At 64.0% G+C, this 57,645-nt stretch carries 48 protein-coding genes, 1 tRNA gene, 1 other RNA gene and 1 riboswitch; of the genes, 31 read left to right on the top strand and 19 right to left on the bottom strand.

Going from position 1 to position 57,645, the window contains the following annotated elements:
* Window positions 1–150 precede the first annotated feature (150 nt).
* From QP413_RS07405 to pgi, 4 genes are all read right to left on the bottom strand, one after another.
* Window positions 151–1,638 (bottom strand): NAD(P)(+) transhydrogenase (Re/Si-specific) subunit beta, encoded by a 1,488-nt coding sequence (locus QP413_RS07405; protein WP_012360759.1) that lies wholly within the window; start codon window positions 1,636–1,638, stop codon window positions 151–153.
* A 3-nt stretch (window positions 1,639–1,641) separates the two neighbouring features.
* On the bottom strand, window positions 1,642–3,195 hold the full coding sequence (locus QP413_RS07400; protein WP_284781315.1) for a Re/Si-specific NAD(P)(+) transhydrogenase subunit alpha: 1,554 nt from the start codon (window positions 3,193–3,195) through the stop codon (window positions 1,642–1,644).
* Window positions 3,196–3,452: 257 nt separating this feature from the next.
* On the bottom strand, window positions 3,453–4,226 hold the full coding sequence (nagB, locus tag QP413_RS07395) for a glucosamine-6-phosphate deaminase (RefSeq protein WP_070760628.1): 774 nt from the start codon (window positions 4,224–4,226) through the stop codon (window positions 3,453–3,455).
* Window positions 4,227–4,289: 63 nt separating this feature from the next.
* Window positions 4,290–5,984 (bottom strand): glucose-6-phosphate isomerase, encoded by a 1,695-nt coding sequence (gene pgi, locus QP413_RS07390; protein WP_284781314.1) that lies wholly within the window; start codon window positions 5,982–5,984, stop codon window positions 4,290–4,292.
* A gap of 258 nt (window positions 5,985–6,242) precedes the next feature.
* On the opposite strand from pgi, the gene QP413_RS07385 reads away from it, so the two are divergent.
* Window positions 6,243–7,808, top strand: coding sequence for an NAD-dependent succinate-semialdehyde dehydrogenase (locus QP413_RS07385; RefSeq protein ID WP_284781313.1), 1,566 nt, complete (start codon window positions 6,243–6,245; stop codon window positions 7,806–7,808).
* Between the two features lie 101 nt (window positions 7,809–7,909).
* Here QP413_RS07385 and hisN read toward each other — a convergent pair whose 3' ends face one another.
* Together hisN and QP413_RS07375 are read right to left on the bottom strand one after the other, a co-directional pair.
* Window positions 7,910–8,731 carry a histidinol-phosphatase gene (gene hisN / locus QP413_RS07380; RefSeq protein WP_015381873.1) on the bottom strand — a complete coding sequence of 274 codons (822 nt, stop codon included), beginning with the start codon at window positions 8,729–8,731 and terminating at the stop codon, window positions 7,910–7,912.
* A 23-nt stretch (window positions 8,732–8,754) separates the two neighbouring features.
* Complete coding sequence (locus tag QP413_RS07375) at window positions 8,755–9,573, bottom strand: inositol monophosphatase family protein (protein ID WP_070760664.1); 819 nt, start codon at window positions 9,571–9,573, stop codon at window positions 8,755–8,757.
* 96 nt (window positions 9,574–9,669) lie between these two features.
* Between QP413_RS07375 and prfB the strand changes: the two genes are divergently transcribed.
* Window positions 9,670–10,803 carry a peptide chain release factor 2 gene (gene prfB / locus QP413_RS07370; protein WP_284781312.1) on the top strand — a complete coding sequence of 378 codons (1,134 nt, stop codon included), beginning with the start codon at window positions 9,670–9,672 and terminating at the stop codon, window positions 10,801–10,803.
* Here the strand turns inward: prfB and QP413_RS07365 are convergent.
* Window positions 10,800–14,381, bottom strand: a complete 3,582-nt coding sequence (locus QP413_RS07365) for a bifunctional proline dehydrogenase/L-glutamate gamma-semialdehyde dehydrogenase (RefSeq protein WP_284781311.1) — start codon at window positions 14,379–14,381, stop codon at window positions 10,800–10,802. The two genes, prfB and QP413_RS07365, sit on opposite strands and share 4 nt — an antisense overlap.
* Before the next feature lie 355 nt (window positions 14,382–14,736).
* A complete protein-coding gene (locus QP413_RS07360; protein ID WP_012360748.1) occupies window positions 14,737–16,311 on the bottom strand; it encodes an AbgT family transporter in 1,575 nt (524 codons plus the stop codon).
* 158 nt (window positions 16,312–16,469) lie between these two features.
* Between QP413_RS07360 and ftsE the strand changes: the two genes are divergently transcribed.
* The 5 genes from ftsE to ssrA all read left to right on the top strand — a co-directional run bounded on the left by ftsE (window position 16,470) and on the right by ssrA (window position 20,290).
* The gene (ftsE, locus tag QP413_RS07355) at window positions 16,470–17,159 is read left to right on the top strand and encodes a cell division ATP-binding protein FtsE (RefSeq protein WP_015381868.1); all 690 of its coding nucleotides are present in this window, start codon (window positions 16,470–16,472) and stop codon (window positions 17,157–17,159) included.
* A gap of 29 nt (window positions 17,160–17,188) precedes the next feature.
* Window positions 17,189–18,091 (top strand): permease-like cell division protein FtsX, encoded by a 903-nt coding sequence (gene ftsX / locus QP413_RS07350; protein ID WP_284781310.1) that lies wholly within the window; start codon window positions 17,189–17,191, stop codon window positions 18,089–18,091.
* 124 nt (window positions 18,092–18,215) lie between these two features.
* A complete protein-coding gene (gene smpB / locus QP413_RS07345) occupies window positions 18,216–18,752 on the top strand; it encodes an SsrA-binding protein SmpB (protein ID WP_284781309.1) in 537 nt (178 codons plus the stop codon).
* Between the two features lie 164 nt (window positions 18,753–18,916).
* On the top strand, window positions 18,917–19,870 hold the full coding sequence (locus tag QP413_RS07340) for a hypothetical protein (protein WP_284781308.1): 954 nt from the start codon (window positions 18,917–18,919) through the stop codon (window positions 19,868–19,870).
* A gap of 45 nt (window positions 19,871–19,915) precedes the next feature.
* Window positions 19,916–20,290: a transfer-messenger RNA gene (gene ssrA / locus QP413_RS07335) on the top strand.
* 115 nt (window positions 20,291–20,405) lie between these two features.
* Here ssrA and QP413_RS07330 read toward each other — a convergent pair.
* Entirely contained in the window at window positions 20,406–20,783 is a 378-nt protein-coding gene (locus tag QP413_RS07330; RefSeq protein ID WP_148812729.1) for a hypothetical protein, read from the bottom strand.
* Window positions 20,784–20,827: 44 nt separating this feature from the next.
* A riboswitch (SAM riboswitch) is annotated at window positions 20,828–20,914 on the bottom strand.
* A 607-nt stretch (window positions 20,915–21,521) separates the two neighbouring features.
* Between QP413_RS07330 and QP413_RS07325 the strand changes: the two genes are divergently transcribed.
* Both QP413_RS07325 and QP413_RS07320 read left to right on the top strand, forming a co-directional pair.
* Window positions 21,522–22,826, top strand: a complete 1,305-nt coding sequence (locus QP413_RS07325) for an anaerobic C4-dicarboxylate transporter (protein WP_070760644.1) — start codon at window positions 21,522–21,524, stop codon at window positions 22,824–22,826.
* A gap of 95 nt (window positions 22,827–22,921) precedes the next feature.
* On the top strand, window positions 22,922–23,500 hold the full coding sequence (locus QP413_RS07320) for a lipoprotein LpqH (protein WP_284781307.1): 579 nt from the start codon (window positions 22,922–22,924) through the stop codon (window positions 23,498–23,500).
* A 168-nt stretch (window positions 23,501–23,668) separates the two neighbouring features.
* Here the strand turns inward: QP413_RS07320 and QP413_RS07315 are convergent, their stop codons facing one another.
* Entirely contained in the window at window positions 23,669–25,156 is a 1,488-nt protein-coding gene (locus QP413_RS07315) for a sodium:alanine symporter family protein (protein ID WP_148812723.1), read from the bottom strand.
* Window positions 25,157–25,450: 294 nt separating this feature from the next.
* On the opposite strand from QP413_RS07315, the gene QP413_RS07310 reads away from it, so the two are divergent.
* Window positions 25,451–26,188, top strand: coding sequence for a thioredoxin domain-containing protein (locus QP413_RS07310; RefSeq protein WP_284781306.1), 738 nt, complete (start codon window positions 25,451–25,453; stop codon window positions 26,186–26,188).
* Window positions 26,189–26,279: 91 nt separating this feature from the next.
* A tRNA-Ala gene (locus QP413_RS07305) sits at window positions 26,280–26,352 on the top strand.
* A 113-nt stretch (window positions 26,353–26,465) separates the two neighbouring features.
* Here the strand turns inward: QP413_RS07305 and QP413_RS07300 are convergent.
* Both QP413_RS07300 and QP413_RS07295 read right to left on the bottom strand, forming a co-directional pair.
* Window positions 26,466–27,053 carry a TetR/AcrR family transcriptional regulator gene (locus tag QP413_RS07300; RefSeq protein ID WP_284781305.1) on the bottom strand — a complete coding sequence of 196 codons (588 nt, stop codon included), beginning with the start codon at window positions 27,051–27,053 and terminating at the stop codon, window positions 26,466–26,468.
* Window positions 27,054–27,056: 3 nt separating this feature from the next.
* Entirely contained in the window at window positions 27,057–29,414 is a 2,358-nt protein-coding gene (locus tag QP413_RS07295; protein WP_284781304.1) for an MMPL family transporter, read from the bottom strand.
* Between the two features lie 240 nt (window positions 29,415–29,654).
* Between QP413_RS07295 and QP413_RS07290 the strand changes: the two genes are divergently transcribed.
* Together QP413_RS07290 and QP413_RS07285 are read left to right on the top strand one after the other, a co-directional pair.
* Window positions 29,655–30,299 carry a vitamin K epoxide reductase family protein gene (locus QP413_RS07290; protein ID WP_284781303.1) on the top strand — a complete coding sequence of 215 codons (645 nt, stop codon included), beginning with the start codon at window positions 29,655–29,657 and terminating at the stop codon, window positions 30,297–30,299.
* Window positions 30,300–30,325: 26 nt separating this feature from the next.
* Window positions 30,326–30,715 carry a DCC1-like thiol-disulfide oxidoreductase family protein gene (locus tag QP413_RS07285; protein WP_070760656.1) on the top strand — a complete coding sequence of 130 codons (390 nt, stop codon included), beginning with the start codon at window positions 30,326–30,328 and terminating at the stop codon, window positions 30,713–30,715.
* On the opposite strand, the gene nadE is transcribed toward QP413_RS07285, so the two are convergent.
* Window positions 30,712–31,545, bottom strand: coding sequence for an ammonia-dependent NAD(+) synthetase (gene nadE, locus QP413_RS07280; protein ID WP_284781302.1), 834 nt, complete (start codon window positions 31,543–31,545; stop codon window positions 30,712–30,714). The genes QP413_RS07285 and nadE overlap by 4 nt on opposite strands.
* A gap of 181 nt (window positions 31,546–31,726) precedes the next feature.
* Here nadE and ykgO point away from each other — a divergent pair, with 181 nt between their 5' ends.
* The 5 genes from ykgO (at window position 31,727) to nrdE (ending at window position 36,802) form a co-directional block, all read left to right on the top strand.
* Window positions 31,727–31,849 (top strand): type B 50S ribosomal protein L36, encoded by a 123-nt coding sequence (ykgO, locus tag QP413_RS07275; RefSeq protein ID WP_005288826.1) that lies wholly within the window; start codon window positions 31,727–31,729, stop codon window positions 31,847–31,849.
* Window positions 31,850–32,217: 368 nt separating this feature from the next.
* Window positions 32,218–32,448 (top strand): glutaredoxin-like protein NrdH, encoded by a 231-nt coding sequence (gene nrdH / locus QP413_RS07270; protein WP_070759159.1) that lies wholly within the window; start codon window positions 32,218–32,220, stop codon window positions 32,446–32,448.
* A gap of 327 nt (window positions 32,449–32,775) precedes the next feature.
* Window positions 32,776–34,110 (top strand): MFS transporter, encoded by a 1,335-nt coding sequence (locus QP413_RS07265; protein WP_148792548.1) that lies wholly within the window; start codon window positions 32,776–32,778, stop codon window positions 34,108–34,110.
* A 7-nt stretch (window positions 34,111–34,117) separates the two neighbouring features.
* Complete coding sequence (nrdI, locus tag QP413_RS07260) at window positions 34,118–34,552, top strand: class Ib ribonucleoside-diphosphate reductase assembly flavoprotein NrdI (RefSeq protein ID WP_284781301.1); 435 nt, start codon at window positions 34,118–34,120, stop codon at window positions 34,550–34,552.
* A gap of 90 nt (window positions 34,553–34,642) precedes the next feature.
* Window positions 34,643–36,802 (top strand): class 1b ribonucleoside-diphosphate reductase subunit alpha, encoded by a 2,160-nt coding sequence (gene nrdE / locus QP413_RS07255; protein ID WP_148792547.1) that lies wholly within the window; start codon window positions 34,643–34,645, stop codon window positions 36,800–36,802.
* A gap of 129 nt (window positions 36,803–36,931) precedes the next feature.
* Here the strand turns inward: nrdE and QP413_RS07250 are convergent, their stop codons facing one another.
* Window positions 36,932–37,423 (bottom strand): ferritin, encoded by a 492-nt coding sequence (locus QP413_RS07250; RefSeq protein WP_041628508.1) that lies wholly within the window; start codon window positions 37,421–37,423, stop codon window positions 36,932–36,934.
* Between the two features lie 248 nt (window positions 37,424–37,671).
* Between QP413_RS07250 and nrdF the strand changes: the two genes are divergently transcribed.
* From nrdF to QP413_RS07230, 4 genes are all read left to right on the top strand, one after another.
* Window positions 37,672–38,667 carry a class 1b ribonucleoside-diphosphate reductase subunit beta gene (gene nrdF, locus QP413_RS07245; protein WP_070759163.1) on the top strand — a complete coding sequence of 332 codons (996 nt, stop codon included), beginning with the start codon at window positions 37,672–37,674 and terminating at the stop codon, window positions 38,665–38,667.
* Between the two features lie 307 nt (window positions 38,668–38,974).
* Window positions 38,975–40,672 carry a cytochrome c oxidase subunit I gene (gene ctaD / locus QP413_RS07240; RefSeq protein WP_070759164.1) on the top strand — a complete coding sequence of 566 codons (1,698 nt, stop codon included), beginning with the start codon at window positions 38,975–38,977 and terminating at the stop codon, window positions 40,670–40,672.
* 98 nt (window positions 40,673–40,770) lie between these two features.
* Window positions 40,771–42,159 (top strand): phosphoserine phosphatase SerB, encoded by a 1,389-nt coding sequence (gene serB, locus QP413_RS07235; RefSeq protein WP_148792546.1) that lies wholly within the window; start codon window positions 40,771–40,773, stop codon window positions 42,157–42,159.
* Window positions 42,159–43,025, top strand: a complete 867-nt coding sequence (locus QP413_RS07230; RefSeq protein WP_246821197.1) for an aminoacyl-tRNA hydrolase — start codon at window positions 42,159–42,161, stop codon at window positions 43,023–43,025. Before serB ends, QP413_RS07230 begins: the two co-directional genes overlap by 1 nt.
* A gap of 93 nt (window positions 43,026–43,118) precedes the next feature.
* Here QP413_RS07230 and QP413_RS07225 read toward each other — a convergent pair whose 3' ends face one another.
* The 3 genes from QP413_RS07225 to QP413_RS07215 form a co-directional block, all read right to left on the bottom strand.
* Window positions 43,119–44,690, bottom strand: coding sequence for an AMP-binding protein (locus QP413_RS07225; protein ID WP_284781300.1), 1,572 nt, complete (start codon window positions 44,688–44,690; stop codon window positions 43,119–43,121).
* A 148-nt stretch (window positions 44,691–44,838) separates the two neighbouring features.
* The gene (locus QP413_RS07220) at window positions 44,839–46,842 is read right to left on the bottom strand and encodes an ATP-dependent DNA helicase (protein ID WP_284781299.1); all 2,004 of its coding nucleotides are present in this window, start codon (window positions 46,840–46,842) and stop codon (window positions 44,839–44,841) included.
* Between the two features lie 73 nt (window positions 46,843–46,915).
* Window positions 46,916–48,253 carry a nicotinate phosphoribosyltransferase gene (locus tag QP413_RS07215; protein WP_284781317.1) on the bottom strand — a complete coding sequence of 446 codons (1,338 nt, stop codon included), beginning with the start codon at window positions 48,251–48,253 and terminating at the stop codon, window positions 46,916–46,918.
* Between the two features lie 202 nt (window positions 48,254–48,455).
* Here QP413_RS07215 and clpS point away from each other — a divergent pair, with 202 nt between their 5' ends.
* The 9 genes from clpS (at window position 48,456) to QP413_RS07170 (ending at window position 56,187) form a co-directional block, all read left to right on the top strand.
* Window positions 48,456–48,761, top strand: a complete 306-nt coding sequence (gene clpS, locus QP413_RS07210) for an ATP-dependent Clp protease adapter ClpS (protein WP_148812702.1) — start codon at window positions 48,456–48,458, stop codon at window positions 48,759–48,761.
* Window positions 48,762–48,796: 35 nt separating this feature from the next.
* Complete coding sequence (locus QP413_RS07205) at window positions 48,797–49,471, top strand: DUF2017 domain-containing protein (RefSeq protein ID WP_284781298.1); 675 nt, start codon at window positions 48,797–48,799, stop codon at window positions 49,469–49,471.
* 1 nt (window position 49,472) lies between these two features.
* Window positions 49,473–50,636, top strand: coding sequence for a P1 family peptidase (locus QP413_RS07200; protein WP_284781297.1), 1,164 nt, complete (start codon window positions 49,473–49,475; stop codon window positions 50,634–50,636).
* 69 nt (window positions 50,637–50,705) lie between these two features.
* On the top strand, window positions 50,706–51,290 hold the full coding sequence (locus QP413_RS07195) for a rhomboid family intramembrane serine protease (RefSeq protein WP_148812696.1): 585 nt from the start codon (window positions 50,706–50,708) through the stop codon (window positions 51,288–51,290).
* A 186-nt stretch (window positions 51,291–51,476) separates the two neighbouring features.
* Entirely contained in the window at window positions 51,477–52,343 is an 867-nt protein-coding gene (gene murI / locus QP413_RS07190; RefSeq protein WP_284781296.1) for a glutamate racemase, read from the top strand.
* A gap of 143 nt (window positions 52,344–52,486) precedes the next feature.
* On the top strand, window positions 52,487–53,281 hold the full coding sequence (locus QP413_RS07185) for an MBL fold metallo-hydrolase (protein ID WP_284781316.1): 795 nt from the start codon (window positions 52,487–52,489) through the stop codon (window positions 53,279–53,281).
* A 21-nt stretch (window positions 53,282–53,302) separates the two neighbouring features.
* On the top strand, window positions 53,303–54,076 hold the full coding sequence (rph, locus tag QP413_RS07180) for a ribonuclease PH (protein WP_284781295.1): 774 nt from the start codon (window positions 53,303–53,305) through the stop codon (window positions 54,074–54,076).
* A gap of 34 nt (window positions 54,077–54,110) precedes the next feature.
* Complete coding sequence (locus QP413_RS07175; RefSeq protein ID WP_284781294.1) at window positions 54,111–54,749, top strand: non-canonical purine NTP pyrophosphatase; 639 nt, start codon at window positions 54,111–54,113, stop codon at window positions 54,747–54,749.
* Between the two features lie 82 nt (window positions 54,750–54,831).
* Window positions 54,832–56,187 carry an amidohydrolase gene (locus tag QP413_RS07170; protein ID WP_284781293.1) on the top strand — a complete coding sequence of 452 codons (1,356 nt, stop codon included), beginning with the start codon at window positions 54,832–54,834 and terminating at the stop codon, window positions 56,185–56,187.
* Between the two features lie 75 nt (window positions 56,188–56,262).
* On the opposite strand, the gene QP413_RS07165 is transcribed toward QP413_RS07170, so the two are convergent.
* Both QP413_RS07165 and QP413_RS07160 read right to left on the bottom strand, forming a co-directional pair.
* Window positions 56,263–56,643, bottom strand: a complete 381-nt coding sequence (locus QP413_RS07165) for a DUF3817 domain-containing protein (RefSeq protein ID WP_070759174.1) — start codon at window positions 56,641–56,643, stop codon at window positions 56,263–56,265.
* Between the two features lie 55 nt (window positions 56,644–56,698).
* On the bottom strand, window positions 56,699–57,142 hold the full coding sequence (locus QP413_RS07160) for a hypothetical protein (protein WP_012360708.1): 444 nt from the start codon (window positions 57,140–57,142) through the stop codon (window positions 56,699–56,701).
* Window positions 57,143–57,645 lie beyond the last annotated feature (503 nt).

Raw genomic sequence — 57,645 nt, 5'->3', positions numbered from 1 at the left:
ACTTCGTGCTCTCAATGGAAACTGCTCCCCACTAGTCGGTAACTGATTTCTCAGTCCAACTAATGGGGAGCAGTTCACTTGTCGCATCGACGGGGATTTTCTCGGTGCACCACCCGGGTGGGTGGCGCGGTCACCGCGGGGTTCCCAGGCTTAGTTGCTGATCCCTGCGGCCAGCTTCTCGATGGATGCCTTCGCATCACCGAGCAGCATGTCGGTGTTCTCGTTGAAGAACAGCGGGTTCTGCGCACCGGAGTAACCGGCACCCATGGAACGCTTCAGCACGATCACGCGCTCAGCCTCCCACACCTTCAGAACCGGCATGCCGGCGATCGGGGAGCCCGGCATCTCAGCGCTCGGGTTGACCGTATCGTTCGCGCCGATGACCAGGACCACGTCGACCTCGTCGAAGTCGTCGTTGATCTCCTCCATATCCATGACGATGTCATAAGGGACCTTCGCCTCAGCCAGCAGGACGTTCATGTGGCCAGGCAGGCGGCCGGCGACCGGGTGGATACCGAACTGGACAGTCTTACCCTGGTCGCGCAGCTTGCGGGTCAGCTCAGCGACCGTGTACTGCGCTTGGGAGACAGCCATGCCGTAGCCCGGGGTGATCATGATGTTCTTCGCGTCCTTGAGCATCGCGACAGCCTCGTCGGTGTCGATCTCGGTGTGGGTGCCGTCGACACCCTCCGCGACCGCGCCACCGTCGGTGCCGAAGCCGCCCAGCAGGACGTTCAGGAAGGAGCGGTTCATCGCCTGGCACATCACGTAGGAGAGGAATGCACCGGAGGAACCGACCAGCGCACCGGTGATGATCAGCAGCGGGTTCTGCAGCATCAGACCGGTGAAGGCAGCTGCCCAGCCGGAGTAGGAGTTCATGATGGACACGACGACCGGCATGTCGCCACCGCCAATGGCAGCGACCAGGTGCCAGCCCATGAACAGCGCCAGGGCGGTCATGATGCCAACCGCGATCCAGGCGGTGGTGCCTTCACCCGCGAGGATGAACACGACCATGAGCACGAGGCTGATCACCAGGATGGCGACGTTCAGCAGGTTACGGGCCGGCAGCAGCAGCGGGGCGCCCTTGACCTTGCCGGAGAGCTTCAGGCCAGCCAGGATCGAGCCGGTGAAGGTCACGGCACCGATGAAGATGCCGAGGAAGACCTCACCCAGGTGGAAGTTGTAGGCGGCAGCACCCATCGAGTCGGCGGACTCGGAAACGAAGGAGTTGTAGCCGATGAAGACCGCGCCCAGACCGACCATGCCGTTGAACAGCGCGATCAGCTGCGGCAGACCAGTCATCTCGACGGAGTGCGCGCGCTTGATGCCGTAGGCCGCACCGAGGCTCATAGCCAGGGCAATGAGGACGACGGTGATGACCGGGTCCAGGGCATCGGAATCGGTGGTGGAGTGAACCACGGCCTGGAAGATGGCCACGGCGATGGCAACAGCCATACCGCTCATGCCCAGCGTGTTACCGCGCTTTGCGGTCTCCGGCTTAGAGAGGCCGGCCAGTGCCATGAGGAAGAGCACGGCAGCCACGATGTAGGCCAGGTTCGAGATCCGGGCCAGCCAATCCAGCAGCGTGGCGTTCTCGCCGGTCGCTGCCTGCGAAAGAATCAGAGTGGCAGTCATGGTTTATGCATCCTCCTTAACGAACATGCCGAGCATGCGGTCTGTGATGGCGAAGCCACCGAACACGTTGACGGAGGACACGACGATTGCCAGGAACGCGAGGACCGTAACGATGATATTGGGGCTGTTGACCTGCAAGATCGCGCCGACCAGGACGATTCCTGAAATCGCGTTCGTCTCGGACATCAACGGGGTGTGCAGGGTCGGGGTGACCGCGGAGATCACGTAGAAGCCCAGCACGATGGCCAGGGTCAGGACGACGAAGTTGCCGCTCATTCCCAGCGGGCTGACCAGGACGATTGCAGCGCCCAGTAGGATGGCGATGGCCAGACCGATCTTGGCGAAGGGGCCACCCATGAAGGCTTGCTTCTCCGGCTCCTCGGCGGCCTGCGTGTCCTGCGCGGGCTGCTGCTGCGGGGCGACGGACACGCTCACCGGTGGTGGCGGCCAGAGGACGGAGGTCTCCTGGCCGTCGTTGAGGGTGACGGTGATGGTGCGGATGATCTCGTCATCCAGGTCCAGCACGCGCTGGCCGTCCTTCTCCGGCGTGATCAGCTTGAACAGGTTGACGATGTTCTGGCCGAACAGCTGGGAGGCCTGGCCCGGCAGGCGGCCCGCCAGGTCGGTGTAGCCAATGATGGTCACGCCGTTATCGGTGACGAAGACCTCGCCCGGCTTCGTCAGCGCGCAGTTACCACCGTTGGCTGCCGCCAGGTCGACGACGACGCTGCCCGGACGCATGTTGGCGACATCTTCCTCGGTGAGCAGCACCGGCGAGGTGCGGCCCGGAATGTTTGCGGTGGTGATGACGATGTCGGCTTCGGCGGACTGCTGGGAATAGATCTTCGCAGCGAGTTCCGCCTGATCTTGGGTCATCTCCTTGGCGTAGCCGTCCTCGGACTTCTCGGCCTCTTCCTGGATGGCGACGAATTCCGCCCCCATGGACTCGACCTGCTCGCCTGCCTCGACGCGCAGGTCGGTGGCCTTGACGATCGCGCCCATGGAGTTGGCGGTACCGATCGCGGCCAGGCCAGCGACACCAGCGCCGATGACGTAGACCTTTGCCGGCGGCACCTTACCTGCCGCGGTGACCTGGCCGGTGAACAGTCGACCGAAGGCGTTGGCGGCCTCGATGACTGCGCGGTAGCCGGCGATGTTTGCCATGGAGGAGAGCACGTCCATGGACTGTGCGCGGGAAATACGCGGCACAGCGTCCATCGCGAGCCCGGTGATGCCACGGTTGGCGAGCTCGTTGATGAGCTCTTCGTTGCGGCCTGGAGCCATGCGGCAGATCAGGGTGGCCCCGGAGCGCATGAGGTCGCGCTTGGCCTTGGGTGGGGTGTCGAGGGTGGTGACGATGTCCGCCTCCCAGACCTCCTCGCTTACGATGCTCGCGCCGGCCTCGCGGTAGAGGGCGTCAGGGTAGGCGGCGTCTTCGCCGGCACCAGCCTGTACTTCAACGTCATAGCCGAGCTTGATGAGCTTGCCGACCGTGTCTGGTGTGGCTGCCACCAGCGGCTGGTTCTCACCCGGCTCAACCGGAATACCGATACGCACTTTGTCTCCTGTGCAGTCTTCTGGGGGATAAAAGTTCCAGGTACTGATCGCAACGTAGGGGTGGCGTTGTGACCGTCAAGTGCGAGTAAGTGGTGATTCGCACGAGCGACCCGAAAAACATTGGATCTATATTTATCCCTTTTCCGGAGTGCTTGTCGCGCGCTTTGAAGAATTAAAGGAGAAAAAATGCCAACGGGGGCACCCGATGCCCCGGGTGCCCCCGTTGTTGAAATTGCCGTTTCACCCCCAAAGTGGGGTCAGTATGCCTGCCACTCCGGGCGGTTGGCGTCCACGAAACGGTAAAACTCGGTTTCCTGCAGCTGGGATGCCGCCGCCTCGTCCACGATGACTGTCGCGTGTCGGTGCAGCTGGAGCACGGAGGCCGGCATCATCGCGGACACTGGCCCCTCCACCAGGCGGGCCACCGCATCGGCCTTGTTTTCCCCCGTGGCCAGCAACAACAGGTGCCCGGCGCGGCGGATCGTGCCCAGTCCCTGCGTGACCACGTGGATCGGCACCTCCTCGAGCGAACCGAAGAATCGGGCGTTATCCCGCCGTGTCTGCGGGTGCAGCGTCTTCAGGCGGGTCAGGGAGTCGAAGGAGCTACCGGGCTCGTTGAAGCCCACATGCCCGTTGGTTCCCACGCCGAGGAGCTGGATGTCGATGCCCCCGGCAGCCTCGATGGCCGCCTCGTATTCGCGCCCTGCCTCATCGGTACGCGGGTTCATCCCATCGGGGGTGTGCACCGCGCCGTCGGCGAAGTCCACGTACTGCGTGAACTCGTTGTAGATCGTGTAGTGATAGGACTGCTCGTGATCCTCCGGCAGGCCCACGTACTCGTCCAGCAGGAAGGCCGTGGTGTTCGCGAAGCTCAGGCCCTCGCGGTGCTTGGCGATGAGCTCCCGGTAGGTCAGCAGCGGGGTGGAGCCGGTGGCCAGCCCGATGTTCTTCCCCTCGGAGACGTACCGGGCCATGATGGTGGCCGCGAGTTGCGCGACTTCTTTCGGGGTCTGCCGAATCACAACGTCCATGAGCAGGCGGTTCTTTCCAGTATCGGTCGGCGCAGGTCATTGCGCCGATGGTGTTTATTGAGTCTAACCCTCGTTGCGGTGCTGCCGGTAAAAGCTGATCAGCGCGTCGGTGGAGCCATCCCCGGCGGCCACCGCAGCCGTGCCCCGTACCGCTGGGAGTAGGTCGCTGGCCTGGAGTTTTCCGAACTCTACGCCCCACTGGTCGAAGGCGTTGATGCCCCAGATCACCGATTGCACGAAGGTGATGTGCTCGTAGAGTGCGATCAGCCCGCCCAGGGAACGCGGGGTCAGCGTGTCCGCCAGGATGGTGGTGCTGGGCTGGTTGCCCGGCATCTCCTTGTGGGGGATCAGCTCCTCGGGGGTGCCCGCGGCGCGCAGCTCTTCAGCGGTGCGACCAAAGGCCAGCACCCTGGTCTGGGCGAAGAAGTTTGCCATCAGCATGTCGTGCATCTTCGTGCCCTCGGGTTGGGTGGTGACCTCGCCGTGGGGGTTGCAGAATCCGATGAAGTCCGAGGGGATGAGCTGCGTGCCTTGGTGGAGCAGCTGGAAGAACGCGTGCTGGCCATTCGTCCCGGGTGCGCCCCAGTACACCGGGCCCGTGGGGACCCCGACCTTGGACCCGTCCAGGCGCACGGACTTGCCCAGCGACTCCATGGTCAGCTGTTGCAGGTAGTCCGGGAATTCGCGGAGGTCCTCGCTATAGGGCATCACCGCGTGGGACTGGGAGTCCAAAAAGTCGCGGTACCACACGCTGAGCAGACCCATCAGGGCTGGCGCGTTGGCATGCAGCGGGGCGGTGCGGAAGTGCTCGTCCACGTCGTGCAGGCCGGCGAGGAATTGGTCGAAGTCCTGCGGGCCGATCGCGGCCATGAGGGTGAGCCCGATGGCGGAATCCACCGAGTAGCGGCCGCCCACCCAGTCCCAGAAGCCGAACATGTTCGCCGGGTCGATCCCGAACTCCGTGACGGCTTCGCGGTTGGTGGACACCGCGACGAAGTGCTTTTCGATGATGGCTTGCCGCTGCGCGCTCGTGTCCGCTGCTACGCCGCGACGCTCCAGTTCGGTGAGGAGCCACTGCTTCGCCGCGCGCGCGTTGACCAGGGTCTCCTGGGTGCTGAAAGTCTTCGAGCTGATGACGAAGAGGCAGGACTCCGGATCCAGGTCATCCAGCGCGGCGCTGAGGTCAGCCGGATCCAGGTTGGAGACGAAGTAGGGCTCGATGCCCGCGGTTCGGTAGGGGCGCAGCGCGGCCGCCGCCATGGAGGGGCCCAGGTCGGAGCCCCCGATGCCGATGTTGACGACCTGCTTGATGGTCCTCCCAGTCACACCCAGCCACCGGCCGCTGCGTAGGTCGCGGCAGAAGTCCCGCATCCGACCGAGGACCTCGTGGACGTCGGCGGCGACGTCCACCCCGTCGACCTGGAAATCCTGGTCCACCGGGACACGCAGCGCGGTGTGCAGGGCGGCACGGTTCTCGGTGGTGTTGACCGTAGCCCCGGCCATCATCGCGTCGCGGTACTCCGGCAGCCCCATCGCTTCGCCCAGCTGGACCAGTAGCTCCATGACGCGGGCGTCGGCGAGGTTCTTCGACAGGTCGATGTGCAGGGGGCCTGCCTGGATGGTCATGTCCTCGACGCGGGTGGCCTCCTGGTTGAAGATCTCCCGGAGGGTGGTGCCGACGAAGCTTTCCTTATAGTCCTGGAGTTCCTGCCACGGTGCGGTGCTGGTCACCCGCTGTGGGTTGGGTGGGATGCTCACTGCTTGAGTTCTCCTCGGGAGGTGCGTCGCCGGTGAATCTTGGACGTATCGTCACCCAGCCTAGTCGTCTCGGTGGCGGTCGCACGGTAGTGCCACAGCGTGCCCCGCGACATAGCTACCGGTGGGGCTGTGTACCCGCGCGGTGGTCGGTGTCTGATCCCAGCGACCAGCGCTGAAGCACGGTGGCCGACGGTCACGCCCAGCGGCCGGCGCTGAAGCACGGTGGCCGGCGGTCACGCCCAGTGGCACAGTGGAGGTATGGCTACTTCGGCAGAAAACAACACAGCACAGAACACCTCGAATCCAGAATTCTTCACCACCGTCACCGCCGGACCGCGGGAGATCACCGTCCCGACGGGGCTGTTTATCAACGGCCAGTGGCGCCACGGCGCGGACGGGGAGACCCTCGGGGTTACCGACGCCGCGACCGGCCAGGAGTTCGTGCGGGTGGCGTCCGCAACGGAGGGCGACGCCCGCGAGGCGATGGATCACGCTGCGAAGGCGCAGCCCGATTGGGAGAACACCAGCCCGCAGGAGCGCGCCGACCTGTTGCGCTCCCTGTATCAGCTGGTGCAGGACAATGCCGATGACCTGGCCTACCTGCAGTCCCTGGAGCTCGGCCGCGCGTTGAAGGACAGCAAGGGCGAGGTCGGCTACGGCGGGGGATTCTTCCGCTGGTACGCCTCCCGCGCTGAGGCCATCGCGGGGGAGTACCGCGTGTCCCCGGACGGCGGCAGCCGCATCATCACCCACCCGAAGCCGGTCGGTCCGGTTCTGGCGGTGACCCCGTGGAATTTCCCGCTGGCGATGATCACCCGCAAGCTCGCTCCGGCGTTGGCCGCGGGCTGCACCATGATCGTCAAGCCCGCGCAGATGACCCCGCTGACCGCGCTCTACCTGGCCGAACTCTCCCGCCAGGCCGGCCTGCCAGAAGGGGTGTTCCAGGTGCTGCCGACCAGCACCGCGTCGAATGTCTCCGCCATTTTGGACGACGACCGCCTGCGCAAGTTCACCTTCACCGGCTCCACCGGGGTGGGGCAGGCGCTCGCAGCGAAGGCCGCCGAGGGCACCATCCGCACCTCCCTGGAGCTGGGTGGCAACGCCCCGCTCGTCGTCCTCGAGCACGCGGACATGGACAAGGCCGTGAACGCCGCCATCGACGCGAAGATGCGAGGCGCAGGGCAGGTCTGCATCGCCGCCAACCGCATCCTGGTGCACGAGTCGCTCGCCGAGGAGTTCACCGCAGCGGTCACCAAGCGGATCGGCGAATTCGTGCTCGGCGCGGGAACCGATAGTGGCGCCACCGCAGGCCCAATGGTCAGCGCGGACCAGCGCGATAAGGTCGCCGACATGGTCGAAAAGGCCGTCGAGCAGGGCGCGAAGGTGGAGATCGGCGGCTTCACGCTGACCGAGGACTCCCTGGCGAAGCACCCGGAGCTCAAGACCACTGGTGAGCTGGACACCAACGGCTTCTGGTACGCCCCGACCGTCCTCTCCGGGGTCACCCAGGACTTCGAGATCGCCAACCAGGAGATCTTCGGACCCGTCATGACCATCCAGACCTTCGCCGATGAGGACGAGGCCCTGGCCAACGCCAATGCCACGAACTTCGGCCTGGCCGGCTACGTCGTCGGCGAGAAGCTACAGGAGACGATGGCCTTCGCCGAGAAGATGGAGGTCGGCATGGTGGCCGTCAACAAGGGCCTGCTCTCCGACCCAGCCGCGCCATTCGGTGGGGTGAAGCAGTCCGGCATCGGCCGCGAGGGCGGCTTCGAGGGCATCGAGGAGTACCTCGAAACCCAGTTCATCACCGTCTCCTACTAGGGGCCGGTCCGGGGGAGTTCCCCCCCCAACAGTTAAGGACGCCACCGCAACGTGCGGTAGCGTCCTTTTTCTTTCTGTCTGCCCTGGTTAGGGCAAGCGGCTTAGTTATTCAGCGCGGTGATGACGTCCTCGTGCAGCAGCCCGTTGGTGGCCACCGCGGAACCACCGTGCGGTCCCGGCTCGCCCTCCACGTTCGTGAAAGTGCCGCCGGCCTCCGCCACGATCGGGACGAGTGCTGCGAGATCCCAGAGGCTGACCTCCGGCTCCGCCGCGATATCCACGGAGCCCTCGGCGACCATCATGTAGGACCAGAAGTCCCCGAATCCACGCAGGCGCCAGGTCTGGTCGCTCAGTCCCACCAGCTGCTCCCGCAGGCCGCGATCCTGCCAGCCGGACAGGGAACTGATGGAGAGGCTGGCGTCGGCGATCTTGCCCACGCCCGACACGCTCAGGCGGCGCGGTTGGGCAGAAGGGGTGGAGTCCTCGTCGAAAGTATTCGGTACAGAGAAGGAGCGCCACGCCCCAGCGCCCGGCGCGGCCCACCAGCGGCGGCACAGTGCGGGTGCGGAGACCAGACCCACCTTCGGCACGCCGTCCTCCAACAGGCTGATCAGCGTGGCCCACACGGGCACGCCGCGGACGAAGTTCTTCGTGCCATCGATCGGGTCGATGACCCACTGGCGGCCCTCGAAGTGCGCTTCGCCGCCGAACTCCTCACCCAGCACGAAGTCATCCGGGCGGGAATCCGCCAGGATCTCGCGCAGGCGACGCTCGACGGCGGTGTCGGCGTCGGAAACGGGGGTGAGGTCGGGCTTGGATTCGATGCGGAGGTCCTCGGCCTCGAACCGAGCCATGGTGATCTCGTCCGCGGCGTTGGCCAGCTCGAAGGCAAGCGACAGGTCATCGGAGTATGTGGTGCTCATGCCCTGGATCTTAGCCTCAAAAACTAACTGCCGATGAGCGCAGTCTTAACGCTCGCAACAGCCGACTCGGTGCCGGCCACCGACCAGGTCTTGCCCGCAGCCTCGATCTGCTCGGTCACGCCACCGGCGCCCTCCACGAGCGCCCGGCCCGGCAGCCAGTCCCAGGCCGCCACGGAGTCCTGAATCCAGCAGCCGAGTTCCCCGGAGGCCACGCCGGCCATGTCCACGGAAGCTGAGCCGAGCATACGGACGGTCGCGAAGTTGCCGGTCACCGCGATCCAGGCGTCCCTAACCTCTGGCACGGAAAACAGCGGCGGGTGCAGGTAGGTGCCGACTACGGTGCGCTCCGCAGGGGTGTTCTTGAACTCCGGGACCGGCTGGGCGTCGCGGGTGGTGGGGATCTCCGGGCCACCGAACCAGGTGTAGCCCATCGCGGGGCGGTGCACCGCGCCGAAGATGACCTCCTCCGGGTCATTCGGGTCGCCCTTAACCAGGGCCAGCGCGGAGCACCAGTAGTCCGAGCCGGTGGTGAAGTTATAGGTCCCGTCCACGGGGTCGATCACCCAGGTCCTCCCGCTGGTCCCTTCGCGCCGGGTGCCTTCCTCGCCAAGGACGCCGTCCTCCGGTCGGATCGTCTCCAGCGCATCGGTGATGAACTTCTCGGCGGCCCGATCCGCGGCGGTGACGACGTCGGAGATGGAGGTCTTCGTCTCCGTCTCGAGCCCGGAGGCGCGCATCCGCCACGCCAGGCGGGCGGCGTTGTACACCAGCGCCTGGGCGAGGTGGTTATCGGTGTCGTCGACGTGCGCGACGATGAAGGTCTTGATGATCGCGTTGAGCATCTCCTCCGGCACCGGGGAGTTGCCGGTGGAGGTGGACGTATTCTTTGCCTTAGCCATACATTCCATTGTGCACACTGCCGGGTAGACTTGCGCACTATGCAACCGGATGTGAGCTCTGACCTGAAAGACCTGGAAGGCACCCTGACCACCATCGAGCGGGTGTTGGACCTCGACGAGCTGGACTCGCGGGCCCGCGAGCTGGAGGATCAAGCCGCCGACCCATCGCTGTGGGACGATCCGGACCACGCCCAGCAGGTCACCTCGGAGCTCTCCCGCGTACAGGCCAAGCTGAAGAAGATCCGCGAGCTGCGCCAGCGGCTGGAGGACCTCCCGGTGCTCTACAGCATGGCCGAGGAGGAGGCCGCGGAGGATCCGGCGGCGGCTGAGGATGCCACGGCGATGGCGGAGGAGGAGCGCGCAGCACTGCGGGCCGCCATCGAATCTCTGGAGATCACCACGATGCTCTCCGGCGAGTACGACCAGCGCGAGGCGCTGGTCAACATCCGCTCCGGCGCCGGTGGGGTGGATGCCGCGGACTGGGCGGAGATGCTGCTGCGCATGTACACCCGCTGGGCCGAGCAGCACGGCCACAAGGTGGATATTTACGACATCTCCTATGCGGAGGAGGCGGGCATTAAGTCCGCGACCTTCGTCATCCACGGTGACTACATGTATGGCACCCTCTCCGTGGAGCAGGGCGCCCATCGCCTGGTGCGCATCAGCCCCTTCGATAACCAGGGTCGCCGCCAGACCAGCTTCGCCGAGGTGGAGGTCCTGCCCGTCGTGGAGCAGACGGACTCCATCGAGGTGCCGGATTCGGACGTCCGCGTGGACGTCTACCGCTCCTCCGGTCCGGGCGGGCAGTCGGTGAACACCACGGATTCCGCGGTGCGCCTGACCCACATCCCGACCGGCATCGTCGTGACCTGCCAGAATGAGAAGTCCCAGATCCAGAACAAGGCCTCCGCCATGCGCGTGCTGCAGGCCAAGCTACTGGAGAAGAAGCGCCAGGAGGAGAAGGCGGAAATGGATGCCCTCGGCGCGGGCGGCAACGCCTCCTGGGGCAACCAGATGCGCTCCTACGTGCTGCACCCGTACCAGATGGTCAAGGATCTGCGCACCGAATACGAGGTCGGGGACCCGCAGAAGGTCCTCGATGGCGACCTCGACGGGCTCATCGAGGCCGGCATCCGCTGGCGCATGGCGCAGCAGCAGGAGGAGAACGCCTAAGGCGTCAGCCCGTGGATATAGCCGAAGCGGTGCTCGGTGGTGGCGATGTTCTGCTCCAGCAGCATCGTCAGCAACTCGCGGTGGCCATCCGGTAGCACCGGCTGGTCGAAGATCTTCGAATTCGAATCGACCGCCGCCTCGTAGAAGGCATCCGGGCTCTCGCCCAGGGAGCGGATGCGGGAGTTCGCAGCCTTCGAGATCTCCGCGGCGAACACCAGATCGCTGGCGACCCGGAAGCTCTTGCCCAGCTCACCGAACTGCGCTGCTACCTCCTCGGACGCCGAGATATCCAGCTCGGTACCGGTGACCGCCGCCCCGAGCTGTAGGCGCAGGACGTCGCGTGCCTTGGCGTCGGCGTTGACGCGGACGCGCAGCGGCTCCAGCAGTGGTTTGTAGCGGAAGACGTTGGACTCCACGACCATCGCCGACTTGTCGTGCTCGACGCCGAACTCGACGGCCATGGCATGCGCATCGGACTCCGCTGCCCGGCGGAGCCACTCGTGATCCGAGTCCTCCAGAACCGGGGAACCCAGCCCGCGGAACTCGCGCAGCATCTGGGTGATGTGCGGCTCGACCGTCCCGGAGGTCAGCTCCTCGATATTGCCTTCGGTCCACACGCCCTGCTGGGCGACGTAATTCGGGCCGCCCGCCTTCGCCCCGGAGCCAATGGAGGAACCCTTCCAGCCGCCGAAGGACTGGCGCTGCACGATGGCGCCGGTGATGCCGCGCTCCACGTAGGCATTGCCCACCTCGACCCGCTCGCGCCAGTAGGCGGTCTCGTCCCGGTCGATGGTGTGGATGCCGCCGGTCAGAGCGAAGCCCGTGGAGTTCTGCCACTCGATCGCTTCGTCCAGGTCCTTGGCGTGCATGATGCCCGTGACCGGGCCGAAGGCCTCGTTCTTGTGGTACCAACTGCCCGGCTGTACGTTATCGCGAATGCCCGGGCTCCACAGTGTGCCGGTCTCGTTCAGCTGCTTCGGCTTGACCAGCCACTTCTCGCCCTTATCGAGCTTGCGCAGCGCCCGGTCCAGCTTCTCGCCGGGGGCCTCGATGATGCCGTTCATGTACGTGGAGATGTCGGTTCCGCGACCCACCTTGATGGACTCGACGGCATCGACCAGCTGGTTCATGAAGCGCTTGTTTTTGGACATCGAGCCCACGGTGATGATCAGGGAGGCTGCGGAGCATTTCTGTCCGGCGTTGCCGAAGGCGGACTGGTAGATATCCTCCACCGCAAGGTCCGGGTCCGCAGCCGGGGTGACGATGATGGCGTTCTTACCGGAGGTCTCCGCGTTGAGGACCTTGCGAGGGTCCCAGCTGCGGAACAACTGCGCGGTCTCCGAGGCCCCCGTGAGGATCACGGATTCCACATCCGGGTGGCTGATCAGGCGCTTGCCGGCCTCGTCCTCGTCGGCGTTGACCAGCTGCAGGAGGTCTTCGCCCACACCGGCCTCCCGCATGGCCTCGACGAAGACCTCGGCGATGCGCAGCACCTGCGGGGCGGGCTTGAGGATCACGGTGGCACCCGCGGCAAGCGCGGCCGTCACACCACCAACTGGGATCGCCACGGGGAAGTTCCACGGCGGGGTGACCACGACGACCTTGTACGGGGTGAAGGTTGAACCGCGGTGCCGGTCGAGCTGACGGGCAGACTCTGCGTAGTAGTGCGCCATGTCGATGGCCTCGGAGATCTCCGGGTCAGACTCCGCGATCGTCTTATCGGCCTCGAAAGCCGCGGCGGAGATCAGACGGCCACGGTAGTTCGCCAGGGAATCGGCGACCTTATCCAGCAGCTCGGCGCGCTCCGCACCGGTCTTCTGCCCCCACGCACCGTTGTGGGCCTCGAGTGCTCGCTGCACGACCAGGTCGATCTCCGCCGGGTCGGTGACCAGCGGGGACTGCGCCGGGCCCGGGTCGGCCTCCGGGGTGAGCAGACTCCGTGCCCATTCGCGGTTCTGCGCTAGGGCGGGATCGGTATCCGGCTCGTTGAGGAAGTTGCCCGGGATCGAGCCGCCCGTGGCGCCAACTTTGTCCTTGGCCTCCTGGATGCGGTCCTGGGTGCGGCGCGGCCCGTGGTAGGTCGCCCAGCGGTCGGCGACGGCATCCCGGAAGCGCTCCTCCTGGTTTTCCATCGGCGTCAGGCCGGTGTCGTCGTCCTCCTCCGGGGTGAACAGCGCGTAGAGAAAGTTCTGCTTCGCACCGTTTTCCTCGAGGCGGCGGACCAGGTAGGAGACGGCGACGTCGAAGTCTTCCTTGCGGACGACCGGCGTGTAGAGGATCAGGTTGCCGGTCTTCTTCTGCACCTCGCTGGCCTGGGCTGGGGCCATGCCCTGCAGCATCTCGATGTCCAGCTGCGCGGCCACGCCCCGCTGTTCGGCGAGCTTGTGGGCGAGTGCCACGTGATAGACATTGTGGCTGGCCACACCGATGCGGATTGCCTCTGCGTTCTCCGGGTTGAGCACCCAGTCGATCAAGCGCAGGTAGTTGGCGTCCACCTCCGCCTTCGTCAGGTAAGGGGTCTGCGGCCAGTTGTGCATCTCCGCATCCACCCGCTCCATCGAGAGGTTCGCACCCTTGACCAGGCGCACCTTGATCTTCGCGCCACCCTGGGCCACGCGCTGCTTCGCGAATTCAGTGAGTCGCTGGAGCGCCTCAAAGGAGTCCGGAAGGTAAGCCTGCAAGACGATGCCGACCTCCAGGTCGAGGAACTCCTCCTCGGCGAAAAGTTCGGTGAATAGCTCTAGCGTGAGGTCGAGGTCCTCGTAGGCCTCCATGTCGAGGTTGACGAAGGTTGGCTTTCCGGATCGCCCCTGGCCCGCGCGCTTGGCTTCCCGGTAGAGCGGGCGCAGGCGGTCCTTCAGCCGGTCAACGGAGCCACGGAAGTCCCAGTGGTTGAGCTGGGAGACCACGGAGCTGGCTTTGACGGAGACGTACTCCACCTTCGGGTTCCGAATCAGGTCGATGGTCTGCTGCAGGCGTCGCTTGGCCTCCGCCTCGCCGAGGACGGCCTCGCCCAGCAGGTTGAGGTTGAGCGTGAAGCCCTTCTCCCGGGCGTCGTCGAGCATCGCGTCCAACGTCTCGGAGCCGGCGTCCAGCACCAGGTGGCCGACGGTGGAGCGCAGGTACTTTCGCGCGATGGGCATCACGACGTTGGGCAGGATGGGGGCCGCAATCGAGCCCGCCGTGACGAGGATCGTGTCGATCAGGCCGAGGAACTCGGGGGCCGGGTCGGTGCGCTTGAAGGGGGAAGCGATCTTCGCGAATTCTTCGGCCGCGACCTTGTTGTCCTCCGGTCGGGCCACGCGGTCGACGAAGCTGAAGGTGAACTCCACGCCGTGCGGGTCGTGAACCATGTCGGCCAGCTGCTTCGTGGCCGGCGCGGTTTCCTTGACCTCCAGCCAGGTGTCGGCCTGTTCGATGGCGACGTCGACGAGGCCCTCCATGTCCCTGTTCGGCGCGAGGTCCTGGTGTGCGGAGTGCTTGCTGTTCTCCTTGTGGGAAGTCATGATCGCTGTCTCTCTGTGTATGAGGGGGTCCCGTTGTTGGCCTGACTCCGTTGCAGTTTTTGGGGAGCCCAAAGAAGGCCTCAAACGGGCTGGGTAAGAAGAGGGGACCGGCTGCTCGGGGCGGGGGCGGTCTTAGACAGCGAGAACCGGTGGGCGGTCGCCAGGACGGCGGCGGCGATCGCGAGACAGCGCGCTCAGCCGGGTTTGCGTGACCCGGCTTAGCGCACCGCGGTACTGGGTGCTGTACCGGGCGATATACCCGGTGTCGCACCCCGCGGGAGAGACCGTGTCATTCCACATGCCCCAAATCTACGCCCTTTTCGGGATTGCTTCAGCAAGTGAAATAAAAACCGCGCACGCCCCGGGTGCTGGGGAGTGTGCGGTGTAAGCGGCGCCCGCCGGAAGAAGGTCCGGCGGAACCTGGCGGTTAGGCCGGGTAATCCATCGAGGTACCCGGTCCCAGTGGGATGCCGAGCAGCCACCAGACGACGAAGAAGAGGAACCAGCCAATGAGCATCGCCATCGCATAGGGTAGCGCGAGCGACATCAGGGTGCCGATGCCCGAGCGCGAGTAGTAGCGCTGAAGGAAGGTCAGCGCTAGCGCGAAGTAGGGGCTCATCGGGGTGATGATGTTCGACGGCGAATCACCCATGCGGAAGAGCATCTGGGTGACCTCAGGGGAGTAGCCCAGGTACATGAACATCGGCACCACGATCGGAGCCATCAGTGCCCACTGCGCAGAGCCCGAGGTAATCAGCAGGTTCAGTCCGGCCACCAGCAGGACGAAGAGGCCGAAGAGCAGCAGCGGGGGAAGGTCCGCCTTCTGCAGGATCTCCGCGCCGGTGATCGCAGTCCAGGAGCCCAGGTTGGACTCGGTGAACCACGCCAGGAACTGGGCGACGGCGAAGAAAAGCACCATCATCGGCAGCAGCGTCTTCAACCCGCGGGCCATCCACTCCGGGACCTGGTGCCACTTCGTCAGAGTCTTGGCAACCAGGCCGTAGACCACGCCGAGCAGGAAGAAGCCGGCCGCGATGGGGACACCGACGTCCGTAATCAGGGGGCTTTCCATCACCGCGCCGCCCTCGCCCTGCAGCGGGGAACCCGGGACAAAGAGGGCGGCAAAGTACGCCGCGAAGAAGACGACGGCGGCGACCCCGGTCCACTTCAGGGCGCGGATCTCCTTGCCGCTGAGGGCGAGGTCCGCCTCCAGCTCGTCCTTCGTCATATCCTTGGCATCTTTGTCGAGCGCCGCGCTGCCTTCAGAATCGACATGCTCGGCGTTGCCAAAGGTCAGCTCTTCGTAGTTGATCTGGTCGTGGTCGATCAGTTCGAGGGCCTTCTTGTTGAGGTAGAGCTCGGTGACCGCGGTGATGATCAGCGCGAGGACGACCGCTGAAGCCATCACGAAGAAGTAATTAGCCAGCGGGGAGACCGCGTACTCGGCGTCCGCGATATTGGCGGCCGAGGTGGAAATACCCGCGAGCAGCACGTCAGTGATGTTGAGGACCAGCGAGGAGTTGAAGCCGGCCGAGGACGCGGCGAAGGCGACCATCGCACCGACGATCGGGGAGCGGCCCATCGCACGGAAGCTCATCGCACCGATGGGGATCAGGATGACGTAGACCGCGTCCGAGGCGACGGAGCCGGTCACGCCAGCCAGTGCGACGACGAAGGTGAGGCTCTTCGGACCCACCTTGCTCACCACCGCGCGCACCGTCGAGGCGATCAGGCCGGAGTGCTCCGCAATGGCCACGCCCAGCATCACCGTGATGATGAGCCCGAGTGGCGGGAAGCTCGTGTAGTTCTCGACCGCGTTGGAGACGATGGAAGACAAGCCCTCGGCGGAGAGCAGGTTCTTCACGGCGACGGTTTCGCCGGATTCGGGATCCTTCGCGCTGAGCCCGGCTAGTGAACCCAGCCAGGAGCTGACGAGGACCAGGCCGCCGATGATGACGAAGAGCCAGAACGGCTCTGGCAGCTTATTGCCGATTCGCTCCACCCAGCCGAGGAAACCGCCGACCCTTTCGGGTGCGCGCTCCTCCTGGTGGTCGTCGCTGCGGTCGGCTTTTTGGTCGCTGTGCTTGTTCTCTGTCTTCTCGGCAGTCACACGCTTCCCTTCTATAACAGTTTCACCTTTGGTTCGCTAAGGTTAGAGCCGTGATCACTTTCGATAACGTTTCCAAGAGCTACCGGACCTCAACCCGGCCTGCGCTCCAGAATATTTCCGCAGAGATCGAAAAGGGCGAGTTTGTCTTTCTTATTGGCCCTTCCGGCTCCGGAAAGTCTACTTTTCTGCAGCTCATGGTCCGCGAAGAGGTGCTGGACTCTGGTGACCTGCATGTCGCCGGGTTCCACGTCAACGCGCTAAAGGATAAGGAAGTTCCGAAGCTGCGCCAGCGCATCGGCTACGTCTTCCAGGACTTCCGCCTGCTCCAGAAGAAGACGGTCTTCGAAAACGTCGCCTTCGCCCTCGAGGTGATCGGCAAGAAGCGCCCGGATATCGAGAAGCTGGTGCCGGCCGCTCTCGAAACCGTGGGCTTGCAGGGCAAGGAGAACCGCTTCCCGCACGAGCTCTCCGGCGGTGAGCAACAGCGCGTCGCCATCGCCCGCGCCTCCGTCAACCGCCCGCTCGTCCTGCTCGCCGACGAGCCGACCGGAAACCTCGACCCGGATACCTCCGCCGAGATCATGAACCTGCTCAACCGCATCAACCAGCAGGGCACCACCGTCGTCATGTCCACCCACGACGACGTCGCCGTCGACTCCATGCGCAAGCGCGTCATCGAACTGCACAACGGTGAGCTCGTGCGCGACGACGCCCGCGGCATGTACGGCGTCGGCCACTAAACCGGGGCAACGAGGAAGGTTTAATACGTATGCGAAGTAACTTCATCACCCGCGAAGCCTTCGGTGGCCTGACCCGCAACGCCACCATGACGATCGCGATGATCATCACCACCGCGATCTCGCTGGCGCTGCTGGCCACCGGTTTTCTCATGACCACGATGACCGAGCGCACCAAGGATATTTACATCGACCGCATCGAGGTCATGGTCCAGCTCAAGGACGAGGCCTCGGTCGAGGACCCGGAGTGCGCGAAGCCGGACTGCGCCAAGCTCCGCGAGCAGCTGGAGGGCGACGAGGGCATCAAGTCCGTCACCTTCCGTAACAAGCAGCAGTCCTATGACCGCTTCGTGGAGCTGTTCCAGGACTCCGACCCGCGTCTGGTTGAGCAGACCAGCAAGGACGCCTTCCCGGCGGCCTTCCACGTCCGCCTGGAGGACCCAACCGACACCGCGCCGATCGATGCGGTGCGCGAAAACCCGGTGGTGCAGGACGTCGTCGACCAGGGCGAGGACCTGCAGGCGGCGACCCGCAACCTGGACTCCATCCGCAACGCGGCGTTCTTCGTCGCCGCCGTCCAGGCAATCGCGGCGATCTTCCTGATCGTGAACATGGTGCAGATCGCGGCGTACTCGCGCCGGGAGGAAATCAGCATCATGCGCATGGTGGGTGCGTCCCGCTGGTACACCCAAGCGCCATTCGTGCTGGAGGCCATCATCGGCGCAGTGATCGGTGCCGTCATCGCGGTGGGCGGCATGCTTGCCGGCAAGGCGCTGGTCGTGGACAAGGCGCTGGACTCGGTCTACCGGGCAAACCTGGTTGCGAAGATCACCACCGCCGATATCTGGCTGATGGCCCCGATCCTCGTCATCATTGGTGCCGCGGTGGCGGCGATTACCGCGCAGATCACGCTGCGCTGGTACGTCAAGAAATAGCGACCTGAGTGGAAGGGCTGGCTGATTGGGGATCGCTTGGTCCTTCTGTTTCCTCTTAACTGGCCGCATGTGGCCTCGGTTCGACTCCTTCGACGACAGCGCGGCTGGTAACGTGTGAGCAATCATGGCTAAGAAGAGCACCCCGGTGGATTCCGGGAGATCGAAGGGGAAGAAGGCCTCCGCACCACGTGGCGGGGGCCCGGCTGTCATTGCCACCAACCGCAAGGCGCGCCACGACTATCACATCCTCGACACCTACGAGTGCGGCGTGGTGCTCGTCGGCACGGAGGTCAAGGCCCTGCGGGAGGGCAAGGCCAGCCTCGTGGACGCTTATGCCACCATCGATGCCGGCGAGGTCTGGCTGCGGGGGCTTCACATCCCGGAGTACTCCCGCGGCAACTACTGGAACCACACCCCGCGTCGCGTGCGTAAGCTGCTGCTGCACCGCCGCGAGATCGACTCGCTGATGGGCAAGGTCCGCGACGGCAACCACACGCTGGTTCCGCTGCAGCTGTACTTCGTCGACGGCAAGCTCAAGTGCGAGCTGGCCCTGGCCCGCGGTAAGCAGGACTACGACAAGCGCCAGGACATCAAGCGCCGCACCGAGGAGCGCGAAGTGGTCCGCGAGCTGGGGCGCAAGATCAAGGGGATGAAGGGCTAGGCGCCGCTGGCGTCGGGACGAAAAGGAGAACAGCCGTGGAACATTGGCGGCTTACTCACCCGAGCCTGGGGTTGATTGAGATCTGTGTTGGCCAGCCGGCCGAGCTCCGGCGCGTTGACCCGGGGTTCTCGCTGCCTACGAAGGACGACGCCCAATCTGACGCGGTGGCCAGCTCCGAGGGATTTTTCGATCTGGAAGCACCAGACGGTGGGGCAAAGATTGAGGTGGGGGAGCTGCCCGCACCGCGGCCTGCTCCGCAGCGACCTGCTTCCCTCGCGGAAGGGGAGAAAGGAAGCCCTGATGGTGGGGTACGGGGAAAGATCGCCGAGAAGTGGCAGTCATTTCTCGAATACGAGGCGCCTCCCGTGGTCGTGCTCCAGCACGGTGTGCCCGTCTATCGGGAACGCAGCCTGAGCCAACGAAAGGTCCGGCTGGCGCCGGCGGGGAGAGCCCCCAAACAGATGGCCGACGGCGAGTTCTCCGATGTTCTGGACCCAGGGGTATCCGCGGCTCCCGCGATGCTGAAGTTGGACACCGCGGTTTTCGACCGGCACCTCCTCCAGGTCGGGGTGAAAACCAAGGATTCTTTTATTTTTTTCGACCCGCCGGCGGGCACTCCAGCTGCAAAGCGTGCCGCGAAGATGGAGGCTTCGCCTGTCCGGCGCTGGCTCTATCCGCTGCTTGGCGGGCTCGGTAAGAGTGGTTGGGCGATCCTGGCCGTTCTCCTGGCCCCGGTTGTGACCAAGTTCTTGGTGTGGCTGATCGGGCTGATTCTCACGCCCATCATCGCCGTCATTGAGTTCCTGCTGGGGCTGTTGCCAGATATTGACTGGCCGGAGATCCGCTGGCCAAAGATTCCGTGGCCGGACATCAACTGGCCCACCATCCCATGGCCCGAGATTAACTTTCCCAGCCTGCCGAGCCTTCCCGAGTTGCCAGACTGGCTCGTCTGGCTGCTGGACCACCCGAAGTTCTGGGTGCCCATCGTGATGGGAGCCGTCGTAGGAATCATCGCGGTGCGCAACGCTCGACGGTCGCAGAAGGAAAAGCTGCACTGGCAGCGGCAAAAGATGGCAACGGCATTGAACGCGCTTTACGAAAAGCGAAAAATGCAGTAATCTGAACCATCCTGCTGAGACGCAACTTCCGCAGCAGGCTTGTATGGGGCCGACATGGTTTCGACTTCGTGCATTGAGCTAGGGGAAGCGTGCCGGTGAAGGCAGATGACCACCGTAAGCGTCGCTGCGATTTCTAAGCGCCGAGAACACTCAGCGCGACTACGCCCTCGCTGCCTAATTCAGCGACCGCGTGTCTGTCGGCCTAAGCTAGCCTCTGGCTTAGCACCCGGCATCGTTTAAAGAGGCTTGCTGTGCAGCTAGGTCACTCGAGCTGCATGGGACACTTGAGAGTGACTGGGCTCATCATCCGGGCTGGTTCGCGTGACCCGGAGAGCCGAGCAGAGATGACAGCGAACTGCGCACGGAGAAGCCCTGGCGAAGTCGCGAAGGACGCGGGTTCAATTCCCGCCGGCTCCACGATTGGCTTTACCCCTGGTCACAGTGACCAGGGGTTTTGCCGTTCCTGCGCGGTTATATTGGTGAATACTCTGATGGGGCCTGCCTCATATTTCGGCGCTGCGGGGGCGGCCCGCCTTCAATCCAGGGAGCCATAGCCTTCGGGCTTGACCACGCGCGGCCAGCCGATTCCAGACTTGGAGATGGTGAATGGCCCGGAGTGGAGAACCTGACCCTCTTCGTCGAAGAAGGTTCCGGTTACGGGGTAGGAGGGGCCATAGTACTGCCCATCGTCCGGGTCGTTGTATGTCGCGACCGATTTGAGCCGGCCATTGGGGTAAAACTCGCAGCCGTAGACCAGCCCCCTGCGCTGGAACGTCCCAACCTTCTTCGGCGTGCCGTCCTCGTAGTATTCGATGCCGTAACCCTTGCGGTAGACGTGCCCCGTCTGCGGATCGGTGGTCGTACCACCGAAATATTTGAGCTCGCCGCTGTCGTAAAAAATCTCGCCGCGCATGTCTTCTCCTTGATGTTGATCGGCTGGAAACAACATAAAAAGAAGACTCATCGTTCAAGCTGGAGCACCTTGCACGTCGGTAGGTTGCTGAAGGGTCGTCGAGCTTGTCTCTCGCCTTCTCTTTATGAATGACCCCAGGCTAGCAGCCCGGCTACCGACTCAGGTCTGACTGGCTAGACCGATGGACATTACGACCGGAGTGCGGTGGTACGGGCTGGCGCGCCAAAGGGGTCACCGAGCGGGGAGGAATGGGGGAATTGCCGTTCAGGACTCTGGGGTGCTGTAAGGAAGTTCCTGGGGGTATTCCTAAAAGAAGCTGCCTGAAATTAAAGCAAGCGTGAAGTCTCCGTGTTTGCGGTTAGATGGTGACTTGTCACGCCTGTTATTGAGATCACTTTTGGGATTAACTCCTTTTTGGATAAGCTGCGATGAGCTAGAAGAAGGTAGGGCTGCCCGCATGGCCTGAGCTGCAAAAATAGCTCGTTTTATCGAGTCGTATAACCTTATTGAGATTCCCTTAAAATCGATATAGTGACGGGTTGCACATTATGGTTGTCTTGTTTTTTTGAGGCTTAGTGGACTTTATTTTCCGTGTTATTCTCGGGTTCCCGAGGGCGCATTTCATCTCATTGTTGTGCGATTCATAGCGTTCTATGAACTTCCTTTTGCTCCGCATAGGTACTGCGGTTAGTGGGCGAGTGGAAGCCGAACCCTCGTTGAGCTGAAAGAAACGCCACCATGATTTGGGTTCACCTACTGATCGTCCTCGCGGCCATTGTGCTCGGCGCGCGGTACGGTTCCATCGCGATCGGTGCTGCCGGTGGCCTCGGTGTAATCGCCTTGGCGATCGCTGGCGCGCCGGTAACGGGGGAGGATATTCCCTTCGACGTCATCGGCATCATCATGTCCGTCATCGCTGCCATCGCCGCGATGCAGGCTGCCGGCGGCATGGACTGGCTCGTCGCGCAGACCGATAAGCTGCTGCGTAAACAGCCGAAGCGAATTACGCTTTTCGCCCCGATGGTCACCTATTTCCTGACGCTTTTCGCGGGCACCGGGCACACCGCCTTCGCCGCTTTGCCGGTGGTCACGGAGGTCGCCAAGGAAAACGAGATTCGCCCATCGCGGCCGTTGTCGATCGCGGTCGTGGCCTCGCAGATGGCTATCACCGCCAGCCCGATTTCCGCGGCCGTAGTGTTCCTGGCCTCCATCCTGGAGCCGATGGGGGTGGGGTACCTGACGTTGCTTGGGATCGCGATTCCTTCGACGTTCCTCGCGGTCATTATCACCAGCTTTGTTGCCAACTGGCTTGGCACTCCGCTTTCGGAGGATCCCGTCTACCTGGAGCGTAAGGAAAAGGGGTTGGTGAAATTCCGGGGAAAGGTGCAGTACACCGAGAAGCCGGGCGCTAAGGCTTCGGTGTTGATCTTCCTACTCGCCATCGTCGCAGTGGTCAGCTACGCGGCGCTGATCTCGGATAACCTGCAGGTTATTGTCGACCCGACCCTGCCGCGCACCGAAGCGATCATGTCGATCATGCTTGCCGCGGCGATGGCTATCACCGTGTTCTGCCGAGTCGAGCCGGGGCGGATTCTGGAGATGGCAACTTTCCGCTCCGGGATGTCCGCCTGCGTGTGTGTCCTCGGTGTGGCCTGGTTGGGGACGACTTTCGTGAACGCTCATCTCGACGAGATCACGGATGCTGCCGGGGCGACCCTCAGCACCAAGCCGTGGCTGCTGGCCGTGGTTCTCTTCTTCGCGGCGGCCCTGCTGTACTCACAGGCTGCGACGGCAAAGGCGCTGATGCCCACGGCGCTGGCGCTTGGAGTTGGCCCGGTTGCTGCTATCGCTGCTTTCCCGGCCGTGTCCGCGCTTTTCGTGCTGCCGACCTACCCGACGCTGCTCGCGGCGGTCGAGATGGATGACACCGGCTCGACGCGGGTGGGTAAGGCGGTCTTCAACCACCCGTTCATGATTCCGGGTGTGGTGAATATTGTTCTTGCGGTGGCTTTCGGATTCCTTTTTGGGTCTTTGCTGATCTAGCTCCACGTTATTGCTGAGGGGAAAGTCGCCCTGATTCACTGTCGAGCCCGATATGGTTTCGGAGGGCAAAGGCAAAAGTCTGTTAGCGTGGATTTATGACTAACACCGCTAAGAGCAATGTTCTGAAGTCGCTGACCGCTGCCGTCGCTGCCCCGGCTCTACTGCTGGGCGTGGCTGCGTGCGGTGACTCTGGCGAAGAGACGGTCAACAACGCCACCGAGCAGGCGGGCGACGCCGCCAGCTCCGCGACCGAGAAGGCTGGCGACGCGGTGGATTCCGCGAAGGCGGACGAGTCCACCTCCACGACGGACGCTGCCGACGAGAACTCGGACCTGAGCCAGCCGGAGATCCTGCTGGACGGGAAGCCTGTTGACGGCGAGTTCGCTCCTGTGAAGGTCAAGCGCACCACGGATGATGGTCAGCAGGAGCTGAAGTACGAGGCTGGCGACGGTGCTACCGAGCTCGAGGTCGAGATCCTCGAGGGGGACAACCCGACCCTCGACGGCCTCAGCCTCAAGGTCGACGGCAAGGAGTGGGAGACCTCCGACCAGCAGGAGCGCGACGCCAAGGTCGTCAAGACCGGCGACCGCTACGTCGTCAGCACCGAGGTCCACGAAGACGATAACGAGCAGAACACCGCTTCTGTGAAGGTCACTTTCGACGCTAAGCAGTAGTCGGTGCCCCCCCCTCACCCCCAAGCAGCTCTTCTCGGAGACGCGGGTGAGTTTGGGGAGAAGCGCCCGGTAGCGCTAAAGGTCGGTCCCCACCAGGATGGTGGGGACCGACCTTTACTCATTGCTGGCCACGGTTCCACGTGGCCAGCCGGGGGCAGTGGCTAGGCCCTACTTGGCGTCTTGCGCCTCGTGCGGAACATCGATGGCCCTGTTCGGGTCCGTGCGCCACGGGTTACCGGAATCGATGAGGAACTGCTCCACCTGCTCCGGCGTAGCCCGCAGGGTGGGGTCGAAGTCCAGGTAGGCCTTCGTCTCCCGGGCGATGAGACCAGAGAGGATCAGCAGGCCGATCAGGTTAGGCAGCGCCATCAGACCATTCGCGAGGTCGGCGAAGGTCCAGGCCAGCTCCAGCTCCGTCGTCGCGCCAACCACCACGACGCACGTGAAGAGCATGCGGTAGATGGGGGATGCCCAGTCGCCGAAGACGCGCTGCGCATTACGCTCACCGTAATAGGACCAGCCCAGCAGGGTGGAGAAGGCGAAGAAGACCACCGAGACGGAGACGATCATGCCACCCCAGTCGGAGCCCAGGCCGGCGGAGTAGGCACGAGCGGTCATCACGCCCGCTTGGTCGGAGCCGAGCTCCCACACGCCCGTCGTCACGATGACGAGGCCGGTCATGGTCACCACGATGATGGTGTCGATGAAGGTCTGGGTCATGGAGACCAGGCCCTGGCGCACCGGGTGGGAGGTCTTCGCTGCCGCAGCTGCGACAGCGGCGGAACCCATGCCGGACTCGTTGGAGAAGATGCCTCGCGCGAAACCCATCTGCATCACGATGATGATGGACGAACCGATGAACCCGCCCACCGCAGAGGTGCCGGTGAAGGCGTCGCTAAAGATCATGCCGAACGCGGCCGGAATCTCAGCGGCATGCTTGATGAGCACGATGATGCCGCCGCCCAGGTAGATCACAATCATCATCGGCACAAAGCCGGAAGTCACCGTACCGATGGACTTGATGCCGCCCATCAGCACCGCGCCGACACCGACGAAGAGGAAGACCGCGGTCAGGCGAGGGTCAATGTCGAAAGTATCCTTCAGGCCCTCAGCCACAGCGTTGGCCTGGGTGAGGTTACCGATGCCGAAGGAAGCGATGACCGTGGCGATCGCGAAGAACCAGGCGAGGAACTTACCGAGCCCGCCCTTGATGCCGTGCTCCAGGTAGCGCTGCGGGCCACCGGAGATGTTGCCCTTCTTATCCGTGGTGCGGAAGCGAACGCCCAGGAAGGCCTCGGCATACTTGGACGCCATGCCGACCAGGCCGGTGACCCACATCCAGAACAGCGCGCCGGGGCCACCGATGGACAAAGCGGTAGCAACACCGACGATATTGCCCACGCCCACGGTCGCGGCCAGCGCTGTGGTCAGGGCCTGGTACTGGGAGATATCGCCCTCGCCGCCTTCGTCGTCGCGGTCCAGGAGCCCGTGACGGAGAGCGACGCCGAGCTTGCGGAACTGGACGCCGCGCATGCGGATCGTGAGGACCAGACCGGTACCGAAGAGGAGGGGGATGAGCAGCCAGGGCCCCCACACGAAGCCCGAGATTGTGCCCAACACATCATTCAACTGTGAGGCAAAAGTTTGTTCTTCCATGGTCTAAACATACGTCGGTGAGCTACGTCACTTGCCAGAAGGTCAAAAATTCCTGTCAATAACATGTACGCCAACATGCACGCAGCCACGGCGAAGTGAAGCTGTGGGAACTCTGGCAGCTTATGGGCGTGGGTAACAGCTTCCTGTCAACCTGGGGTTTTGGGGTCTCCCAAGTGGATTTTGTGACTTATGAATCACTAGGGTTAGCGACGATAGGCCGGGAACCGGCCGTCCATTTGGGCGCCCCCGCACCCGGCGAATGGCGCGCATGTGAAGGTCCGAAAGGAAGTTTTAGTGAGCCAGAAGATCAAGGCCCCCGATCAAAAGGGTGGCAGCGGTTTCATGTGGACGATCGTCGCGGTTCTGGTGATCGCGGCTGTCGTTATCGGCATCGTCGTCACCCGCGGTGGGTCGAAGGAAGACATCGCGGCGAACATGCCTCAGGAGGACGTCAACTTCACCATCACCGCGAAGGATAACGTCGTCGAACTGGCTTCTAAGAATATCGACAAGGACGCCCCCGTCGCCGACATCTACGAGGACTTCTCCTGCCCGTACTGCTCCCACCTGCTGGAGGCAGATCATCAGGACGTGAAGGAGGCCGTCTCTGATGGCAAGCTCAAGGTTCGTTTTAACTTCCTGAACTTCCTGGACGACGGCCGTCGTGGTCCGTCGACCCGTGGCGCTGCGGTGGCATACGCCATCGCGGAGACCGGGAATGTCAAGGCGTTCTGGAACTTCCATAACCACATCATGCTCGAGCAGCAAACTGTCGCACGGACCTGGGATTACGAGGATCTGGCGGAGGCCGCTTCGGCATATGACCTGGACGAGTCCCTGATCGAGAAGATCAAGAACGGCGAGCTGGAGGACAAGGGCGTCGAGGTTGGCGAGGCTAACGCTAAGGCCCTGAAGAAGAAGGTTGGCAAGGTATCCTCGCCGGTCGTCCTGATTGATGGCCAGCAGTTCGACATCAAGACCGGTGAGGACGATAAGCCCAAGTCCTGGGTTCCGGACGTGGTCAAGAAGTAAATAACTGCAGAGTGGGGGCTGTTTTTGTGGCTTCCACGGCCCCCGATTTGGTGGTCGGTGTTCTGGTGGGGTATCTTTAGATCCGCACCAAGGGGCTATGGCGCAGTTGGTAGCGCACCACACTGGCAGTGTGGGGGTCACGGGTTCGAATCCCGTTAGCTCCACAGAGAGAAAACCTCCGGTCTCATCGACCGGAGGTTTTTTCGTGTTTCGGTGGGGCCTAGCCACCAGCGCGGCCATGCGGCGGCTCCATCTTTCCCCCCAGGACCACGAGGTGCTACTGGTAGTCGCGAAGCACCTGGAAAGCCCGGCGGATGAGCTCGCGCCCTTCCTCGGGGTCGCGAGGCTCCGGTCGATCCAGGTACTCTCTGATAGCGGTCGCACTCGCGATGGAGTAGGCACCAATCAGGACCTGCGCATCAAAATGCGTTGCCCTAGGCATCCTGCTCTTCAGAGCCTTAACCATGGCGGAGGAGAGCTCCGTGTAGGTTTCCTCGCTGGGTGGGCGGCGCGAACGAGAGCTAGCGTGGTTGCCCAGCAATACCAGCGTGGACGCGGAGTAGAGATCCACGCCGTCGTCATTCAACGCCGCAGAGACGATCGCTTCCATCGCCTGATCCGCTGTCCACTCTTCAGGAAGCGCATTAACTTCCTCACTAATCTTGCCGAAGGCCCGGTGGACGAACTCGAAAATCGCCTCGTCGATATCCGCGAAGTAATTGTGGAAGGTGCGGACCGAGACTTCAGCTCGACCCGAAATCTGCGCGACCGTCGGGAGTCTATCCGGGTTTTCCAGCATCAGCTGAACCGTCGCCTCGGAGATCGCCCGCTGGGTCGCGGCCTTCTTCACCTCGCGATCATTCATGGTTTATACCGTAGTCTCCGCTGGCGGCTGGGAGTGCGACTGATGGAGCTTTTCGCCCTCGATGTCCAGGTTCGGCAGGATCTTGTCGAGCCATCCTGGGATCGACCACGCGCGGTCACCCAGCAGGTACATGGTTGCCGGGATGAGCGTCATGCGAACCACGAAGGCGTCCAGCAGAACGCCTGTTGCAAGTGCGAAGCCCATGGCCTTAATGAAGGGCTCATCGATCAGCATGAACGCCGCGAACACAGAAATCATGATCAGTGCAGCGGCGGTCACCACACGCGCACCATGCTTATATCCATTGGCCACGGCGTTGCCGGCCTCCTTGCCGCGCGAGACATAACCTTCACGCATGCGGGTGACAAGGAAGACCTGGTAGTCCATGGCCAGGCCGAAAGTCAGGCCGATCAGCATGATCGGCAGGAAGGACAGCAACGGCTGCGGGTCGTCGATCAGGCCGAACATGCCCTCTTGGAAGATCGCCACCGTCACACCGAAGGTGGCGGCCATGGACAGGCCGAAGCCGATTGCCGCGATAAATGGCACCCAGAGTGAACGGAATACCAGGGTCAGAACGATGAATGCCAGGCCCAGAACAATGGCGATATAGGGCACGAGCACGTCCGCGAGCTTTTCAGAAATGTCATCGAAGATCGGGGTGATGCCGGTGATGCCGAAGGTTCCGCCAGTTTCTTCCTCGAAGGAGCCCTTGAATTCGCGGAGGCGCTCGAGAGTCTCGGTGGTCGCCTCATCGGTCGCGCCGGTCTCCGGGGTGATGAGCACCTGGGCGGCGTCCTGGTTCTCTGTCGTGTCGATGATCTGGGCGTTCACGACGCCTTGAGTGCTGGAGAAGTCCTGCAGCAGCTCCTGGTAAGCGGCGGGACGGTCCTTCGCATCGACGTTGGCGGTATCCACGAACGCGATCATGGGGGCGTTGCGGCCATCCCCAAACTTCTCTGCAGTCATCTCGTAGGCATCGCGCTGGGGGGAGCCCAGCTTTGCCGTGCCGTCAGTTGGCATCGCCAAGCGCAGACCCGTGGCGGGGATCGCCAAAATACCAAGCAGGACCACTCCGGCCACCAGGGTTACCCATGGGCGCTTCCGGATCTGGCGTGCCCACTTGAGCCCCATCGTGGGCTTTTCGTCCTCCGGGTCGGGGACCTTGGGGCCGGGAATGCGGATAGCGAAAGCGCGCGTGCCCAGCAGGCCAAGGAGCGCGGGCAGGAAGGTCAGCGCGACCAGCACGGCGACCAGCACTGTGGCTGCCGCGGCGAAGGCCATGGCTGTCAGGAAAGGGATGCCGATGATTGACAAAGCGGCCAGTGCGATCAACACGGTGGCGCCGGCGAAAACAACCGAACCTCCCGCGGTTCCGAGTGCCATGCCCATGGCATGAGCACGCTTGTTCATGCTCATCGTGCGTAGCTGTTCCGCCAGTTCCTTCGGCGAGAGATCGTTGAGCCCCGAGGAGGAAATCAGCTCGTTGCGGAACCGGGCAACGATGAAGAGCGAGTAGTCGATGCCCACTGCCAGGCCGATCATGGAGGCCAGCATTGGGGTCATGTCCGAAATCGAGTCGGTGACCAGCGTGGCCAGCTGGATGCCGAGAATTCCGACACCCACGCCGACCAGTGCGGCGATGATCGGCAACCCCGCCGCGACGAGTGAGCCGAAGGTCACCAGTAGGACAATCGCCGCAACAGCGATACCGATGAGTTCGGCGGTGCCATCCATTTCGTTTGCCCCGGAGAACACATTGCCGTTGTACTTCACGGTGAGGTCAGTGTCGTCGTATTTATTAAGGACGTCGGTGACTGCACCGCGCGCGTCCGAGGGAACCTCAAGGACGGAGTCGTAGTCGAAGGTGATGCTGACGGTGCCGGTGGTTTCGTCGGAGCTCAGCGGGGAGAGCGCTTCAAGATCGGATTTGATCTGCCCCTTCGGCATGCCCTGTGCTGCCTTCGCCTTCGTCATCTGCTGTTCCATGCCCTTGGCGGCGAGAGCAGGGTTGACGATGGCCTCTTGGTCGGCCAGTTCGCCAGTGTCCTTGAGCTCACTCAGCATCTCGTCGACCTCTGCCATGACGGCGGGGTCGGTGAGCTTCTTGCCCTCCGGCGCTTGGATGACGACGGAGCCTGAGGGCACACTCATTGCATCTTCGTCGGAGCCGAAGCGCTCGTTCATCTCCTGTTGGGTGACGGTGGAGTCCATGTCCGGCATGGAGAATGTGGGGCTTGGGTCTTTCGCATATGTGGCGGCGCCGAAGCCGAGTGCGCCGAGGATGACGATCCAGGCGACCAGGAACGGCCACGCTTTGCGGTAGGACGTTTTACCTACCCGGTATAAGAATTCAGACATGTTGCAGAGACTATGCAATCACGAATTCTTGGGCAATGCGTGGCTCGGTCAATCACGTATAAAAACATGCCAATAACTGTGGCTATGTGAATATCATGTCAGGTCATGAGAGCTGTCGTTTCTAGCCGCGGAATGTTGGGGTCGGCGGCCTCGTCAGGGGGCGGGGACGCGATATAATCACACAGAGTGACCTGGTGAGCCATACTGCTGGGTACCCGTTTTCGACTTTAAGGTGACCCCATGTCAACTGCCTCCGCCGAGGCGAAGCAATCGTCGGTCGAACCTGCTGAGGCTGGTGTCGACTCCGTAACCGCTGAATCTCGAACCATCGGGGCGGGCCCAGCCTTCGGTATCCTCATGGCCGTCCTGGGGGCAGTGGGGCTGTTCTTCTCGGGGCTGATCATGCAGGACAAGGTCACGCTGCTGTCCAACCCGGGCTACATCCCCGCCTGCACGGTCAACGCGATCGTGTCGTGCACGGACGTCATGGCCTCTCCGCAGGCCTCCGCCTTCGGCTTCGCCAACCCCTATATCGGTCTAGTTGGCTTCGCCCTGGTGACCTTCTTCGGCGTCTCCCTGGCCGCGGGCGTGCGCTTCCCCGAGTGGATGTGGGCAGGCGAGCTGCTGGGCCTGATCTTCGCCGTGGGCTTCGTGCACTGGCTCGCCTACGAAGCCATCTTCGAGATCGGCGCCCTGTGTATCTACTGCATGGCCGTCTGGACCGTCACCCTGCCGCTGTTCCTGATGACCCTCGTCCGCTTCACCCGCGGCCGGGCGCACAACCGCGGCAAGGCGACCGGCCACGGGGTGGCTCAGCCGGTGATCGTGCTCATCGCCTGGTACCTGGGCTTCGTGGTCATCATCGGCAGCCACTTCTTCTTCTAGCTGCTCTTGCCTAGGCTCTAGGCACCATGGCCTTTTTCTTTTACGACGCCCATTGCGCCGTCTGCGAGCGCCTCGCCCAGACTCTCACTCGGCTCTCCCCGGGGCTGAGCTGCGTGGCGGGTTCCGCCGATGACCCGTCCCAGCCCGCCGACGTGCGAGCCAACATCGCCGAGCACGCGGTGTACCTGGGCGACGACGGCGCGCTGGCCCTGGGCCACCGCGCTATCGGCGAGGCATTGTGGCGCCACGGGCGGAACTTTGGTGTGCGCCTGGCGGGTCGGATGCTGCTGATCTGTGCGCTCTCGCCGATCTACGCGCTGGGCTACCGGCTGTTCTCACACAACCGGGCCCGCATCGGCAGGGTCATGGGGCTGGGCGCCTGCGAGTCCGGCGGCTGTGCCGTGCCCCGCGGCTAGTCGCGCCACCAGGTGTCCGCCGGCCCTGGGGGAGTGGTGCGCTTGTGGCGGCTGACCCGCCACAGGTGCTCGATGCGCTCCGCCGCCTCTGCAGGGACGTCCTTGCCCTCCAGGTAGTCATCGATGTGCGCGTAGGTCACTCCCAGCGCCTCCTCGTCGGAGAGCATGGGGCGATCTTCCTCCAGGTCCGCGGTGGGTATCTTTTCCCATGTCGACGCCGGCGCGCCCAGGTGGCGCAGGAGTTCAGCGCCCTGGCGCTTGTTGAGCCCCACCAGCGGCATTAGGTCGGCGGCGCCATCGCCGAACTTGGTGTAGAAACCCGTAATCGCTTCGGCGGCGTGATCGGAGCCAACCACCAGGGTGCCTGTCTCGCTGGCCAGGGTGTACTGGGCAATCATGCGCTGACGGGCCTTGATATTGCCCTTGTTGAAGTCGCTCACCGGCTCGCCCGTGAGGCTTTCCGAGACGGCGCTCGCGATGGCCAGGGTGGCGTCCTGAATATTGATGGTGACGGACTGTGACGGCTGGATGAAGCGCAGGGCGATCTGGGCGTCCTCCTCATCGGCTTGGGTGCCGTAAGGCAGACGTACCGCGTAGAACTCGGCTGAAGCGCCACGGCGGCGGAGTTCCTCGACGGCGAGCTGGCACAGCCGGCCGGCGAGGGTGGAGTCTTGCCCGCCGGAAATGCCCAGAGTGAAGCCCTTGGCTCCGGTGCTGAGCGCATAATCCACGAGGAAGTTCACACGTGCGGTAACCTCGGCCTCGGGGTCGATATGTGGCTTGGCGTGGAGCTCGGCGATGATGTGGCGTTGCAGCGCGGTGGTGTTCATGGGCGTCCATGCTAGTCAATCGTTTTTGCTTCTGGCTGTTCAGGCGCTACAATCAGTCGTTGTGTTTCAGCTTGGCACGTTGCCGCGCGTGAAGAACGTGTGAACGTGCTGCTTCACGCAGCGCTCGCAGTGATGCGAAAGTGTCGAGCTTTTGAGAAGTCTATAAAGAAAGGAGCGCCCGATGAAGGTCCGTAAGTCCCTTCGGTCGCTGAAGAACAAGCCGGGCGCTCAGGTTGTGCGTCGTCACGGCAAGGTCTACGTCATCAACAAGAAGGACCCGCGTTTCAAGGCTCGTCAGGGCTAATCCTTAGGGGATAGTTTCCACCGCGAGCGCGGCGCGAAGCCGGTTGCATTCCATGTGGGATGTGGCCGGCTTTTTGCGTTGCCTTGTGTGGGATCGGTTGGCGGTGCATCGGGGGGGGTAGAGGGGGATACTGAGTGTGGAATTACAATCTTGTATTCCGGGGCTCAACATGTAGTGGCGAGCTCAAATCACCACCTGCGCTTTTAACACCGACAACCACAATATCTAGTGTCTTGCGCACCTATGTGGCCCAAAATATTGTGGCAATACGGGTTGTGCGAGTGGTGACAGGTGTGTAATCTCAAGGCAGTCAACACGCCACAGACTCCGCCCACAGGGGCGGCGCGATACAGGAGATTTGCGCGGATATGATCACCGTTTACACCAAGCCAGCTTGCGTCCAGTGCACCGCAACCCAGAGGGCTCTCGACAAGGCTGGGCTGGAATACGAGATGGTCGATATCAGCCTCGACGATGAGGCCCGCGAGTACGTCCTGGCACTCGGCCACCTCCAGGCTCCGGTCGTCGTCTCCGGTGAGGACCACTGGTCCGGCTTCCGCCCAGACCGCATCAAGGCGCTGAGCACCGCGGCTGCCTAAGTCGCCGAGTGTCGCAGCGGCCCTGAGGCGTCCTTGACGGACACCGTGCTGCAGCTCGCTCGAGCCACGTAGCCCCGCGCCCGGCCTGAAGTGCCGTGCCAGGCCACAATTCTGCGGGCTGGATGCCCGCGCCGCCTCCCACGCTAGGAGCGGCACCTCAACCGCCAGCGTTAGAAACTTTGCGCTGTCTTTACTTATGCCTGATTTCGCCTCACGCGGGAGCGGGCCCAATGCAACAGCCCAGGTGGGAAGGGTCCACTGCGCCCCTGCGTCAGCACTGCACCCACGCGGGGAAGCCACTGGAAACCAAGAAAGGTCACGGTCGTCGTGCGTCAACTGCTCGTAGACACCACGCCCTTGAAGGTTCCCGAATTTCGCCGCCTATGGCAGGCAAACATCGTCACCGTTATCGGCGCACAGCTCAACATCATCGCTGTTCCTGCCCACATCTACGCGCTGACCGGCAGTTCCGCCTACGTCGGACTCGCCAGCCTCTGCGGCTTCGTCCCGCTGGTGGTCTTCGGACTCTACGGCGGTTCCCTCGCAGACAGCATGGACCGCCGAACCCTGCTCCACATCACCACCACCGGCATGATTCTTTCGGCGGCAGGATTCTGGGTCTTCGCGGCGACCGGTGGCGCCTCCGTGTGGCCCTTGCTTGCCCTATTCGCGGTGCAGCAGGGCTTCTTTGCCGTCAACCAGCCCACCAGGGTTGCCATCATTGCCACCCTCGTGGGCAGGCAACAGATCGCCGCGGCGACCAGCCTTAACATGACAGTCCAGCAGACCGGAGCGATCGTCGGTCCGGTGCTGGGCGGCATGTTGATTCCGATCCTCGGGTTCAGCTGGTTGTACTTCCTGGATTTTATGGCGCTGTTCGCCACGCTCTACGCCGTGCACCGACTGCCCGCGTTGCCGCCGCGGACTACCGATGACGGACAGCCCGCGAAGGCGGGGATCGCCTCCGTGATCGACGGCTTCCGGTTCCTGCTCACACAGCCGATCATCCTCATGACTTTCGCCATCGACCTCATCGCGATGGTTTTCGGCTCACCGCGGGCACTTATCCCGCAGATGTCCGCCGAAGACTTCGGGGAACAGGCCAGTGGCGGGATCATGTACGCGCTGCTGTTCGCGGCCCTGCCCGTGGGCGCAGTCCTCGGTGGACTGTTCTCCGGCGTGGTGACGAAAATCGAACGCCGCGGACTGGGCGTGACCTGCTTCGTTGGGCTCTGGGGCGTGGCGATCCTCGTCATGGGCCTGGCCGTGTCTGCAGCGAATGGCACAGTGGGATTGTGGGCGGCGGTGGCCCTGCTGGCCTTCGCGGCGGGTGGTGCTGCGGACATGTTCTCCGCGGTGCTGCGCTCCACGATGCTGCAGGAAGCCGCGACCGATGAGGTACGCGGCCGAGTGCAGAGCGTGTTCTTCGTGGTCGTCGTCGGCGGCCCCCGCATCGCGGACGGCCTCCACGGCTGGGCGGGCTCCCACTACCCGGCCGGCACCGTCACCGCAGCAGGCGGTGGCTTAGTCATCATCGGGACCATCGTGATGCTCCTGGTCGTGCCACGTTTCCTGACGTGGACGCCAGCAGCCGCCCTCGAAAACATCGAGGCCGAGCATCACGGGGATGCGGCTCAAGGCATTCAGAAAGAAGGATCTTAGAGTTCACATGCTCATCACGTACTTCTCATCAACGACCAACAACACGCACCGCTTCGTGCAAAAGCTCGGGCTGCCGAATAAACGCATCCCGATCTACCGCTACGAGGAACCGTTGGTGGTCGATGAACCCCACATACTCATCGTGCCCACCTACGGCGGTGGGGTGGGTATGGTGGGGGAGAACTCCCGACCCGTCCCCAAACAGGTCATCCACTTCCTCAACGAGAAGCAAAACCGGGATTATCTGCGAGGGGTCATCGCCGCTGGCAATATCAATTTTGGTCCAGATTTCTGCCTCGCCGGGGACGTCATCTCAGCCAAGTGCCAGGTGCCCTATCTCTATCGCTTCGAAATGATGGGCACGGAGCACGACGTGGAACGGCTCAAGGAGGGCCTCGCAGAATTCAAGCAGGCCATGATCGCCGAAGGCACCTGGGAATAACGGCCCGAACGCAACATTAAAACTAAAAACAACGCACTACCGCCAGCCACTGGCGTCCTAAAAAAAGAAGAACATCAAGAGAGGGAAATGATGGCCGAGAACTTTGGCAAGACTGTCGCAGAGCCAGTCAAGGAGTCCGAGAAGCTGGACTACCACGCGCTCAACGCAATGCTGAACCTGTACGACGAAAACGGGCAGATTCAGTTCGACGCGGACCACCAGGCCGCGAACCAGTTCTTCCTGCAGCACGTAAACCAGAACACCGTTTTCTTCCACAACCTGGCGGAAAAGCTCGAGTACCTGGTTGAGAACAAGTACTACGACAAGGAAATCCTCGACAAGTACGATTTCCCCTTCATCAAGGCGCTGTTCAAGCAGGCTTACGCCAAGAAGTTCCGCTTCCAGTCCTTCCTCGGGGCGTACAAGTACTACACCTCCTACACCCTGAAGACCTTCGACGGTAAGCGCTACCTCGAACGCTTCGAGGACCGCGTCTGCATGGTGGCCCTCGGCCTCGCGGATGGCGACGAGGAGATGGCGAAGTCCCTGGTGGACGAGATTATCGACGGCCGTTTCCAGCCGGCGACCCCAACCTTCCTCAACATCGGTAAGGCACAGCGTGGTGAGCCGGTGAGCTGCTTCCTCCTGCGCATCGAGGACAACATGGAGTCCATCGGCCGCTCCATCAACTCCGCCCTGCAGCTCTCCAAGCGCGGCGGTGGCGTGGCACTGCTGCTGAGCAACATCCGTGAAGCAGGCGCGCCGATTAAGCACATCGAGAACCAGTCTTCCGGCATCATCCCGGTCATGAAGCTGCTGGAGGACGCCTTCTCCTACGCCAACCAGCTGGGTGCCCGCCAGGGGGCCGGCGCGGTGTACCTCAACGCCCACCACCCGGACATCCTGAATTTCCTGGACACCAAGCGCGAGAACGCGGACGAGAAGATCCGCATTAAGACGCTCTCCCTCGGCGTGGTGATCCCGGACGTCACCTTCGAACTGGCCCGCAAGAACGCGGACATGTACCTGTTCTCCCCGTACGACGTCGAGCGCGTCTACGGCAAGCCCTTCGCCGACATCTCCGTCACCGAGCACTACGACGAGATGGTTGAGGACCCACGCATCCGCAAGAAGAAGATCAACGCCCGTGACTTCTTCCAGACCCTCGCGGAGATCCAGTTCGAGTCCGGCTACCCGTACATCATGTACGAGGACACCGTGAACCGTGCCAACCCGATTGCCGGCCGCATTACCCACTCGAACCTGTGCTCCGAGATCCTGCAGGTCTCCACGCCGTCCGTCTTCAACGAGGACCTCACCTACGAGACCATCGGCGATGACATCTCCTGCAACCTGGGCTCCATGAACATTGCCATGGCGATGGACTCCGCGGACTTCTCGAAGACCATCGAGACCGCAATCCGGGCGCTCACCGCTGTCTCGGATCAGACGGACATCGACTCCGTGCCGTCCATCCGCCAGGGCAACGATCACTCGCACGCCATCGGGCTGGGGCAGATGAACCTGCACGGCTACCTGGGTCGCGAGCACATCCACTACGGCTCTGAGGAGGCACTGGACTTCACCAACGCCTACTTTGCTGCCGTGATGTACGAGTGCCTGAAGGCCTCCAACAAGATCGCGATCGAGCGCGGCACGGCATTCCACGACTTCGAGAACTCCGAGTACGCATCCGGTGCCTTCTTCGACCGTTACGACCCGGCTGAGTTTGCCCCGAAGACGGAGAAGGTCAAGGAGATCTTTGCCGCATCCAGCATCGAGGTGCCGACCGCCGAGGACTGGGCGGAGCTCAAGGCCTCCGTGGCGAAGCACGGCATCTACAACCGCAACCTGCAGGCGGTTCCGCCGACCGGCTCGATCTCGTACATCAACAACTCCACCTCCTCGATCCACCCGATCGCCTCGAAGATCGAGATCCGCAAGGAGGGCAAGATCGGCCGCGTCTACTACGCAGCGCCGCACATGAATAACGAGAACCTGGAGTACTTCGAGGACGCCTACGAGGTCGGCTACGAGAAGATCATCGACACCTACGCGGTGGCGACCAAGTACGTGGACCAGGGCCTGTCGCTGACGCTGTTCTTCAAGGACACCGCCACGACCCGCGACATCAACCGTGCCCAGATCTACGCTTGGCGCAAGGGGATCAAGACGATCTACTACGTCCGCCTGCGCCAGACTGCGCTGAGCGGTACCGAGGTCGAGGGCTGCGTGTCCTGCATGCTCTAAGGAGCGCTCGCGCTGAATAGTTGAAGGGTGGTGTCGGAATGATCCGACACCACCCTTTGGCTTGGGGCTGTTAGGTCAGCGCCCTGCTGATGCCACGCAACCGTGGCGAGGGGAGGGGCGAGGCGTGTTTTACTCGCGGCCGCCGAGCTGGGCGTCGAGCCGCAGCAGGCCGCTGCCGTCGGCGCCGACCATCTTCAGGCGGTCGATGATCTCGCCAACGGTGGCCTCCTCCTCGACCTGCTCGCTCAGGAAGGAATCCAGCAGCGGTCGGGAATCGATGTCCTTGACCTCCTCGGCGACCCGAACGAGGTCGCGGATCATCGCGGAGACCTTCTTCTCGTGGGCCAGGGAGAGCTCGAAAGCCTCCAGGGCGCTCTCGATCTTGATCTCCGGGAGCTCGATAGTCTTCAGATTGACGCGGGAATCGCGGTCGATGAGGTGATCGGCGAAGCGCTGGGCGTGCTCCCGCTCCTCGTCGGCCTGCGCGAACATCCACGCGCTCATGCCGGTCAGAGAGAGGCGGTCCAGTTCGTACGCCAGCTGGGTGTAGACCAGTGCAGCCTGGTGCTCGGCGATGACCTGATTGTTGAGGGCTTCTTCAAGCTTTTGGTTGATACTCATAGCGCCAATATTACTGGACGGTGGGGCGTGTGACTAGGGGGAAGCGACGATGGTGGTGGAACGGGCGCTGGGACTGGCACGCAATGCTGGATTGCGAACCAGTGGTACCCGCCACCACGCCGTGCGGTGAAGAGCCCTGACGGGTAGAGTAGGTATGTATTCATTTCGCTCACCGCGCACTATACGCGCAGGTCAGCGGTTGGAAAGTTGGGAACTCTGCCGAGTTCAGATGAGGAGAATGCGCGTTTATGCCTGCTAGGCCATCTCAGTCCCCTGCGCAGCACAAGGCGGGGAATATCATCGGTTCCGTTAACTGGAATGAGGTTCCGGACGACCGTGACCTCGAGGTATGGGATCGGCTGACGGCCAACTTCTGGCTGCCAGAAAAGGTACCCGTCTCGAACGACATCCAGAGCTGGGCCACGCTCAACGATGCGGAGAAGAACGCGACGATGCGCGTGTTCACCGGGTTGACGATGCTCGACACCATCCAGGGCACGGTCGGCGCGGTCTCCCTGATCCCGGAAGCGACCACCATGCACGAGGAGGCGGTGCTCACCAATATCGCCTTCATGGAGTCCGTGCACGCGAAGTCCTACTCCCAGATCTTCATGACCCTGGCGAGCACTCGTGAAATCAACGACGCATTCCGCTGGTCCGAGGAGAACGAAAACCTCCAGCGCAAGGGTGAGATCATCCTTCAGTACTACAAGGGCGACGACCCGCTGAAGCGCAAGATTGCCTCCGTGCTGCTGGAGTCCTTCCTTTTCTACTCCGGGTTTTACCTGCCGATGCGCTGGTCCTCCATGGGCAAGCTGACGAATACCGCGGACATCATCCGCCTCATCATCCGCGATGAGTCCGTCCACGGTTACTACATCGGCTACAAGTACCAGCGAGCTCTCGAGAACGAGAGCCCGGAGCGCCAGGAGGAGCTGAAGGGCTTCGTCGTCGAGCAGCTGCTGGACCTCTACGACAATGAGGTCGAGTACACCGAGTCCATCTACGACGAGATCGGCTGGACCGAAGATGTGAAGCGCTTCCTGCGCTACAACGCCAACAAGGCGATGAACAACCTTGGCTATGACGGGCTGTTCCCGGTAGAGGAGACCCGCGTTTCCGCTGCCATCCTCGCTGCGCTGAACCCGGGTGGCGACGAGAATCACGACTTCTTCAGTGGCTCTGGGTCCTCCTATGTCATCGGCAAGGCGGAGAGCACCACCGACGACGACTGGGACTTCTAGCTCCGCGCTCCAGCCCATAACACGAACGGCCGGCTCGCTAGGTGCAGCGAAACGGCCGTTTGGTGTTTTCAAGCGTGGAGAAACCTTGGAACTACCCCCAAAACTGTGAAAGAACTGGAGGTTTCCCGCCACCCGGCTTCTTATATTCGGGAAAAGGGGATAACATAGCACCAACCCTTCGTGTAGGGACCCTTTCTGGGCTGCAAGGAAGCTAATGCTCTCGCACTCAGGGGAGGGTTCTGAGAAGGCCAAAATTCTTTGGAGTGTCAGGGAAAACCCCTCGACACTGCGTAGTCAGGAGGAATCAATGACCGCGGTCGCGCCACGGGAACCACAGCAAGTTGCTCCCGAACGCCCACAACCGTCTGGCCATGGGCGCCGAGGCAGCTTTGCCTGGCATGCGCTGACGACCACCGACCACAAGCTGCTGGGCATCATGTACCTCATGATGGCCTTCACCTTCTTCCTGGTTGGTGGCCTCATGGCCCTGCTTATCCGTCTCGAGCTGTTCAATCCGGGCATGCAGTTCCTGTCCCCGGAGCAGTTCAACCAGCTGTTCACCATGCACGGCACCATCATGCTGCTGCTGTATGGCTCCCCGATGGTGTTCGGCTTCGCTAACTACATCGTTCCGCTCCAGATTGGTGCACCGGACGTGGCCTTCCCGCGTCTGAACGCCTTCGGCTTCTGGCTCACCACCGCCGGTGGTGTCCTGATGCTGACCGGCTTCCTCACCCCGGGCGGCGCGGCTGACTTCGGCTGGACCATGTACCAGCCACTGGCAGACGCTATTCACTCCCCGGGCCTGGGTTCTGACCTGTGGATCGTGGGTGTCGGCGTTGGTGGTGTCGGTACCATTCTTTCCGGTGTGAACATGATCACGACCATCCTGGTGCTGCGCGCTCCGGGTATGACCATGTTCCGCATGCCGATCTTCACCTGGAACATCTTCGTTACCTCCCTGCTGGTCCTGCTGATCTTCCCGCTGCTGGCTGCTGCCGCACTGGGTGTTCTCTACGACCGCAAGCTGGGCGGCCACATCTACGATCCGGGCAACGGTGGCGCCATCATGTGGCAGCACCTGTTCTGGTTCTTCGGCCACCCTGAGGTCTACGTCCTGGCTCTGCCGTTCTTCGGCATCGTCTCCGAGATCTTCCCGGTCTTCTCCCGCAAGCCGATGTTCGGCTACGTGGGCCTGGTCTTCGCAACCCTGTCCATCGCTGCTCTGTCCATGGCTGTGTGGGCACACCACATGTTCGTCACCGGCGCGGTTCTGCTTCCGTTCTTCGCCTTCATGACGTTCCTGATTGCAGTCCCGACCGGTATGAAGTTCTTCAACTGGCTCGGCACCATGTGGGGCGGTCGCCTGACCTTCGAAACCCCGATGATGTTCGCACTGGGCTTCTTCGCCACCTTCCTCTTCGGTGGTCTGACCGGCATCATGCTGGCTGGCCCGGCAATGGACTTCCACCTGTCTGATACCTACTTCGTGGTTGCGCACTTCCACTACACCCTGTTCGGCACGGTTGCCTTCGCATCCTTCGCTGGCCTGTACTTCTGGTTCCCGAAGATGACGGGCCGCATGCTGGACGAGCGTCTGGGCAAGCTGCACTTCTGGCTGACCATGATCGGCTTCCACACCACGTTCCTGATTCAGCACTGGGCTGGTAACTCCGGTATGCCGCGTCGTTACGCGGACTACCTGCCGACCGACGGCTTCACCGGCTACAACCAGGTCTCCACCATCGGTGCCCTGATCCTGGCCGTCTCCGTGCTGCCGTTCCTGTGGAACGTCTTCAAGTCCTACCGTTACGGCGAGGTCGTCACCGTCGATGACCCATGGGGCTACGGCAACTCCCTCGAGTGGGCAACCTCTTGCCCGCCGCCGCGCCACAACTTCACCTCCATGCCGCGGATCCGCTCCGAGCGCCCAGCGTTCGAGCTGCACTACCCGCACATGGTCAAGCGCATGCGCGACGAGGCTCACGTCGGCCGCCACTTCTAAGAAGTCGGCCACGGTGCCGGGGCCAGCAGCCAGCTGGCCGCGGCGCATACTCCAGCACTGAGGTGCTGTGAGCGCAAACCACACCCTTACTACGCAGGGTGTGGTTTTTCTTTTGCCGAAAAACGGGGGTAGCGGATCCTCCTTGCCGCAGCCACTGTGGTTCAATCGTGGGTGTGACTAGCGCAAATAACTCCACCCCAGTCGATAATCTCCAGCCCACGAGGCTCGCCTTCCCCGAAGAGCTGGAATCCATCCTGAATAACGGCTGCGAACCGGCCGTCATCACCGTCACGGGTGACGACAAGCCCGGCGTTACTGCCCGCTTCTTCCGCAGCCTCGCTGCCCACGACGTCCAGCTCATCGACGTCGAGCAATCCGTCTTCCGTGGCAATCTCGCCCTCGCCGCCCTCGTCGGCGTCGACGCTGATACGTTGGCCACCCTGAACAACGAGCTGCCCGCCGACCTGGAGGCCCTCGGCATGAGCGTGCAGATCCAGACGGACACGGAGGCCATGGCGACCAAGCCAATGCCCTCCCACGTCATGGTCGTGCTCGGGCGCCGAATCACCGCCGAGGACGTCCAGCGCATCGGACAAACGCTGGCTGCCGAGGACGCGAATATCGATACGATTCGCGGGATCGCCGATTACCCGGTCACCGGGCTGGAGATTCACTTCACCGTCGCTAATCCCCGCCCGGGTGGCGGCGTGGAGCTGCGCAAGGCAGTCTCCGAGCTCACCGCTGAGCTGCACCTCGACATCGCAGTCGAGCGAGCCGGCCTGGCTCGCCGAAGCAAGCGCCTGATCTGCTTTGACGTGGACTCCACCCTCATCCAGCAGGAGGTCATTGAGATGCTGGCGGCCTATGCCGGCCGCGAGGACGAGGTCGCTGCTGTTACCGAGCGAGCCATGCGTGGTGAACTGGACTTCGCGGAATCCCTCCACGAGCGCGTCAAGGCCCTGGCTGGGCTCGACGCGTCTGTCGTGGAGAAGGTCGCCAACGACATTAAGCTCACCCCGGGTGCGCGCACCACGATTCGTACCCTCAAGCGCCTGGGATACAAGACTGGCGTGGTCTCCGGCGGCTTCATTCAGATCATTGAGCCGCTGGCCCGCGAGCTGGGCCTCGACTTCGCCCGAGCCAACACCTTGGAGATCCGTGAGGGCAAGCTCACGGGTCGCGTGATCGGCCCGGTCATTGACCGCCGTGCGAAGGCCGAGTCCCTCAAGGAGTTCGCCTGGTCCAATGGCATCAAGCTCAACCAGACGGTGGCAGTGGGCGATGGTGCGAACGATATCGACATGCTCTCCACCGCGGGCCTGGGCATCGCCTTCAACGCGAAGCCGGCCCTTCGCGAGGTGGCTGACGCATCCGTGAATTACCCATTCCTTGACCAAGTACTCTTCCTACTCGGCATCTCCCGCTCCGAGATCGAGCACGAGGACATGGCTGACGGCACCTACCGCCGCCCGCCACTGCAGGACTAGTGCGCGAGTACAACGAACCAGGGGAGTTGGAAGCAGACGAGCGGGAGCTGGTCCGGCGGGCGCATGCGATGCTCGTCCACCTTGCTGGGCACCCTGGTACCGAAGACCCACAAGACCCGAGCAGCGTGCAGGCTATGCCCATGGTCCTGCACCTGCCGAAGGTGGATGCGCCACTGCGCCACGATCTCCTGGCTGCGGCTGCCTCCGCCTGCGCCCGTGTCTGCCTCGACCCTCGAGCAGGTGAGGAAGACAGCGAGTGGGCCCAGGCATTAAAAAGCTGGTACGGCGCGAAGATTCGGAAACTCGCCCGCCGCGCCCGCGCCAGCAAGTGGGACGCGGTTCTTGGGCTGCCTGGGCACGAGGTGAATGTGCACGGTGCGATGGCCAAGGCGTTCCTACCCGGGCGCGTTGATGGCGTGGATCCGAGGATCAACAAGTTGCAGATTCAGGGTTCCGACTTGCCACCCGAACCTGGCCCGCTGCCCACACCCGAACCGGATCCATTGCACCCAGTCATTTTCGTGGACGCCGGGCTGGGCATGACGGTCGGCAAGGCCGCAGCCCAGGTCGGCCACGGGTCGATGCTTTATGCTGCCTTCCTCAGCCCGAAGCAGGCGGTTGCGTGGTTCGAGCTGGGCTGTCCCGTGCACGTGCGGGAAATCCCGGCCGAGGAGTTCGCCGCCAAGCGCGCGGCACTCGCGGAACGTCACGCCGCAGACGCCGCCGCTGCGAGCTCGCGGTGGATCACCGCGGTGGGCGGGCAGTGGCCGGTGGTGGAGGTCCGCGACGCAGGCCACACGGAGATCGCCGCGGGGAGCGCGACTGTTATTGCTGCCTCCTATGGCGGCCAGCAGCCTCCGCGTTAGCGCGATCCGCCCGGAGGTCTGGGAGATCGTATTTCGAGACTGCGAGGGCTGCGGGGAGCGCTCGGGACGTGACCCGAGCGATGCCGCCTCTCGCTAGTCCTCGCGGGCCCGAAGCACGCGACGCAGGATCTTGCCGGTCGAGGACTTCGGGATCGCATCGATGAACTCGATGGCCCGCACCTTCTTATAGCTCGGCACCTGCTCGGCCACGTAGGCCATGATGTCCTCAGCCGTGGCCGTGGCGTTCTGCTGCAGCACGATGAAGCCTTTGGGGATCTCCAAGCCATCCTCACCCGCGACCCCGATCACCGCGGCGTCCGCGACCTCCGGGTGCGTGAGCAGTAGGGCCTCCAGCTCAGCGGGAGCGACCTGGTAGCCCTTGTACTTGATGACCTCTTTGAGGCGGTCCACGACATAAACATTGCCCTCGGGGTCCTGGACCGCGAGGTCGCCGGTGCGCAGCCAGCCACCGTCCACGAGGGTTTCTGCCGTCTCCCGGTCGCGGTTCAGGTAGCCGAGCATTACCTGGGGGCCACGCACCCACAGCTCGCCGACCTCCGAGTGCCCGTTGTTCGGCCGCGGAATCTCCTCTCCCGATTCGACGGCGACGAGCTTGTGCTCAGTGTTTGCCACTGGCAGCCCGATGGAGCCGCGGGGCACGCTCATGTCCAGGTTCAGGTGGGTGACCGGGGAGGACTCGGTCATCCCGAAGCCCTGGTAGACGTCCACCCCGAGGCGTTCCTGGACGGCCTCCGCGAGGCTGGTGTCCAACGCCGCAGCGCCCGAGAGCACGGCCCGCAGGCTGCTCAGATCGAATTCCTCGACCTGGGGGTGCTTCGCCAGCAGCACCGCGATGGGTGGGGCGATGAATGTGAAGGTCACGCCGAAACGCTCGTGAGAGGCGAGGAAGCTGCCCAGCTCGAAACGCGGCTGGGTCACCAGCGTGGCGCGCTGCTTGAGCGCGAGGTTCAGCAGCGCGGTGAGCCCGTAGATGTGGAAGAAGGGCAGCACCCCGAAGACGACGTCCTCCCGGGTCACGAGGTCCTGATCCGCAGCCTGGCAGACGTTGGCGACCAGGTTGCGGTGGCTGAGGCGAACCCCCTTCGGATCCTGGGTGGTTCCGGAGGAGTACGGCAGGACGGCGAGGTGGGTCGCAGGGTCAAAACTGATGTCCTCCGGCGCGTGGCGCCGCTCGGCCAGCATCTGCTGCATTCCCGAATTGCGGTCGAGGTGGTGGACCTGTTCCTCGCTGAGCCCGGCGGCTTGAGCTGCCTGGGCGGCGTGATCGCCCATCGCGGCCAGCGTGACGAGCATGCGCGCGCCGGAGTCTTGCAGCTGCCGGGTGATGGCGGCCTCGTCCGCCAGGAGGGAGACCGGGGTGAGGGTCGCGCCCAGGCGCCAGACGGCGTGGGCGTAGACGACGAAGGCCAGGGAGTTGGGGCAGTGTAGTGCGACCACATCGCCGCTGCGGATACCGAGGTGGGAAAGCCCACCGGCAACGCAGTTGATGTAGCTGCGCAGCTGCTGATAGGTGGTTTCCGTGCCATCGGCGATGTCGATGATCGCAACCTTGTCCTCGTCCGCCGGATCCAGCTGGCCGAAGGTGAATTCGTAGATTCCAACGTCGGGGATCTGGATGGTCTCCCGCGTGCTCTGAACTGGCATGGCTGGTCCTTCCTAAGCGCCATCGGATGATCGCGCACTGTACGAGGCAAATATTTTTGCGGGCCCACCTAAAGCGGGAACCGCAGTTGGCACCATGATAAACGTCACACCACGGGCGTTAGGCCGATTTCATCGAGCCCACGGCGCGCTATTTCCCGGGCTGCGCATTCAGCCTGCGCAGCGCCCCGCGCGCCACATCCAGATCCGAGGTCTCCCAGAACCGTGGCATGCTGGCGCGGATGAAGGAGCCGTAGCGCGCGGTGGCCAGTCGGGAGTCCAGCACGGCGACGACGCCGCGGTCGTCCACGCTGCGCAGCAGCCGTCCCGCCCCCTGCGCCATCAGCAGCGCGGCGTGGGTCGCAGCGACTTCCACGAAGCCACTGCGGCCAGCTTTATCTGCGGTCTCTTTGCGGGCCTGCTTCAGCGGGTCATCCGGGCGAGGGAAGGGGATGCGGTCGATGAGCACCAGTTGCAGCGCGGAGCCGGGCACGTCCACACCCTGCCACAGACCCAGGGTGCCGAAGAGGCACGCGGACTCGTCCTTCCGGAACTTCTCCACGAGGCTGGACATCGAATCCTCGCCCTGCAGGAGGATCTCGTAGGGAACCACGCTGCGTAGTTGATCCGCCATCTCCTCGGCCGCCCGGCGGGAGGAGAACAGGCCGAGGGTGCGGCCACCGGCGGCGTTGATGAGCTGGGCGGCGTGATCGATGAACCCGCTGGATGGTCCACTGCGCCCAGGGGCGGCGAGGTCGCGGGCGACGTAGAGGATGCCGTGGGTCCGGGCGTCGAAGGGGGTGCCCACGTCGAGGGTCTTCGTGTCCTTCGCCGCACCCCATTGGGCGAGCATGGCGGTGAATTTCCCGCCTAGCGCGAGGGTCGCGGACGTCAGAATCACCGTGGATTGGGCGAAGAGCCGCTGCCGCAGCAGGTCGGCGACGGACAACGGTGCGACGCGGACGACCTTGCGGTTGCCATCGGCAGAGAGCCAGACGACGTCCTCCCCGAGCAGGTCCTCCTGATCCGCGGCGGCATCCGCGGTGGAGGCCTCGAGGACGCGCACGCAGGTATCGTTCAGCTCTTCGGTCGCCACGAGCAGGGCCTGGCGCTCGGCGGCCTTCGCCGGGTCGTTGGCGAACTCGCCGCCGGGTACCGAGTTGATCTGTCGGTTGGTTTTCCACGCCGCGTCCTTGAGTACGCTGAGGGGAACCTCTAGCCCGTTGGGAACCCCGGTCCACCGGCCGACGATCCGATCACCGTCGGTGGCGATCGCGCCGTCGAGAGCGGTGACCCACTCGTCGAGCGCCTCGGTCAGCGCATCGCCGGTGCCGTCCGGGCCGATCTTGCCGGTGCGTTTGGCGAGGATCGCGATATTGGTGGGGGAGAGCTCCGCGGTGGCTGTGGAGGTGATGCGGGACTCGAGCTCGTGGGCCTCATCGATCACCACGCAGTCGTGCTCCGGCAGGACCGGCACGTCGGAGAGGGCGTCGATGGCGAGGAGTGCGTGGTTGGTGACGACGATGTCCGCCTCGGCTGCTTCCGCCCGGGCCCGTTCCGCGAAGCACTGGTCGCCGAAGGGGCAGCGGCTCGCGCCGACGCATTCCCGGGAGCTGACGGAGACCTGCCGCCAGGCGGTGTCGGACACGCCGCGGTCGAGGTTATCCCGGTCGCCGTCCTCAGTCTCCTGAGCCCACTCGTGTAGGCGGGCAACCTGGGCTCCCGTTTTCGAGATTTGGGAGGGGTCGAGCAGTGCGTCCTCTTCTGCCTCGGGGATTGCTTCGTCGCCAATGCCGTTGATCTTGTTGAGGCAGAGGTAGTTATTGCGCCCTTTGAGGATCGCGGAGGTCAATGGGCGGGGGAGGTGTTCCTCCAGGGCGTCGGCGAGGCGGGGGAGGTCGCGTTCCACCAGCTGGCGCTGCAGGGCGATGGTTGCGGTGGAGACGATGACGGGGACGTTCGTCTGGGTGGCGTGCCGCGCCGCGGGGACCAGGTAGGCCAGGGACTTACCCGTTCCCGTGCCCGCCTGGACAGCCAGGTGCGTGGATTGTTCCATGGCCTCGGTGACGGCATCGGCCATTTTTTGCTGGCCGGGGCGCGGCGCACCGCCAATGCTGGCGACGGCTGTGGCGAGGAGGTCTTGGGTGGAACTCACGGGAGCACTTCTTCTACGAGTAACGGGAAAGGTACTGGTGACCGGTCGGGGAGCTGGCCGGTTTCTGCCCCAGTTAGCCCTGGGTGTGGGGCACGTGGCGGACGCTGATCACCGGCTCGTCGCGGGATAGGGCCAGGCCCTCCCACGGCAGGGAGACCAGCCGGTCGGCCAGCAGTTGGCGGGAATCCTCGAGGGTGGGCAGGCCATCCACTGGCTCACCGTCGCGGATGAGCGGGACGGAGAGTTCGATGGCATCCAGGATGCCGGTATCCGGGCGGGCCTCGCCGAAGGGGAAGGTGATCTCCTCCACGGCGGTGCCGGTGTCCCGGCAGGTTCGGATTGCAGCCTTTGCTCCGCCCTGCGAGTCCTTGCCGCGGGAGCGCTTCGCCACCGGGGCGCCCTCGACCTCGACGAGCTTGTAGACCAGCCCTGCGGTCGGCGCGCCGGAGCCGGTGACCACCGAAGTTCCCACGCCGAAGCCGTCCACCGGCTCGCTGCGCAGCGCGGCGATGGAGAATTCATCCATATCGCTGGAGACGATGATCTTCGTGTTGTGCGCGCCCAGGGAATCCAGCTGGTCGCGCACTTGCTGGGCGAGCACACCAAGGTCGCCGGAGTCGATGCGCACCCCGCCGAGCTCAGGGCCGGCCACGCGGATGGCGGTTTCCACGCCTTCGGCGATGTCATAGGTGTCCACCAGCAGGGTGGTCCCCACGCCGTGGGCGGCGATCTGCGCCCGGAAAGCGGCTTCCTCATCGGTCGTGCCGTCCGGGTGGGTGTGCAGTAGCGTCCAGGCATGTGCGGCGGTGCCGGAGGCCGGGATGTTGTAGCGGAAGGCTGCCTCGAGGTTGGAGGTGGCGTCGAAGCCAGCGAGGTAGGCGGCGCGGGCGCTGGACACCGCGGCGTACTCGTGCGTGCGACGGCTGCCCATCTCGATGATGGGGCGACCGTTGGCGGCGGTGACCATGCGGGCGGCCGCGGAGGCCACGGCGGAGTCCGCGTTGAGGATGGAGAGGATCACCGTCTCCAGGATGACGCACTCGGCGAAGGTGCCTCGCACGGTGAGGATCGGGGAGTGCGGAAAGTAGACCTCGCCCTCCAAGTAACCGTCCACCTGCCCGCGGAAGCGGTAGTTGCGCAGGTACTCCAGCGTCTCGGGCTGCAGGAAGTCCAGGTTTTCCAGCTGGGCCTCTGTGAAGACGAAGTCCCGGATCGCGCGGAGGACGCGCTCGGTGCCGGCGACGACCCCATAGCGGCGTTCGTTGGGCAGGCGGCGGGTGAAGACCTCGAAGGCGCACTGCTTCTCGGCGGTGCCGTCCTGTAGCGCGGCTTCCAGCATGGTCAGCTCGTACTTATCGGTGAGCAGAGCGGAGGAGCGCGGTGCGGAGAGGTACGGGTCGAGGTGGCCGATCGAGCCGTAGGCGGCGTCCTGTTGTGGGTTCTGGGCTGTGGAAGACAAGTGGATCCCTACGCGTTTTCTTCTTCAGGTGGTGCCGTAGCCGTCGAGTGGCCCCGGCGAATACTCACACTCTAGCGAGCGGTGCGGACAGGCAAAGAAATATTCCACCGCGATGCCTTCGCCGCCCCGGCGTGGCGACGGTATCCTTGGGGGCATGACTTCCCCAGCTGCACCAAGCGCAACCCCAGTTGCGGAGAAACGACCCGAGACCCTCGCGGATGCCGATCTGCCGTGGCAGTGCATCTGCTGGGACGATCCCGTCAACCTCATGAGCTACGTGACCTACGTCTTCGAAACCGTGCTCGGTTACTCCCGCAAGAAGGCCACCGAGTTGATGATGCGGGTCCACACCGAGGGTAAGGCCGTGGTCTCGTCCGGCGAGCGCGATAAGGTCGAGGGAGATGTCAAGAAGCTCCACACAGCGGGCCTGTGGGCCACGATGGAGCAGGCGGCAGGCTAGTAAGCATCCCGCGAGGCGAGGAGGACTCCCCACAGATGGAACCGTGGAAGAAGAAGACCGGCATGCTGCGTGGCACGCGCTTTGTCACCCAGCTCAACCCCCTGGAGCGGGAGACCCTGGGTAACTGCGCCGCCACCGTCGCCGATGCCCTGATGGAGCGGGTGCGCACCGCGCCAAAAGATGAGCTGGCGGAGCTGACCGGCTTGGCCAGCGGCCACTCGGAGCGCCCGAGCAGCCCGGCGCTTGCCCGACTCCTGCCGGACTTCTTCGCAGACGGCGCCGAGAAGGTCGAGGGAGATGCCGCGCTAACCCGGCAGCTCAACGAGACCGACATCATCAAGAGTAAGTTGATGAACCTCGCGCTCATTGCCGAACACATTGGCCCGGATGGCTCGGTGAACATCACCCTGAGCCAGGAGGAAGTCCAGCCGTGGCTCTCGGCCATCAACGACGTTCGGAACTACTATCACGAGCTCTGCCAGCCCGCGCTGCACGGACTGGAGGGGCCGGATCGGGTTGACGCGGCCAAGGAGTTGACCTCGTGGCTGGCTTTCCACCAGGACAGCCTGCTGCGCGCGATGATGGGGGAGCCGCCCGCAGAGATGATGGACAACCCGGATGGCGACGATCCGCAGAATCCGGACGAGGGCCGCGGTGAAGGGCCGGAGGGGCAACACGGCCCGGGCAACCGACCGACGGGCGAGTTTTAGGATGTCCGCCGAATTGTTCGGCGCCCAGCCGGGGCCCAGCAACTCGCTTATCGACGTCCGTGGCCTCGGCGTGGGGCACGCGATCAGTGAGGGTGGGGCTGGAGACTCCGGGGCCACGATCATCGCCGCGCCCGCCGGGGCAGTCGCCTCGGTCGATGTGCGTGGTGGCGGGCCCGGAACCCGTGAGACGGATCTGTTGGAGCCACACAATACGGTCGAGCAGGTTCACGCCATCGCATTGTGCGGTGGCTCTGCCTACGGCCTTGCAGCCGCGGACGGCGCGATGGCCGCCCTGGAGGCGGCGGGCATCGGCTTCCCCGTGCTGGGGGAGGACGCACCCGAGAAGATCGTGCCGATCGTGCCGGGTGCGGTGATCTTCGACCTGCTGCTGGGCCGCTGGGACTCCCGCCCCAGCCCGGAGACCGGCGCGGCGGCCGCCGAGGCCGCGTTGCGCAGTGCAACAATCGCCCGCGACGGGGAACCACCACGCGGGCAGGGCGGGAATGATGCAGCTCTCGCCCCCGCTACCGCATCGGGCAATCTCGGTGCTGGACTGGGAGCTTCCGCCGGTGCCCTGAAGGGCGGATTCGGGCAGGCCAGCGCGGTACTCCCGGAACTGCCGGGCGAGCTCGCGGCACTCAGCGGGGCGACGGTGGCTGCGGGCATCGTCGTCAACGCGCAGGGCGCGGTCTTCAACCCCGCCACCGGGCGACTGTGGGGCTTCGATGCAGAGCTGGCCGGTGAGTTTGGCGCGGCGTCGACCACGCCGGTCTCCGAGGAGGGCGCGGCGCACTTGCGCGGAATGAACCTCGCGGGCACCAAATTCCCCGCACCGGGCGACGGGCAGCCCGGCAGCCCGCAGCTGAACACCACCATTGGCGTGGTCGCCACGGACGCTCCGCTCACCAAGGCACAGGCCAAGCGCCTGGCGCTCTCCGCTCACGACGGCCTGGCACGCGCGATCCGCCCAGCACACATGCCCATGGACGGGGACACCCTCTTTGGGCTGGCCACCGGTATCCGTAGCGGCAGCGTGGACGCCGTGGGCATGTCCGTGCTCGCCGCCACGGCCGCCAACTGCGTGGAACGGGCTATCGTGCACGCCGTATTGGCGGCAGAGCCCGCCTACGAGCATCCCTCCTGGCGCAGTATCGTGGGCTGTTAAAGAACCCCACGGCTTCATCCCGTCACCGCGCCGGGGTGGTACCACCCCCTAAAGTTCAGGAGCCTGAGCATGCCGAACCTCGCCTTCGCCCTGCGGCTCGTGGCGGTGGCCTGGATTGTCCAGGTCATCAACATGATGCTGGGGTACGGACTCAACGCCTTCGGTATCCGGCCCGGTGATCCCTACGGCCTTCTCGGTGTGTTCGCCGCGCCTTTCCTGCACGGGGGCTGGGATCACCTCATCGCCAACTCCATGACTGCGGTTGTGCTGATCACGATGATCTGCTGGTCAGGCAGACGCGTCTTCTGGCGCAGTTCCCTGATCATCCTGCTCGCCAGCGGGGTGGGGACCTGGCTCATTGGTGGCGCGGGCACCGTTCACGTCGGTGCCTCCGGCATGATCTACGGCTGGGTCGCGTTCCTCATCACCCGCGGACTCTTTACCAAGAAGCTCAGCCAGCTGGCCGGCGGGGTCGTGGTGCTGTTGCTCTATGGCTCCCTGTGGACCGGGATTCTGCCCACTGACCAGGCCATTAGCTGGCAGGGGCACCTCTGCGGGGCGCTGGCCGGCATTCTCGCCGCCTGGCTGATGCCGAAGATGCCCACCGCCACCCGTGCCGTGCGCACCGCCGGCCAAGCCTCCCTGGGTATGTAGCCACGCCCCGTTCGCCCCGACCCCCCGGCGATGCATTCTCATCCCCGGTGCTCTAACCAATCCCTGCGACCCCACCACCCCGGCTCACCAGTCACAGGACGCGGCCGACGCACGGATGCGTGGGGCCGTGAGCGACGTCGTTAAACTAAGACCGCGAGAATAACTAAGGAAGGACCGAGTAAGCACATGGCGGAGCAGGCGGACGGCGGCAGCGCGGCAGGCAGTACCCCGGAACAGGAATCCCACAACAACGCGCCCATCGGGATCTTCGACTCCGGGGTCGGCGGGCTCACCGTGGCGCGCACGATCGTGGACCTTCTGCCGCACGAATCCATCATCTACATCGGGGATACCGCGAATTCGCCCTATGGGGATAAGACGATCGCACAGGTTCGCGAGTACGCCCGCATGGTCGCCGACGAGCTGGTTGCCCGCGGGGTGAAGATGATCGTCATCGCCTGCAACACCGCCACCGCGGCCTTCATGCGCGACGCCCGCGAGCGCTACCCGATCCCGGTCGTCGAGGTCATCCTCCCCGCGGTCCGCCGCGCCGTCTCTGCAACCCGGAACAACCGCATCGGCCTGATCGGGACCCAGGCGACGGTGACCTCCGGGGCGTACCAGGACCTCTTTGCTGCTAGTCCGGGCGTCACCGCCGTTGCCCAGGCATGTCCGCAGTTCGTGCCCTTCGTGGAGCGGGGGATCACCTCGGGCCGCCAGATCCACGCGTTGGCGGAAGGGTACCTCGAGCCGTTGAAGGAGGCCGGGGTGGACACCGTGGTGCTGGGGTGCACGCACTATCCGCTGCTCACCGGGGTGGTGCAGTTCGTCATGGGGGAGGACGTCACGCTGGTGAACTCCGCGGAGGAGACCGCGAAGATGGTCTACCGCACGCTGGCAGAAAGCGGACAGCTGGCGGATAACGACCCGGAGCGCCACGCCACCTTGTCCTTCGAATCCACCGGGGACCCGCACCGCTTTGCTCAGCTCGCACAGCGTTTCTTGGGGCCCAAGATTACGAGCGTGTCGCAGATCCCCGAGCTGCTGCGCTAACGCCTGGGGCACCGCGTAACCGTCCGGGACTCGACCCGGAGCCATCTCGAAACCACCCCGTTGAACGAAACCTGATCAAAAGCTTGCCCAAATATCGAAAAACGCCGGGCATCGTGAAACAATGTCCACTTATGGAGATGCTTGTGTTGGGTTGTTCCGGAAGCGTGCCCGGCCCCTCGGCCGCGGCCTCGGGGTATTTCCTGCGCAGCGCGGCGGGCGAGGGCGTGGTCGTGGACCTGGGCTCGGGGGTGCTCAAGCAGATGCAGCGCTATGAGGGCATCGACCCCTCCGGTTGCCACGTCGTCCTCTCCCACATGCACGCCGACCACTGCTCGGACGTTCCGAGCCTGCTGGTGTGGCGCCGCTACCACCCCTTCGCGCCGGCGAGCACCCGCCACAAGCTGATCGGGCCGAGCATCGCCGCCAAGCACATCGGCCAGGCCAGCGGCGACTCCCCGGAGGCGCCGGACGACCTCACCGACACCTTCGAGGTCCTCGACCACGTTGTCGGGCCCGAGAGCGACTTCGACGCCGAGACCTGGCCGCATCACACCATCGGCGACCTGCGGATCTATGCCGTAGACGCCATCCACCCCACCGAGGCCTACATTATCCGCTTCGAGGACTCCTCCGGCTTCTCCGTGGTCTACAGCGGCGACACCGCGCCGACCCCGGCCCTGGCGCGCATCGCCGCGGGGGCGGACGTCCTCGTCTGCGAGGCGACCTGGGGTGATGGGGCAGCGACCATGCCGGAGGGCATGCACCTCTCCGGCGCGGAGGCCGGTGAGGCCGCCCAGGCAGCGGGCGTGGGCCGGCTCGTTTTGACCCACATCCCGCCATGGGGGGATAAGGCCGCCACGGTCGCCGCGGCCGCCCGCCACTACACGGGCCCCATCGAGGTTGCCCGGCCGGGTCTGCGCATCAGCGAGCAGCACTAAGCGCCCGCTACACTGGCTGGCATGTCTAATACGCCAGAACAAAGCACCCATACCCGCGCCGATGGCCGCAGCGTCGACCAGCTGCGCGACATCCGAATCACCCGCCGTTTCACCACCAACCCGGCAGGCAGCGTGCTCGTCGAATTCGGGAACACCCGGGTGATGTGCACCGCCAGCGTGGAGCTCGGCGTGCCGCGCTTCAAGCGGGATTCCGGCGAGGGTTGGCTGACCGCGGAGTACGCGATGCTGCCCTCTGCCACCCACGAGCGCATGCCGCGCGAGTCCATGCGCGGCAAGGTCAAGGGCCGCACCCACGAGATCTCCCGCCTGGTTGGCCGCGCCCTGCGCGCCGCCGTGGACCTGACCGAGCTGGGCGAGAACACCATAGCCATCGACTGCGACGTCCTACAGGCCGACGGCGGCACCCGCACCGCCGCGATCACCGGTGCCTACGTCGCCCTCGCCGATGCCCTGGCCTACCTGCAGGAGCAGGGTGTTGTGCCGGGCACGCCGCTGCGCGACCCCGTCGCTGCCGTCTCCGTGGGCATCATCGACGGCGTGGCCTGCCTCGACCTGCCCTATGAGGAGGACTCGCGGGCAGACGTGGACATGAACGTCGTGATGACCAAGGCCGGCCGCTTCGTGGAGATCCAGGGCACCGGCGAGGCTGCGGAGTTCGACCGCGCGGAGCTCAACACCATGCTGGACCTGGCAGAAGGTGGTCTGCACCAGCTGATCGAGCTGCAACAGCGCGCTCTGAATACCGACCCGGCTTCGGGCCCGGTCACGCTCTAGAAACCCCCCACAGACCACGCGGAAGGAGGACGCAATGCAGGTGCTGGTGGCGTCCAGAAATAAGAAGAAGCTCGCGGAGCTGCAGCGGGTGCTCGCGGCGGCAAACGTCGAGGGCATCGAGCTGCTCAGCCTCGCGGACGTGCCGGAATATCCGGAGACCCCGGAGACCGGCGCGACCTTTGAGGCCAACGCCCGGATCAAGGCCCTCGACGGGGTGCGGCATGCTGGCCTGCCCACCGTCGCGGATGATTCCGGCCTTTCCGTCGACGCGCTCAACGGCATGCCCGGGGTGCTCTCGGCCCGCTGGTGCGGGGCCCACGGGGAGGACGCCGAGAACAACCGGCTGCTGCTAGCCCAGCTCTCCGACGTTCCCGACGACCGACGTGGCGCCCGATTCGTTTCCTCCTGCGTGCTCGCTCTTCCCTCCGAGATTGCCGACGCCGCCGGCCTGGCGGGCGAGGTGGCAGTCACCGGCGAGTGGGAGGGCCGGATTCTGCGTGCTGAGCAGGGCACCAACGGCTTCGGCTACGACCCGCTCTTCGAACCTGCGGAAGCGCCGGGCCAGTCCTCGGCTGAGCTCACCCCGGAGCGTAAGGACGAGCTCTCCCACCGCGGCAAGGCGCTGCAGCAGCTGGTCCCGGCGCTGCGTGTGCTGGCTCAGTCCGCGCAGTAGACCAGCCAGGTCCCGCCCGAGCGAAAACGCCACCGGGGCACCCAGCGCGCAATAAGTTCGAACGCAAGAAAGGAAGTGCACCGTGACCCCTCCATCCACCCCGAGCACGATCGTCGCCAACGCTGCGGCGGATCTGAGCTGGCAGGAGGACCTCTATAAGTACCTCCACGCCCACCCAGAGCTCTCTGGGGCGGAGGAGCAGACAGCCCAGCGCATCGAGGAGGAGCTGCGGCGCTTCCCCGACTGGGCGGTCACGACCGGCATCGGCGGCTACGGCATCACCGCAGTGCTGCGCAACGGCGACGGCCCGACGGTGCTGATGCGCGCGGACTTCGATGGCCTGCCCGTCGCCGAAGCCACCGAGGTGGACTACGCCTCGAAGCATTCCCAGCTCAACGCGGAGGGCCAGCGGGTGCCGACGATGCACGCCTGCGGCCACGACCACCACACCAGCTCGCTGCTGGGTGCGATGGCAATCCTGGACGCGACGCGGACCGACTGGTCCGGCACCGTCATCGCGCTCTTCCAGCCCGCGGAGGAGGCCGCGGTGGGTGCTCACCGCATGGTCTCCGATGGGCTGGACCAGATCATTCCGCGCCCGGATGTCTGCTTGGCGCAGCACGTCGTCGCGGGGCCTGCGGGCGAGATCTACACCGCGCCGGGCCCAGTGATGACCTCCTCGACGACCATCGAGATCACCCTGTACGGGCGCGGTGCGCACGCCTCGATGCCGCACCGTTCGGTCGACCCGGTGGTGCTGGCCGCATCCACCGTGATGCGGCTGCAGACGATCGTGTCCCGGGAGGTCCCGCCAGGCCAGTTCGCCGTGGTCACGGTCGCGTCCGTGGAGGCGGGTAAGGCCAATAACGTGATCCCGGACTCGGCGAAGATCTCCCTGAGCTGCCGTTTCTACGATGAGGACCTGCGCAAGCGCGTGGTAGCCGCGATCAAGCGGATCGTGCGCGCCGAGGCCCAGGCAGCGGGTGCCGACCGGGAACCGAGCTTCAAGTTCGTCGGCATGCTGGGCGCGACCGACAACGCGGCCGAGGCCTTCGAGACGGTGCGCCCGGCCTTCGACGAGCGCTTCACCGAGAACAGCCTGGACATGGAGCCGTGGACGGCCTCCGAGGACTTCTCCGTGATCCCGAAGCACTTCGGGGTGCCTTATCTGCTGTGGACGGTGGGCATTACGCCGCGCCGTCAGTGGCAGCGCGCCGAGCAGGCAGGCCGGTTGGATATCGACATTCCGACGAACCACAACCCGGGCTTCCTTCCTGACCTGGGCACGCTGCCGGTGGCTACGGAGGCCGCGGCGGTCGCGATTCTGGCCTGCCTGCGGCGCAGTTGGCCGGATACCTCCAGCCCGGAGGAACTGCGGCAGCAGCCGACGGAAAAAGAAATCGCCGCGGCACAGATCGAGACTGCGCCGGGCGACTAAACCGGGCGATTAATAAGTCCCGGAGAGGAGGAGCGGGGTGGTGCCGGGGGTCCGCCGGCACCGCAACGCCGTCGGTTAGTTCAGAGCGAAAGCTTCCTTGACCTCGACGCGACGCTTGTGCTCGACGAAGAAGCTCAGCAGCGGAACCACACCGGCGAGGATGGTGGTAAGCCACTTACTGGGCTCCCAGCGTGCCTTGGTGCCCAGATCCAGGCAGGTGATGCAGTAGAGCATGAAGAAGATGCCGTGGGCCGGGCCGATATAGGAGAACCAGGCTGGGGTGTTATCGCTGCCCAGGATCAAGTACTTGAAGGTCATCTCAACGACCAACACGAGCAGCCAGATACCGGTGGCGATCGCCATGACCGAGTACCACTTCAGGGCCTTTGCGACCCGCTGCTGGCGTGCCGGGTGGATCTGGGCGCCCGCTGGCTGGGGCGAGGCTGGCTGCGTCATCTCAAGTTCTTCCTCTACGGTTGGGGTGGATTATCGGGAATCGGGCGTGCGGGCGCTAACCCTCGTTGGCCTGGCGCTTCCTTCGTTCTTCCTGGGCCGGTAGCGGTGCCGAGCGGGCATCCCGCCTGCGGTGATCCTCGAAAACCTCCGCGGTCTCGGATTCCCTCGTTGCGCTGGGGGCCAGGAAGTCTTCCGGGACCTCGGTGAGCTGGTCTTCCGCGTATTTTTCGACGGCGGCCTCGTCGTCGCCGAGTAGGCGCTCCCGCTCGTATTCGATGTACTTGCGGTAGGTGACGATAAGGAAGATGCCGAAGATCGGCCACTGGAGCGCATAGCCCAAGTTCTGGAAGGAGCCGCTGGTGGATTGCCAGCGTTCATATTGCCACCACGCGAGTAGCAGCGTGGCGATGACGCCGAGTGCGAGAAAGATGATCTGCACAATGCGCACGCGCAGGGGAAAGGGCTCCTGCGGATCCTGGTTTTCGCGCGATTCCTTCACAACTCCCGAGTCTACCCACGGCGGGGGCGAATCCAAATGACCGCCGGATGAGAAAAACCGGCGGTCACGAGGGAAAATATGGTGCGCCTGGGGAGACTTGAACTCCCCGATATATCCTAGATCAGACAAACAACCGCCCGCTGACCCTTCGGTTTGTACACTGCATATCGCTCTACCTCATACCCATTACGCTGCACGCGGTGGGAAAACAGAAAAAGAGATGTGCCCCCGCCCCGCGCCACTGAACTGCTCCCCGTTAGTTGGACTGAGAAATCAGCTACTAACTGGTGGGGAGCGGTTTTCCGCTCAGAGCACGAAATCCGCTGAGCGAAGATCAACGCGAGTAGTAAGTGGCCAGTTCTGGCCAGATCATGGGACACCAGCGCGCTGCAAACAGAGTCAGGGTGTCGAAGTGCGCATTGAAGGGTCCCAGGTTTTGTTCCGTTTGAGTAGATGGGAAAATCTGGAACATGCCGAAGAAATTTGACCAGGATGCCAAGGAT

The sequence above is a fragment of the Corynebacterium sp. UMB4614 genome, assembly GCF_030217065.1.
Classification (GTDB): Bacteria; Actinomycetota; Actinomycetes; order Mycobacteriales; family Mycobacteriaceae; genus Corynebacterium.
The sequence above is the reverse complement of the archived record's forward strand: the minus strand, read 5'-3'. Positions and strand labels throughout refer to the sequence as shown.

Bases quoted from the DNA above. Each gene is read 5' to 3' on its own strand.
- smpB (WP_284781309.1), top strand. From the start codon at position 18,216: ATGGCTAAGAAGAGCACCCCGGTGGATTCCGGGAGATCGAAGGGGAAG.
- QP413_RS07405 (WP_012360759.1), bottom strand. From the start codon at position 1,638: ATGACTGCCACTCTGATTCTTTCGCAGGCAGCGACCGGCGAGAACGCC.
- QP413_RS07325 (WP_070760644.1), top strand. From the start codon at position 21,522: ATGATTTGGGTTCACCTACTGATCGTCCTCGCGGCCATTGTGCTCGGC.
- QP413_RS07250 (WP_041628508.1), bottom strand. From the start codon at position 37,423: ATGAGTATCAACCAAAAGCTTGAAGAAGCCCTCAACAATCAGGTCATC.
- clpS (WP_148812702.1), top strand. From the start codon at position 48,456: ATGACTTCCCCAGCTGCACCAAGCGCAACCCCAGTTGCGGAGAAACGA.
- QP413_RS07195 (WP_148812696.1), top strand. From the start codon at position 50,706: ATGCCGAACCTCGCCTTCGCCCTGCGGCTCGTGGCGGTGGCCTGGATT.
- QP413_RS07285 (WP_070760656.1), top strand. From the start codon at position 30,326: ATGGCCTTTTTCTTTTACGACGCCCATTGCGCCGTCTGCGAGCGCCTC.
- QP413_RS07165 (WP_070759174.1), bottom strand. From the start codon at position 56,643: ATGACGCAGCCAGCCTCGCCCCAGCCAGCGGGCGCCCAGATCCACCCG.
- QP413_RS07200 (WP_284781297.1), top strand. From the start codon at position 49,473: ATGTCCGCCGAATTGTTCGGCGCCCAGCCGGGGCCCAGCAACTCGCTT.
- nrdH (WP_070759159.1), top strand. From the start codon at position 32,218: ATGATCACCGTTTACACCAAGCCAGCTTGCGTCCAGTGCACCGCAACC.
- prfB (WP_284781312.1), top strand. From the start codon at position 9,670: ATGCAACCGGATGTGAGCTCTGACCTGAAAGACCTGGAAGGCACCCTG.
- QP413_RS07300 (WP_284781305.1), bottom strand. From the start codon at position 27,053: ATGAATGATCGCGAGGTGAAGAAGGCCGCGACCCAGCGGGCGATCTCC.
- ctaD (WP_070759164.1), top strand. From the start codon at position 38,975: ATGACCGCGGTCGCGCCACGGGAACCACAGCAAGTTGCTCCCGAACGC.
- QP413_RS07385 (WP_284781313.1), top strand. From the start codon at position 6,243: ATGGCTACTTCGGCAGAAAACAACACAGCACAGAACACCTCGAATCCA.
- QP413_RS07205 (WP_284781298.1), top strand. From the start codon at position 48,797: ATGGAACCGTGGAAGAAGAAGACCGGCATGCTGCGTGGCACGCGCTTT.
- ftsX (WP_284781310.1), top strand. From the start codon at position 17,189: ATGCGAAGTAACTTCATCACCCGCGAAGCCTTCGGTGGCCTGACCCGC.
- hisN (WP_015381873.1), bottom strand. From the start codon at position 8,731: ATGAGCACCACATACTCCGATGACCTGTCGCTTGCCTTCGAGCTGGCC.
- nrdE (WP_148792547.1), top strand. From the start codon at position 34,643: ATGGCCGAGAACTTTGGCAAGACTGTCGCAGAGCCAGTCAAGGAGTCC.
- nrdF (WP_070759163.1), top strand. From the start codon at position 37,672: ATGCCTGCTAGGCCATCTCAGTCCCCTGCGCAGCACAAGGCGGGGAAT.
- QP413_RS07330 (WP_148812729.1), bottom strand. From the start codon at position 20,783: ATGCGCGGCGAGATTTTTTACGACAGCGGCGAGCTCAAATATTTCGGT.
- QP413_RS07320 (WP_284781307.1), top strand. From the start codon at position 22,922: ATGACTAACACCGCTAAGAGCAATGTTCTGAAGTCGCTGACCGCTGCC.
- QP413_RS07290 (WP_284781303.1), top strand. From the start codon at position 29,655: ATGTCAACTGCCTCCGCCGAGGCGAAGCAATCGTCGGTCGAACCTGCT.
- QP413_RS07315 (WP_148812723.1), bottom strand. From the start codon at position 25,156: ATGGAAGAACAAACTTTTGCCTCACAGTTGAATGATGTGTTGGGCACA.
- QP413_RS07295 (WP_284781304.1), bottom strand. From the start codon at position 29,414: ATGTCTGAATTCTTATACCGGGTAGGTAAAACGTCCTACCGCAAAGCG.
- rph (WP_284781295.1), top strand. From the start codon at position 53,303: ATGTCTAATACGCCAGAACAAAGCACCCATACCCGCGCCGATGGCCGC.
- ykgO (WP_005288826.1), top strand. From the start codon at position 31,727: ATGAAGGTCCGTAAGTCCCTTCGGTCGCTGAAGAACAAGCCGGGCGCT.
- QP413_RS07375 (WP_070760664.1), bottom strand. From the start codon at position 9,573: ATGCTCAACGCGATCATCAAGACCTTCATCGTCGCGCACGTCGACGAC.
- nadE (WP_284781302.1), bottom strand. From the start codon at position 31,545: ATGAACACCACCGCGCTGCAACGCCACATCATCGCCGAGCTCCACGCC.
- nrdI (WP_284781301.1), top strand. From the start codon at position 34,118: ATGCTCATCACGTACTTCTCATCAACGACCAACAACACGCACCGCTTC.
- murI (WP_284781296.1), top strand. From the start codon at position 51,477: ATGGCGGAGCAGGCGGACGGCGGCAGCGCGGCAGGCAGTACCCCGGAA.
- QP413_RS07175 (WP_284781294.1), top strand. From the start codon at position 54,111: ATGCAGGTGCTGGTGGCGTCCAGAAATAAGAAGAAGCTCGCGGAGCTG.
- nagB (WP_070760628.1), bottom strand. From the start codon at position 4,226: ATGGACGTTGTGATTCGGCAGACCCCGAAAGAAGTCGCGCAACTCGCG.
- QP413_RS07225 (WP_284781300.1), bottom strand. From the start codon at position 44,690: ATGCCAGTTCAGAGCACGCGGGAGACCATCCAGATCCCCGACGTTGGA.